General features: G+C 37.2%; 49 protein-coding genes and 5 pseudogenes (2 of these 54 running past the window's edge). 33 read left to right on the forward strand and 21 right to left on the reverse strand.

The window, feature by feature from the left end; genetic code table 11:
- From JG30_RS01175 to JG30_RS01185, 3 genes are all read left to right on the forward strand, one after another.
- Positions 1–463, forward strand: partial view of an ABC transporter ATP-binding protein gene (locus JG30_RS01175; RefSeq protein ID WP_245626299.1) — the 3' portion only. The gene continues 1,067 nt to the left of window position 1, outside the view; the window shows 463 of its 1,530 coding nt (coding positions 1,068–1,530); its start codon lies beyond the left edge, outside the window; its stop codon occupies positions 461–463.
- Between the two features lie 396 nt (positions 464–859).
- Positions 860–1,399, forward strand: coding sequence for a TetR/AcrR family transcriptional regulator (locus JG30_RS01180; RefSeq protein ID WP_046315484.1), 540 nt, complete (start codon positions 860–862; stop codon positions 1,397–1,399).
- Positions 1,396–1,977 carry an NAD(P)H-dependent oxidoreductase gene (locus JG30_RS01185; RefSeq protein WP_046315486.1) on the forward strand — a complete coding sequence of 194 codons (582 nt, stop codon included), beginning with the start codon at positions 1,396–1,398 and terminating at the stop codon, positions 1,975–1,977. Before JG30_RS01180 ends, JG30_RS01185 begins: the two co-directional genes overlap by 4 nt.
- A gap of 118 nt (positions 1,978–2,095) precedes the next feature.
- Here the strand turns inward: JG30_RS01185 and JG30_RS09245 are convergent, their stop codons facing one another.
- The 3 genes and pseudogenes from JG30_RS09245 to JG30_RS01200 all read right to left on the reverse strand — a co-directional run bounded on the left by JG30_RS09245 (position 2,096) and on the right by JG30_RS01200 (position 3,892).
- Entirely contained in the window at positions 2,096–2,389 is a 294-nt protein-coding gene (locus JG30_RS09245; RefSeq protein ID WP_052725151.1) for an acyltransferase, read from the reverse strand.
- 48 nt (positions 2,390–2,437) lie between these two features.
- On the reverse strand, positions 2,438–3,301 hold the full coding sequence (locus tag JG30_RS01195) for an aldo/keto reductase (RefSeq protein WP_046315488.1): 864 nt from the start codon (positions 3,299–3,301) through the stop codon (positions 2,438–2,440).
- Positions 3,302–3,318: 17 nt separating this feature from the next.
- Positions 3,319–3,892 (reverse strand): annotated as a pseudogene (locus JG30_RS01200) (aldo/keto reductase).
- A 133-nt stretch (positions 3,893–4,025) separates the two neighbouring features.
- Here JG30_RS01200 and JG30_RS01205 point away from each other — a divergent pair.
- Entirely contained in the window at positions 4,026–4,886 is an 861-nt protein-coding gene (locus JG30_RS01205; RefSeq protein ID WP_046315490.1) for a LysR family transcriptional regulator, read from the forward strand.
- Between the two features lie 129 nt (positions 4,887–5,015).
- Here JG30_RS01205 and JG30_RS09290 read toward each other — a convergent pair.
- From JG30_RS09290 to JG30_RS01220, 4 genes and pseudogenes are all read right to left on the reverse strand, one after another.
- Positions 5,016–5,192, reverse strand: a pseudogene (locus JG30_RS09290) (type II toxin-antitoxin system RelB/DinJ family antitoxin); the annotation flags it as partial.
- 329 nt (positions 5,193–5,521) lie between these two features.
- Positions 5,522–6,076, reverse strand: coding sequence for a DUF2815 family protein (locus JG30_RS01210; protein WP_046315491.1), 555 nt, complete (start codon positions 6,074–6,076; stop codon positions 5,522–5,524).
- A 1-nt stretch (position 6,077) separates the two neighbouring features.
- Positions 6,078–6,365, reverse strand: a complete 288-nt coding sequence (locus JG30_RS01215; protein WP_143443873.1) for a hypothetical protein — start codon at positions 6,363–6,365, stop codon at positions 6,078–6,080.
- Between the two features lie 98 nt (positions 6,366–6,463).
- Positions 6,464–6,982: a sigma-70 family RNA polymerase sigma factor gene (locus tag JG30_RS01220; protein WP_046315494.1), complete on the reverse strand. Its 519-nt coding sequence runs from the start codon at positions 6,980–6,982 to the stop codon at positions 6,464–6,466.
- Positions 6,983–7,358: 376 nt separating this feature from the next.
- Here JG30_RS01220 and JG30_RS01225 point away from each other — a divergent pair, with 376 nt between their 5' ends.
- The 4 genes from JG30_RS01225 to JG30_RS01240 all read left to right on the forward strand — a co-directional run bounded on the left by JG30_RS01225 (position 7,359) and on the right by JG30_RS01240 (position 13,521).
- Positions 7,359–8,774, forward strand: coding sequence for a HamA C-terminal domain-containing protein (locus tag JG30_RS01225; protein WP_046315496.1), 1,416 nt, complete (start codon positions 7,359–7,361; stop codon positions 8,772–8,774).
- Entirely contained in the window at positions 8,761–11,355 is a 2,595-nt protein-coding gene (locus JG30_RS01230) for a DEAD/DEAH box helicase (protein ID WP_046315498.1), read from the forward strand. The genes JG30_RS01225 and JG30_RS01230 overlap by 14 nt, the downstream gene beginning before the upstream one ends.
- 1,426 nt (positions 11,356–12,781) lie before the next feature.
- Positions 12,782–13,183 (forward strand): YbgA family protein, encoded by a 402-nt coding sequence (locus JG30_RS01235; RefSeq protein ID WP_046315500.1) that lies wholly within the window; start codon positions 12,782–12,784, stop codon positions 13,181–13,183.
- The gene (locus tag JG30_RS01240; protein ID WP_046315503.1) at positions 13,159–13,521 is read left to right on the forward strand and encodes a TIGR02328 family protein; all 363 of its coding nucleotides are present in this window, start codon (positions 13,159–13,161) and stop codon (positions 13,519–13,521) included. Before JG30_RS01235 ends, JG30_RS01240 begins: the two co-directional genes overlap by 25 nt.
- Positions 13,522–13,621: 100 nt before the next feature.
- On the opposite strand, the gene JG30_RS01245 is transcribed toward JG30_RS01240, so the two are convergent.
- Together JG30_RS01245 and JG30_RS01250 are read right to left on the reverse strand one after the other, a co-directional pair.
- The gene (locus JG30_RS01245; RefSeq protein WP_046315505.1) at positions 13,622–14,080 is read right to left on the reverse strand and encodes a DUF3021 domain-containing protein; all 459 of its coding nucleotides are present in this window, start codon (positions 14,078–14,080) and stop codon (positions 13,622–13,624) included.
- Positions 14,077–14,511 (reverse strand): LytTR family DNA-binding domain-containing protein, encoded by a 435-nt coding sequence (locus tag JG30_RS01250; RefSeq protein ID WP_046315506.1) that lies wholly within the window; start codon positions 14,509–14,511, stop codon positions 14,077–14,079. The genes JG30_RS01245 and JG30_RS01250 overlap by 4 nt, the downstream gene beginning before the upstream one ends.
- A 438-nt stretch (positions 14,512–14,949) precedes the next feature.
- Between JG30_RS01250 and JG30_RS01255 the strand changes: the two genes are divergently transcribed.
- From JG30_RS01255 to JG30_RS09295, 3 genes and pseudogenes are all read left to right on the forward strand, one after another.
- Positions 14,950–17,721, forward strand: a complete 2,772-nt coding sequence (locus tag JG30_RS01255) for a DNA methyltransferase (protein WP_046315508.1) — start codon at positions 14,950–14,952, stop codon at positions 17,719–17,721.
- 425 nt (positions 17,722–18,146) lie between these two features.
- On the forward strand, positions 18,147–18,446 hold the full coding sequence (locus JG30_RS01260) for a hypothetical protein (protein WP_046315510.1): 300 nt from the start codon (positions 18,147–18,149) through the stop codon (positions 18,444–18,446).
- A 335-nt stretch (positions 18,447–18,781) separates the two neighbouring features.
- Positions 18,782–18,975: pseudogene (locus tag JG30_RS09295) on the forward strand (DUF7010 family protein); the annotation flags it as partial.
- A 26-nt stretch (positions 18,976–19,001) separates the two neighbouring features.
- Here the strand turns inward: JG30_RS09295 and JG30_RS09165 are convergent.
- A complete protein-coding gene (locus JG30_RS09165) occupies positions 19,002–19,220 on the reverse strand; it encodes a hypothetical protein (RefSeq protein WP_046315512.1) in 219 nt (72 codons plus the stop codon).
- Positions 19,221–19,467: 247 nt separating this feature from the next.
- On the opposite strand from JG30_RS09165, the gene JG30_RS01270 reads away from it, so the two are divergent.
- Positions 19,468–21,000, forward strand: coding sequence for a class I SAM-dependent DNA methyltransferase (locus tag JG30_RS01270; RefSeq protein WP_046315514.1), 1,533 nt, complete (start codon positions 19,468–19,470; stop codon positions 20,998–21,000).
- Positions 20,990–21,592 (forward strand): restriction endonuclease subunit S, encoded by a 603-nt coding sequence (locus JG30_RS01275; RefSeq protein ID WP_052725152.1) that lies wholly within the window; start codon positions 20,990–20,992, stop codon positions 21,590–21,592. The genes JG30_RS01270 and JG30_RS01275 overlap by 11 nt, the downstream gene beginning before the upstream one ends.
- A gap of 339 nt (positions 21,593–21,931) precedes the next feature.
- Here the strand turns inward: JG30_RS01275 and JG30_RS08565 are convergent, their stop codons facing one another.
- Together JG30_RS08565 and xerA are read right to left on the reverse strand one after the other, a co-directional pair.
- Positions 21,932–22,714, reverse strand: a complete 783-nt coding sequence (locus tag JG30_RS08565; RefSeq protein WP_052725153.1) for a restriction endonuclease subunit S — start codon at positions 22,712–22,714, stop codon at positions 21,932–21,934.
- Positions 22,711–23,681 (reverse strand): annotated as a pseudogene (gene xerA, locus JG30_RS01290) (site-specific tyrosine recombinase/integron integrase). Before xerA ends, JG30_RS08565 begins: the two are co-directional and overlap by 4 nt.
- A 75-nt stretch (positions 23,682–23,756) precedes the next feature.
- Here xerA and JG30_RS01295 point away from each other — a divergent pair.
- The 7 genes and pseudogenes from JG30_RS01295 (at position 23,757) to JG30_RS01320 (ending at position 32,517) form a co-directional block, all read left to right on the forward strand.
- Positions 23,757–24,341 carry a restriction endonuclease subunit S domain-containing protein gene (locus JG30_RS01295; RefSeq protein WP_245626279.1) on the forward strand — a complete coding sequence of 195 codons (585 nt, stop codon included), beginning with the start codon at positions 23,757–23,759 and terminating at the stop codon, positions 24,339–24,341.
- Between the two features lie 79 nt (positions 24,342–24,420).
- Positions 24,421–27,537, forward strand: a complete 3,117-nt coding sequence (locus JG30_RS01300) for a type I restriction endonuclease subunit R (protein ID WP_046315518.1) — start codon at positions 24,421–24,423, stop codon at positions 27,535–27,537.
- Positions 27,538–27,876: 339 nt separating this feature from the next.
- Positions 27,877–28,308, forward strand: coding sequence for a MarR family winged helix-turn-helix transcriptional regulator (locus JG30_RS01305; RefSeq protein ID WP_046315520.1), 432 nt, complete (start codon positions 27,877–27,879; stop codon positions 28,306–28,308).
- Positions 28,298–30,163: an excinuclease ABC subunit UvrA gene (locus JG30_RS01310; RefSeq protein WP_052725155.1), complete on the forward strand. Its 1,866-nt coding sequence runs from the start codon at positions 28,298–28,300 to the stop codon at positions 30,161–30,163. The genes JG30_RS01305 and JG30_RS01310 overlap by 11 nt, the downstream gene beginning before the upstream one ends.
- 21 nt (positions 30,164–30,184) lie before the next feature.
- On the forward strand, positions 30,185–30,541 hold the full coding sequence (locus JG30_RS09195; RefSeq protein ID WP_245626280.1) for an ATP-binding cassette domain-containing protein: 357 nt from the start codon (positions 30,185–30,187) through the stop codon (positions 30,539–30,541).
- Positions 30,542–30,597: 56 nt separating this feature from the next.
- Entirely contained in the window at positions 30,598–31,083 is a 486-nt protein-coding gene (locus JG30_RS01315; RefSeq protein ID WP_046315522.1) for a prolyl-tRNA synthetase associated domain-containing protein, read from the forward strand.
- A 479-nt stretch (positions 31,084–31,562) separates the two neighbouring features.
- Positions 31,563–32,517 (forward strand): annotated as a pseudogene (locus tag JG30_RS01320) (zinc-binding dehydrogenase).
- A 474-nt stretch (positions 32,518–32,991) separates the two neighbouring features.
- Here JG30_RS01320 and argH read toward each other — a convergent pair.
- Together argH and JG30_RS01330 are read right to left on the reverse strand one after the other, a co-directional pair.
- Complete coding sequence (gene argH / locus JG30_RS01325) at positions 32,992–34,377, reverse strand: argininosuccinate lyase (protein ID WP_046315524.1); 1,386 nt, start codon at positions 34,375–34,377, stop codon at positions 32,992–32,994.
- On the reverse strand, positions 34,367–35,584 hold the full coding sequence (locus tag JG30_RS01330) for an argininosuccinate synthase (RefSeq protein WP_179854008.1): 1,218 nt from the start codon (positions 35,582–35,584) through the stop codon (positions 34,367–34,369). The genes argH and JG30_RS01330 overlap by 11 nt, the downstream gene beginning before the upstream one ends.
- A 487-nt stretch (positions 35,585–36,071) precedes the next feature.
- Here JG30_RS01330 and JG30_RS01335 point away from each other — a divergent pair, with 487 nt between their 5' ends.
- From JG30_RS01335 to JG30_RS01345, 3 genes are read left to right on the forward strand one after another with little or no spacing between them, the layout of a single operon-like run.
- A complete protein-coding gene (locus tag JG30_RS01335) occupies positions 36,072–37,604 on the forward strand; it encodes an ABC transporter substrate-binding protein/permease (protein WP_046315529.1) in 1,533 nt (510 codons plus the stop codon).
- Positions 37,597–38,367, forward strand: coding sequence for an amino acid ABC transporter ATP-binding protein (locus JG30_RS01340; RefSeq protein WP_046315531.1), 771 nt, complete (start codon positions 37,597–37,599; stop codon positions 38,365–38,367). The genes JG30_RS01335 and JG30_RS01340 overlap by 8 nt, the downstream gene beginning before the upstream one ends.
- Positions 38,368–38,376: 9 nt before the next feature.
- Entirely contained in the window at positions 38,377–39,519 is a 1,143-nt protein-coding gene (locus JG30_RS01345; RefSeq protein ID WP_046315533.1) for an ArgE/DapE family deacylase, read from the forward strand.
- Between the two features lie 136 nt (positions 39,520–39,655).
- Here JG30_RS01345 and JG30_RS01350 read toward each other — a convergent pair whose 3' ends face one another.
- Positions 39,656–40,084: an Lrp/AsnC family transcriptional regulator gene (locus tag JG30_RS01350; protein ID WP_245626281.1), complete on the reverse strand. Its 429-nt coding sequence runs from the start codon at positions 40,082–40,084 to the stop codon at positions 39,656–39,658.
- Between the two features lie 116 nt (positions 40,085–40,200).
- Between JG30_RS01350 and JG30_RS01355 the strand changes: the two genes are divergently transcribed.
- On the forward strand, positions 40,201–40,746 hold the full coding sequence (locus tag JG30_RS01355; RefSeq protein ID WP_046315536.1) for a cysteine hydrolase family protein: 546 nt from the start codon (positions 40,201–40,203) through the stop codon (positions 40,744–40,746).
- A gap of 242 nt (positions 40,747–40,988) precedes the next feature.
- Here JG30_RS01355 and JG30_RS01360 read toward each other — a convergent pair whose 3' ends face one another.
- Complete coding sequence (locus JG30_RS01360) at positions 40,989–41,768, reverse strand: DeoR/GlpR family DNA-binding transcription regulator (RefSeq protein WP_052725157.1); 780 nt, start codon at positions 41,766–41,768, stop codon at positions 40,989–40,991.
- A 233-nt stretch (positions 41,769–42,001) separates the two neighbouring features.
- Here JG30_RS01360 and iolB point away from each other — a divergent pair, with 233 nt between their 5' ends.
- The 6 genes from iolB (at position 42,002) to JG30_RS01390 (ending at position 48,532) form a co-directional block, all read left to right on the forward strand.
- Entirely contained in the window at positions 42,002–42,820 is an 819-nt protein-coding gene (gene iolB, locus JG30_RS01365; protein ID WP_046315537.1) for a 5-deoxy-glucuronate isomerase, read from the forward strand.
- A 15-nt stretch (positions 42,821–42,835) separates the two neighbouring features.
- A complete protein-coding gene (gene iolC, locus JG30_RS01370) occupies positions 42,836–43,804 on the forward strand; it encodes a 5-dehydro-2-deoxygluconokinase (protein WP_046315539.1) in 969 nt (322 codons plus the stop codon).
- Between the two features lie 13 nt (positions 43,805–43,817).
- Positions 43,818–45,734 (forward strand): 3D-(3,5/4)-trihydroxycyclohexane-1,2-dione acylhydrolase (decyclizing), encoded by a 1,917-nt coding sequence (gene iolD / locus JG30_RS01375; RefSeq protein ID WP_046315541.1) that lies wholly within the window; start codon positions 43,818–43,820, stop codon positions 45,732–45,734.
- A 16-nt stretch (positions 45,735–45,750) separates the two neighbouring features.
- Positions 45,751–46,617: a class II fructose-bisphosphate aldolase gene (locus JG30_RS01380; RefSeq protein WP_046315543.1), complete on the forward strand. Its 867-nt coding sequence runs from the start codon at positions 45,751–45,753 to the stop codon at positions 46,615–46,617.
- Position 46,618: 1 nt separating this feature from the next.
- Positions 46,619–47,008 (forward strand): tautomerase family protein, encoded by a 390-nt coding sequence (locus JG30_RS01385; RefSeq protein WP_046315546.1) that lies wholly within the window; start codon positions 46,619–46,621, stop codon positions 47,006–47,008.
- A 75-nt stretch (positions 47,009–47,083) separates the two neighbouring features.
- Positions 47,084–48,532 carry a CoA-acylating methylmalonate-semialdehyde dehydrogenase gene (locus tag JG30_RS01390; protein ID WP_046315548.1) on the forward strand — a complete coding sequence of 483 codons (1,449 nt, stop codon included), beginning with the start codon at positions 47,084–47,086 and terminating at the stop codon, positions 48,530–48,532.
- A gap of 299 nt (positions 48,533–48,831) precedes the next feature.
- On the opposite strand, the gene JG30_RS08575 is transcribed toward JG30_RS01390, so the two are convergent.
- Genes JG30_RS08575 through JG30_RS01405 form a run of 3 tightly spaced genes read right to left on the reverse strand, consistent with a single transcriptional unit; the run spans position 48,832 to position 52,586 of the window.
- Positions 48,832–49,977 (reverse strand): lactonase family protein, encoded by a 1,146-nt coding sequence (locus JG30_RS08575; RefSeq protein WP_052725158.1) that lies wholly within the window; start codon positions 49,975–49,977, stop codon positions 48,832–48,834.
- Positions 49,978–49,997: 20 nt separating this feature from the next.
- Positions 49,998–51,215: a mandelate racemase/muconate lactonizing enzyme family protein gene (locus JG30_RS01400; protein WP_046315551.1), complete on the reverse strand. Its 1,218-nt coding sequence runs from the start codon at positions 51,213–51,215 to the stop codon at positions 49,998–50,000.
- A 42-nt stretch (positions 51,216–51,257) separates the two neighbouring features.
- On the reverse strand, positions 51,258–52,586 hold the full coding sequence (locus JG30_RS01405) for an enolase C-terminal domain-like protein (RefSeq protein WP_046315553.1): 1,329 nt from the start codon (positions 52,584–52,586) through the stop codon (positions 51,258–51,260).
- A 126-nt stretch (positions 52,587–52,712) separates the two neighbouring features.
- Here JG30_RS01405 and JG30_RS01410 point away from each other — a divergent pair, with 126 nt between their 5' ends.
- From JG30_RS01410 to JG30_RS01420, 3 genes are all read left to right on the forward strand, one after another.
- Positions 52,713–53,618 carry a LysR family transcriptional regulator gene (locus JG30_RS01410; protein WP_046315556.1) on the forward strand — a complete coding sequence of 302 codons (906 nt, stop codon included), beginning with the start codon at positions 52,713–52,715 and terminating at the stop codon, positions 53,616–53,618.
- Positions 53,619–53,780: 162 nt separating this feature from the next.
- Positions 53,781–54,764 (forward strand): hydroxyacid dehydrogenase, encoded by a 984-nt coding sequence (locus JG30_RS01415; protein WP_046315558.1) that lies wholly within the window; start codon positions 53,781–53,783, stop codon positions 54,762–54,764.
- Position 54,765: 1 nt separating this feature from the next.
- Positions 54,766–56,163 (forward strand): SLC13 family permease, encoded by a 1,398-nt coding sequence (locus tag JG30_RS01420; RefSeq protein ID WP_046315561.1) that lies wholly within the window; start codon positions 54,766–54,768, stop codon positions 56,161–56,163.
- 378 nt (positions 56,164–56,541) lie between these two features.
- On the opposite strand, the gene JG30_RS01425 is transcribed toward JG30_RS01420, so the two are convergent.
- Together JG30_RS01425 and JG30_RS01430 are read right to left on the reverse strand one after the other, a co-directional pair.
- The gene (locus JG30_RS01425) at positions 56,542–57,444 is read right to left on the reverse strand and encodes a glycine betaine ABC transporter substrate-binding protein (RefSeq protein WP_046315563.1); all 903 of its coding nucleotides are present in this window, start codon (positions 57,442–57,444) and stop codon (positions 56,542–56,544) included.
- Between the two features lie 11 nt (positions 57,445–57,455).
- Positions 57,456–57,671, reverse strand: partial view of an ABC transporter permease gene (locus JG30_RS01430; RefSeq protein ID WP_046315565.1) — the 3' portion only. It continues 627 nt past the right edge of the window; 216 of the gene's 843 nt are visible here — the last part of the coding sequence; its start codon lies beyond the right edge, outside the window; the stop codon is at positions 57,456–57,458.

Raw genomic sequence — 57,671 nt, forward strand, 5'->3', positions numbered from 1 at the left:
TTTTGATAATTCGCTGGCTTATAACATAACTTTGGGAAAATCTTTTACGGATCAAGAACTCCATGAGGCGATCAAACAAGCAGGTTTAAAACCCTTAGTAGATAGTAATCCCCAAGGTATGGACTTGCAGGTTGGAGAAGCAGGCAATGAATTATCTGGTGGGCAAAAACAACGCATTTCCATCGCACGGGCTTTAATTAGAAAGACACCAATTTTACTCATGGATGAAGCTACGGCGGCTTTAGATCAAAAAAACACTACGGAAATCGAAGAGGCAATTCTCAAAATCGCTGATTTAACAGCTATTGTTGTAACGCACAAATTGAATCCGAATTTATTAAGCAAATATGATGCAGTCATTTTTATGAAAGATGGCACGATAACCGAGAATGGTCCCTTTGAAGAGTTAATGCAGCAAAAAGGTGATTTGTATAATTTATGCAGCTTGACGATGAATCATTAGGTGACAATCTGGTAGTTATTAGTGCGACTATCCAATATGCAATTGGCAAAGTGCGATCGATGGAGTAGTAACAACTGTTGTCAGGAGAAAGCAAGCGAAGAATCTAACGAGAATTCATTGGGACCAGCAGGATATTGTAAAAGGGCGTTATTAAAAACAATTGTTCGACCAGATGGCATAACTATCATGTTCCCGCCTGCAGGAAATTCAGAAAACAAGATATCTCGAAGGAAAAGGATGCGATCAGTGTTAATTATCGTTCGGCCTATCAACCGAACGGTATTTTTACTTTTTAAATATAATATTATAATTTTTAATCTTTTTAACTTGACGTTGCTAAATAACACTGTTATATTCTAAATTATAGATAACATTGTTATGTGAGGAGCTCCGTAAATGGATAATACCCAAGATAAAATAATTCAAGCAACGATCGAGTGGATCCAAAAAGATGATTACAAAAAATTATCAATGAGAAAATTAGCGGCCACAATTGGGATGACCACGGGCGCCATTTACAAATACTTTCAAAATAAAGAAGCGTTGTTTTATCAGGTGTCCATAGTGTTATCACGCCGCATTTCTGAAGAATTAACCATTGACCCCAAAGTTTCACCTCAAAATAATCTGCTTTCGCTTGCTGAGCGTTTTTGTGTCTTAATTAAAAAACAACCCAAGCTGGTGAACTTTCTGTTTTTTAATCCAAGTTTAGATGAATTTTATCAACATATGAATCATGACTTTAAGTTTTATGATCTGGTAATGGGCTTAGTACAGCAAGTCAACCAGGGTGGTATTAGCGATCAGCAATTTTTCACGCAGATTTGGTCCTTTATTCAAGGCTATTCCTTACTAATACTAAAGGGAGTTGCAGATTATGATTCCCAGTTAGTTGAATTAACCTTAGCTGAAATGATTGGAGGTATCAAAAAATGATTTTGCTAATTTATTGTCATCCGTATGAGAAAAGTTTTAATCATGCGGAATTAGAAGTAATTAAGGAAAATTTAAGTACTGCTCATCAAAAGTACCAAATAATCGATTTGTATGCGGAGCAATTTAATCCCGTATACTCCAAGGAAGAATTGAGGCTCTATCATCAGGGGCAAACCATCGATCCCCTGGTTACGAAATACCTAAAGCTGTGTCAACAAGCGCAGACGGTGATTTTTATTACCCCTTTTTGGTGGAATGATATTCCCGGAATGTTAAAAGGCTTTATTGACAAGGTGATGAAAGAAGGAGCGGGCTTATCCCATACTGTCACTAAAATCGGAGTGAAAGGGGAGCTGACTAATGTTCAGCATTGCTATGTGTTAACTACTTCCACTGCGCCCACTTGGTATATTCGCTTCTTTTTAGGTAATGCTATCAAGAAAATTTTCATTAACAAAACTTTGCGCCAATTAGGGTTTCGTAATATTAAATGGCAAAATTTTGGTGGTATTACTAATTCTTCACTGGAACGTCGAAAGAAATACTTAAGCTTATTAACTAAACAGTCTTTTAGCTAAAAACACCCCCAGCTAAAATAGTTGAGGGTCGTAAATCAATTATGGACAGCTCAATTTTGAATGCGGATGGCTTGTATCGACAAAAGCGGATATAGCTTGGATTAGTTGAATTTTAAAATTATCCTTGTTGAATTTTTTCTGGATATGGGATTTTCGTAATTACTTTTGCTGGAATACCAGCAACAACAGTGTTTGGTGCCACATCTTTAGTTACAATTGCACCAACCGCATTGTCGCCAATTGTCACCCCTGCTAAGATTGTTATCCCTGCTTCTAGCCAAGCATTATTTTTAATTATAATTGGTGCACATAGTAGTTTTTCTCGGTCATGTAAATCATGATTATTTGCTAAAAACTGACAATTAGCAGCCATTTTAACATTATCTTCAATTGTGATTTGGTCGGAAGACATCATTCCTAGTAAAAAAGACAGGCATTTGCCTGTCCATCATACTGGTCATTAATCATTAGCATGAACGTCATACGCACTCAGCATTTTTTCAACACCCGGCGCATCGGGGTCATGCTGGCCGTTTCCCTTATCTAATGCTCGCATTTGGTCCATTTCCGCGGAGTTCAGTTCAAAATCAAAAATATCGATATTGCTCTTAATACGCGCTGTATGAACTGATTTAGGGAAAATCGTGACCCCTTCTTGGTGCTCAAAACGCAGGATAATTTGGCCGACATCCTTATCATATTTTGCTGCCATTTTGGTAATTACCGGCTCCTTTAATAAATCCGCATTTCCTTGCCCCAGTGGTGCCCAGGCTTCTAAAGCCACACCGTTTTTGGCCAAAATTTTCCGCAGTTCTTTTTGTTGGAAATAGGGATTAAATTCAACCTGATTAACTGCCGGCATTACTTTGAAGTATGGGACAAACTTCTGCCAGATTTTCGGGGTCATGTTAGATACACCGATGGAGCGGATTTTTCCCGCTTTTTGCGCTTCTTCCATTGCCTGCCAGGCTTCGTTAACCTTACCGTATGGTTGGTGAATTAAATAGAGGTCAATATAATCTAGGCCCAGCTTTTGTAAAGAAAGATTGATCGCTTTCTTGGCGTCTTCGTAGGCATAGTCTTGTAACCAAAGTTTGGAAGTAACCCAAATTTGGTCACGAGCAATGCCACTATCTTGAATTGCTTGCCCAACTTCCTGTTCATTAAAGTATGCTACTGCTGTATCAATATGACGATAACCAGCAGCAAGTGCCTCCTTTACCGCCTGGTAAGTAGAACCATCTGCCGGAATTTGGAAAGTACCAAAGCCAAATGCAGGGATTTCATTGCCATCGTTCAGTTTAAACGTTGGAATATTAGCCATTTTGGATTGCCTCCTAATTAAATCTCACTATCCTTAACTTGTTGTAAACTCGAACCAAATATCTGTTCAATCGTGACCGGATCGCGGTGGTCAAAAAATTGACTTTCACCCTTATCTAAACTTGCCATTGTCTTCATATCATCGGCTGATAATTCAAAATCAAAAACATTAATATTTTCTGCCATTCGCTGGGGATGAACAGACTTTGGGATTACGGTAATTCCCCGTTGCAAGAGCCACCGTAGAATTACCTGGCCAGTGCTTTTGCCGTATTTGTCCGCAATGGTCATAATCGTTTCGTTTTCAAAAAGATTGTGCTTGCCTTCCGCAAACGGGGCCCAGGCTTCCACTTGCACATCCTCACTTTGGTTGAATTTGACTTCCTGGTTTTGCTGGTACCAAGGGTTAACTTCAATTTGGTTCAGAGCTGGCTTGATAGGCAGCTGCTGTATCGATTAACCGATAGCCGTTGTTTAGAGCATCCGTGACGGCCTGTTTTGCTTGGTTAAAATCTGGTATCTGGAAAACCCCGAAGCCCAGGGTGGGCATTTCAACATCATTGTTTAATTTGATTGTTGGTACATTGTTCATTTATTACTCCTCCCAATGTTACTTGTTTAATTCATCTTTGACTATATCTTAATAGCCAAGGAGACCACTGAAAATTACTAAATTTCCATGCTAGTATACGAATGGCGTATACTAACAACGAGAGGAGCTTTAAATGATTGATAATTACCTATTGGAAGAATTAGTCGCCTTTAATAAAAATAAGACTCTGGCCAAAACCGCTAAGCAATTATTGATTACCCAGCCGACAGTTACTAGAGGCTTGCAAAAGCTTGAAGAAGAACTAGGGGTCCAATTGTTTGACAGACAACCCAATAAACTACTGTTGACTAAAACAGGAGAATTAGCTGCCCAAAAAGCGGAGCAGCTACTGGAAGCTAATAAGAATTTTGCTACTCAAATTAGAAACTATGCCGCAAATCAACGGGTTGTCAGAATCGGAACGATCGCACCCGGGCCGCTTTATGTTGCTAAAGAGGTGGCTAAAGACTTTGCCATGAAGACTGATCACCAATTTATTCAACCCCAAGATGTTACTGAGAAATTGCAAGAGTTACAGTATTCTCTTATTTTTAGCCAAAAGGAAATTCAAACCGAACAAATTGAGTCAGTTTATGTGGGGCAAGAACGGTTAAGTGTTCATTTAGATAAATTCATGTACCTTGCGAATCAACGAAGTATCACATTTGAGGAGCTGAAGGGATTAAGCTTTGTTGTCATGGACGACATTGGGACGTGGAAGACAATCGTTCAAGATAATATTCCTAATGCTAAATTCCTCTACCAAGCCCAGCGGGATTCGTTAAATGAAATTACCAAGTATACGAAGTTTCCCTATTTTACTACTAACATTACAAATTTAACTGATGAAAGTAAGATTTCTGACATTGATCGCGTCCAGATACCGATTACTGATAGTACTGCTGCAATGCCTTTTTATGCCTCTTACTTAAAAATCCAGCATTCGAGTTTAAAGCCAATTGTAAAGAGGATCCTTGAAATATGGCCACAATAATTTATATTATTGAATCGGCTTGGGTTACTTGATCAGCTGATCAAGTGCAAGGTGAGGTATCGTTGGGCTTAAAACAGTTTATTAAAGATATTCATTGCATAGCTTAGCTCCTTTCAGGATATAAGAAAATCATCTACTAAAGAAACCAATTTTATTATTAAATTGTTCTTTGGTAAGGGTTGAATAGTCAGTAGGTACACGTTTAATAGTATTTTTAAAGGGAATTCCTTGTTGATTAACTACCTGTTGTAAGAACATATTAAATGCAGTTGTCATTGGAACTTTTAATTGGGCTAATACTGATTCAGCTTTCTTTTTTCATTCTGGTAAAACGCTAGTGAAGACACTTGAGGTTTTCTTTTTTGCGGTGCCATAATATTCCTATCTTGTTTTAAAACTATTTTAGAATTTTTGTCATACTGTAGAAATAGTTTGCACTCATAACATCAATCATCTGTGACTGTAATAATCCGAGTCACTATATATTCATCACGACTAGCACCAAAACTAACGAAATAAAAGCGCTGATCGTGCGGAGTTTTGTATTTGAATAAGTTTTCATATCAATTAAGATTTGCTTTATTAAAAAATTACTACAAAAATAGGTAGTCGCTATCGACTACCTATTTTTTGATTTAATCAGAGAAATCTTTATCACTGTTGTCGTAAATGACGGTAAAGTCATCACTGGCACGTGCATGATCACCTAAAGACTTACCATCACGGATTTTTTGAATATTGCCAAGGCCACAAGCAATGCCACGATTACCGTTGATATTAAAGGCATAGAAGTTAACAGATACACGAGCATAGCAGCCACTATAGACTTCGTTGTGATCGAGAATTGGCTGGATATGCTTATCCACAATTTGTGGTGCTGTAATGGAGGCAGCATAGATGAAATAGCTATCCTGGTAGGCTGAATCATTACGCTCAAGATCGCCGTCGCGCAAGGGTAATTTGAGAGAAGCCTTATTGTAAGACTTCTTACCACCTAACTTACCAACTCCTTCTCTGATAGCGACATTGATGGCATTTTTAATAGCTTTAATTGTCTTTTTATCCGATTTGGGAATGATTAGACTAACCGAATACCTTTTTTTACCTCCGTTGATGTGCTTTGGTTCCCAAACATTAGCGTATGCGAGACGTGTATCAATTCCAGTTACTACTTTAGTGTTTTGTGACATATTATTTTACCTCCTTAAGTTCTTTGTTCGTTTTATTTACCAATGTTTTAGAGCCAGTATGAATTTGATACTGTGTGGAAATCATGGAATCAGTAGCTTCAACAATTTTAACAACAGTTGTTTCATTCTTCATAACACTCATTGGCTTCCTCCGATAATTAATCATCCAGTAGCGCGATTTGCCAAATAGCCAACATGGTACTCGTCCATGAAACATAATGCGAAGTATGTTAACGACAGCATCTTGAGGGAGATGTTTGTTAACGCTAATTAATACTTTATTAATCATTTTATCAAGTCCTTTCATTGGGTTTAGTGAAATCTTCATAACACCTATTTGCCAGTTATCAAAAAAAAGTGAACCAATTTTGGCTCACTTTTCTCTAATTAATTTTGAACGCCATAATACTGACGTAATTTTTTGAGTGCTGTCTTAACATGACGTCCAGCCATGGCCTTGCTAATGCCCATCTTCTTAGCAATTTGATTTTTCTTAATGCCGTTGCAGTAGTATTGTGTGACTGCATACCTTTGATTGCTAGTCAGGTTAGCTAAAGCATTTGGCAATTGATTAGCTAGCTGATTCCAATTATATTGGTCTTCTTTTTCAGTGATTTTGTCGAGTATGGTATTTTTATCATAAACCGAGGCAACTTCGATAGCCCTTCGGTCCACTAAGGTATCCATCATATTTATATCTTGGTTGACTAAATCTTTCTTGAAAAATTTATCTTGGTGTCGTTCATTACGATGATCAGAATTGTATTGTTGATGGTCGAAATCAAAAATGACATTTCCCACTGCTTTCGTGATTACCACAGTCTGGTTGCTCATTTTCTTTACACGTATGATTAACTTATCATCTTTCTGTCCTACTAATTTGTACTCGTTATTATTAAAACTCATAAAATGACCTCCGTATTGAATTTCCCAAGCTAAGGAATCGAAGGTATATGAAAGGCCACATGAAAGGCAGCATTAAACAGGCCTAAACGATAAGATCGCTTGGGTACTGCAGCCTTCCTTCCGATGGTTGGTCACAGAAAGATTGTTTGAATAATAAGATAGAAATGTCGGAAAATAATCACGTCTGAATATTCGTTTCTACCTTTAGTGAAAATGATAGGTGATTTTGATCTTTATAAAAACGCTATTCAAACTCTAAAAAGCTCAAATTTTGCTACAAAAAAAGCGCCCTTGTGAATAGGCGCTAGATCTGAATAGTAATAATGTATTATAATTAAAAGAAATATATAATGCATAAATATAACGGGTGATATCTATGGTGAAACTAAAATTTGGGAGTTTGCTATCTGGTTTTTGGGCTTGCTCTAATATGACGCAATGTGCAGCCTGTGATCACTTATTTAAATTAGTTAATTCTAATTATGATGTACAAGAGGGAGTTGCTACGAAAATGAAAAACTGTTTAGCTTCTTTACCTCGTGATATAGCACAAAAAATTTATTATATTGAAGAGGATGATGAATTCGTTGAAAATATTCAAAATGATATTGTTCCTCTAATAACAAAGCCGTTGCCTTTTATTGCTTTTATTATCGATTGCTTGAGAAAAGATAGTAGTTTAAATGATGACAAGTCAATTGGAATGAAATCTAAAAGGTATTATTTAAAGTGTAAATCCTTTGATCTAGCAAAAACTATAGCAGACTTTTTATTCTTTACCATTATACAAAATGATAATCGGGATTCAGAAACACACGAATACATAAAACGTCTTTCTAAATCAAAAATTAATTCCTTTAATACAAAAGGATTGTCATTGATAAAAGCGAGCAGTCCACCAAAAAATTTTGATCTTACATCTTCTAATGATAATTTTGATTCTGTATTTGAAGAAGTTTGTGTTGGTAATCTTAACATCCCAAATCCTAATAATATTCATGGCTTTAAATTGAAAAATAATCTATATGAAGCAGATTACACACAGTTAATTGAATTACTACAAAATAATATTTGTAATTACGTTTATTCTCGAGCTGAGATAGATCAGCTAAAAAAACACATTGATTTCGCAGATGTCCAACGAAAAACTTTATTAGCGGCTTCCAAGCTAAATATCCAAAGCAGTACTTTAGGGGATTTGTTAACTTATCTTTTTATTGAAAACGAAGAGAAAGCACCCAAATTAATGAGTAAAATCGAGTTTAATAATTACAAAAATGATTTTGATGGCATCTACCTAAAGAAAATTAATGATAGTTATCAGATTATATTAGGAGCATCCAAAATACATTCTTCGATCCACGATGGCATCTTAGACGCAGTAGAAAGAATCCGTACATTGATTTCACAATCGTTTCATCCTTCTGTATTGGTATCAGATTTTAATTTTAATAGAAGATTTTCTGTAGATGATATAAAAGCACTGAAACAAATATTTATTCCTATGCATCCTCAATATGAGCTTGAGGTTAAGGGATTTGGAATTTTCATAGGGTATTCGATGAATTTATCGTGCGATATTAATTCGCTATCCAGTAAAGAAGCGCGGATAGCAATTAATTCTCAAATTCATGAAGACTTAAAAAGTACAATTTTTCAATTAAATAAAGCTATTGAGGACAGAAAAATTCAGCAGTATTCGTACTATGTTTATTTATTACCATTTAATGATGCGGTAAATACAAGTAAGAAAATAATGGAAAAGGTATTAGGAAAAAATGAAAACAACTAATCGCATAGTAATGCAAGAATTTTTTGGAGATATAATGTCAAATAAATATCTAAAAGTTCTTTTTTCTAAACTTTTAGATGAATATTCAAATAAAGTTTTTGGTAAAGATTTCCAAATAGATCTATCAGCTAAACGTGATTTGATGCGTTTTGCTGATTTACTAGCCCATTCTAGAATGCTTAAAGAATCTAGCTATCATCAAAATTTATCACAGCAAATTATTTTTATGTTAGAAAATATATTTGTCGATGATATTTCTATCCAATTTGTTAAGCAAAGAATTCTATTTTCATTAAATAATTATTCTTTTCCAAATAAGGAACTACATACCACACAATCTGGAGATGCACTTCTCAATTATTTGGTAAATAGTTACAAAAAAGATGAATTAAAAATTCCTGGTTCAGAGAATAAGATTTTTATAGGTGATCAGAAAGAAATTTACGATAAAATGTCGAGAAACAACCTAAGTTTCTCTGCACCCACGTCAATGGGAAAATCTTTTCTGGCTAGAACATATATTAAAAATGAAATATTGGGTAATAAAAAAAATAATTATGCATTTGTCGTTCCAACCAAAGCATTAATCAATGAAATATCAAGTAAAATTATCAACGATTTGGGGAATGGTTTATCTCAAAAAAAATATCGAGTTATTAGATCAGTTGGTGAGCTGAACGGGTATAACCAAGGTAATATTTATCATTATATATTTGTTATGACACCTGAGAGACTAATGTACTTACTTATATCATTTCCAAGTATAGATTTGCCATTTGTCTTTATTGATGAAGCTCAAAATATCTCCAAACATGATGAAAGATCTGCTTTTTATTACAATCTAATTGACATGTTGGAAGTAAAACATTCCCGAATTGCATTTGCAGCACCTAACATACCTAATCCTGATATTTATTTAGAATTAATAAGTAACAATGATAAAGAAAAGGATGCTAGGAGCATAGAATTCTCACCAGTAGTTCAAATACCATTTGTTATCAATTTTATAGATAAAACAATTAAAATATATAATTCCATAAATGAGCACTTTCAAGCATTAAATAATATAAAAGAAAATACGTTGTTTGATCTAATTGATTCCTTTTCTTATCTGTCGAATAATACAACTCAAAATCTTATTTACTGCAATAAAATTGATAATACTATTGGCCTATCAGTGCAGTATGCTGAAAAATTAGAAGATAAAAATGATGTTGAATTGGATAAACTAGCATCAGATATAAAGAGTGAAATAAATGAAGATTATTATTTAGCCGATTTAGTAAAAAAAGGGGTAGCTTATCATGTTTCCTTTTTGCCTAAAAGAGTAAGAATAAGAATCGAAAAAGAGTATAGATCAGGTAAAATAAAAAATCTTTTTTCAACTAGTACTTTGATGGAAGGAGTTAATCTTCCTGCTGATAATTTAATTATTACAAGTAATAAAAAGGGGAACGCCAACCTAAGCCCTATGGATTTTAGAAATCTTATAGGTCGTACGGGCAGATTGAATCATTCTATGATAGGAAATGTGTTTTTAGCTATAATGCCAGAATCATTTTCTGGGAGGTCTAATGAACAAGACTATGTGGAATTGCTTGGATCATCTAACGAAAAACAGAAATTAAATACAGATCTTTTAACTAAAAATGTAGTATTGCTAGTGAAAATAAGTCTTTTAGAAGGAGATCTTACATTGAAAGTATTTCACAAGCTTTCTAATTGGAAATATAAGACTATTAGAAAGTTTGTACTGCAATATCTTAATGATATTCAAAATAGTAGGCAAAGCATTGTTAGAAAAAAATTTCAACATTATATAACACATCAAGAGGAACAAGAGATCCTAACTAAATTATATGAAAAGTATAACGATAATTTCGATAATGATGTAAATATTTCTACTGATCAGACCAGTAAATTAAAGTTAATGATTAAACAGGGAATGAGATACCCACGATTTGATGATAATGAACAACTTAATTATCAAGAGGTTCTGAATTTTCTTGATCAGATGGATTCAATATTTAATTGGAAACAGTATGAGAAAGGTAGAATTGGTAATCCAAATAAGCGCCGTTGGTATGCTGTTATATTAATTCAATGGATATCGGGAGTCGGCTTAAGAAATATTATTAATAAAGCAATCGAATATAAACGTTATAATCCTAAAAACGCTATATATCACAATCAAAAATATTATGATTTTAATGATTCTAAGTCGCAAAAAAATATTGTTATTAATGATACATTAAATGTTATACAGAACGTATTACTTTTTGACTTTGCGAATTATTTCCTCAGGGTATCGAAAGAATTAAAACATTATTTAAATGTAAAAAACTTGGACAATGATTGGTATGAGTTTATCGAATATGGAACTCACGACAAGTTCAGGATTTGGTTACAAAAATGTGGGTATTCCAGAGAATCTGCTTACTATATAGAAAGACATCCAGAATTTTTTTATAATGATAATATGTCATATTATTTAAGCAGTATGTTGATTGATGTTGATGATGCTAACCTTAGAGATGAAACTAGGGATATTATGTACAATCATCCTGAAATTTTTATATAATTTTTATATATTAATTAGAGCTTTTGAAAAAATAGAAGTAACAACGAGAAAATATATAATGAGTTAACAAAAGTACAACTTTCAGCCATTATTCATTCAATGAAGTTAGACTATCACTATTTGTCATATTCAGGAAACAAAAGGTCTACTGATTTAGACGCTAATATTTTAGTTCCAAAATTAAAGAAATGATCTATCTACTTAAAAACCTTCCCGATGTAAGAAAAGCCGTCGTTCTTTAACTTATGAAGAAATCAGTGTAGATAACAAATTAGTTAATTCTGGATTTATTTTTAATAACGAAGCTCGTCATTAGTTAGCTAACTACTATGATGTCGCAAAGTTCTCTTTGAGTATGCAAATGACGATTATTAAAAAAAGAGCTAAAGCGGAACATGATATACAAGCTACTGTTGGTGATTTAATTCATCAGTAGGAGAAGTGGAATCAAAACCAGACTGCTGGATTTGTAGAAGAAAAGACTAGCAAGCGGAACAACTTTATTGAAAAAGTTTTGGATAAAGAAATATCCCCTATTTGTTTAAATCAACAGATTTAATTAAGAAAATTGAAATAGTGATTTAACTAGTTTTTAAATTCACAAATACTAATGCTGTCTTCAGTAAAAGTAACTGGTTGATTTTTCGGGAAAATTATTACAAATAAAGTAGGGAATATTAAATTTTGAGTTTTAACTGAAAGGTCCTTCAGTTAATTTACTGTAAAATTTATCTTGTATAATTTAGTTATTACAGATCAGAATAAATGACTCAAAATGTTATTATGAAATATCATTTTGGAATTAGTAGTATTGGTTTAAGTATTAATAGGCAAGTTTTATTTTTACCCAGAATTGAAAGTGTGTATTATGCGATAAAAAATATCCGTAATAATGACTTAAGAAGTCACGCCTAATTGGAGACTAATATATATAGAAAGTAATAGTATTCAAGTTGAATCATAACGATATTTAAAATCAGCACTAGGTTGAGTTGAGTGATTATCTGTTATCTTTATATCTCTAACATTGCCAACTCTTATGATAGCAAAATAGCAACTTATGTATGAATTTACAAAAATTAAATCGCTAGATACTTTGTATTACTGAATGCATACAAAAAGTTTATTAAAAAGATCTCTTGTATTAAAAGCATGTGTATCAACAATCAAGTTAATTATGATTTTGTTAAGAAACAAATTTATAGCTTTATTTGCCATTATTCATTTTACAAAAAAATCCCAAAATATTAAAGCACTAGTATCTTCCTCAGTAGTAGTAAATGAATCATTATTATTTTAAATGTTGAGAATTGATTTAAAAATCAGTTTGAATTATTTGTCTTAATGCAGTGCTTAGTAATAAAATTCAGGCAGTTCCAATTTTAATTACTAGTATTTAATCCGACTAGCAAATGGGGTGCGGCAAATGTTGCAATGGCAAGAAGAGTGGGCTTATAACAAATACTGGGTCATGGCGCACTCCCAACAATGTTACGAACAGATTCGTCGATTAGCTAAAAACAACGAGTGGTCAGACCAAAAAGCGGCTGCCTTTCACCGTTTATTAGACACAGCAGCCCACCAAGCACCGACCACGCAGACTTTAACTAATACCTATCAACATGTTTGGGGTTATTTTAAGAAAATCTGCACCGCGCAAGAAAAACAAACTTATTTACACTTACTACAAACATTATCCCCACAAGCTGATGATTTAGGACCATTTTTAGGTTATTTAGCTAGTAAATATCAAGTTACTTATTTGTTGAATTCACGTTTAATTCAGGAGTCTAAAAGTAAATCATGCGCTTATGGCATCAAGAATTAATTTGGCAATTACCCAGGCAGCAATTATTAGGCCAACATCGCGAAATTGCCGCTTTGCGCGGACGTGGCTGGGGGAAACCGCATGCCACTGTTAATTATGTTTTTCAATATTCACCATATAAATTATATCAATTTCATTTATTGGTATTAGCTGAAATGCAACGGCGCCATTATCACCCGAATCTCCAGTGGTTTGATCCCTATTATCGCGGACAGTATTGTCCTGAGTACGAAAATTTACCCGCTATTGCCTGGACTGATCCGATTTATCCCGAACATGATGCCGCTTATTTACAAAGTTGCCTAAATAACTTGCATCAAAAAGGAATTGATTTGTAGTAGATCATGATTAGTCAAATAGAAAAATAAATAAGATTGTATAAAAAGGCGAGCACTTTATAAAAAATGTTCACCTTTTTAATTTTTAAAAATAAATAAACTATTTCTTTTTGATTTTATTGTTTATCTCTCTAATTTCTTTTCCAATTGTGTAAGATCTGATAAACCATATGGTTATGTAAATTAAGATGAATATTCCAGTAAAAATCATAAAATTAACGATATTTAATGGGAACCAACCTGCTAAAAAAGCCAGCGGGGTGAAACCAATGTAATAAATCATAAAATTAATGATTGTTTTCTTTAATAAGGACCACTGTCTAATAGCAAAGACAAAGCTGCCAAAACCGAATACTAATCCCATTAATGCCCAGAGAATTACGGAAACTGTCATAGCGTTGAGGGGGGTAGCAAATTTGGTGGTAAAACTGGGATCTGAAGGATAGTAGGTCGAGTTTTGATTGAAAAAATTATAACAAAGTGAAACTATTAGTCCATAGAGGGTGCCTTCAGCTGAAAACCTGAATGTATAGCTGATGAGTTTTTTCGTGTTTTTCATATCCCTAACCTCTTTTTCAGGTTCTTAATATTTCTTCTTGATATTTGTACGCGATGTTTATTAGTCAGAACAACATCAATTAACCCATTATCAAGTAATTCAAGGTGGTCGATGTATTGGTAATTAAATATGGCGCTGCGTGAAGCTTCAATAAAATAGTTTGGTAAATCTGCTTTCAAATTTGATAAACGATCATTATAGGTTAGCTGCTGTTTTTCTGTATAAATTTTAATATCTCTATTAGCAACCTCCAGGGAATAAATGTCTTCAAACTGAATGGGATAAATTTGAGATTGATAATGACACCATAATGAATTTTCGGACTGTGCTAATTTTTGCAAAAGTTCATTAATTGCTGGTGTCATTTTTTTGATCCATAATTCACCGTGCTCTTCACTGATATTAGGATCGACATGGCAATTAATTTTCATTCCTAGCCCTCCTTTCTGCTAATAAGTATAATATGTAAATCTTTTTTTATTGGAGGACTACTTTAAATGGTTGAATAAATGTCATTATTAGTTATTAAAATGGTAATTCTGGTCAAAACTAGTTTCTTTTTAATCCAAGAGAAATTAGATTATATCAATTTACTGAAGTTTAATTGGAAGAATAGCAATTTTAATTACTGGGAATGCAGATGAAGAAAATAGCCGAATAAATTAAGATTAGATGTGGCAGATTAATTTGTTTTATCTGATACATATTGATTTTAAAAGCTAGTTTTTAATTTTTCAGTCTGTTTAGCATTTTAATCATTCTTACACTTTCAAGCACTAAAATGTCCTCCTTAATTAAGTTTTTCTACGACTCCAAAATTTATCTTGTATAATAGAATTAATTGTTAGAATTATAGTGAGGATACAATAGTGGATGTTACAACGCAAAAAAGAAATGCAAAAAAGTTTATTGAAAATTGGAAAAATCGCGGTCATGAAAAACAAGACAGCCAGTCATTTTGGTTAGCCTTATTACGTGATGTAGTAGGTGTAGAAAAACCAGAAAATTTTATTGATTTTGAGGAAAAAGTACAACTTGAACACGACAGTTTTATTGATGCTTACATTGATCAAACTCATGTAATGATTGAGCAAAAGAGTAGTAGTAAAGATTTGGATAAGCCAATTAGACAGTCTGACGGAATATTACTTACGCCATTTCAACAGGCACAGAGGTATTCTGCTGGGTTATCTTATTCAAAACGTCCACGTTGGATTGTAACTTGTAATTTTAAAGAATTTCGTGTTTATGACATGGAGCATCCTAATTCAGAACCAGATAAAATTGAATTAAAGGATCTAGCAACTGAATATTATCGTTTGGAATTTCTAGTTGATAAAAGCAATCAACATTTAGAAAAAGAAAAACAAGTTTCAATTAGTGCGGGTGAATTAGTTGGGCAAATCTATGATGAACTTTTAAAGCAGTATAAAAATCCTGATAGTGAATATTCACAAAAAAGTATTAATCAACTTTGTGTAAGAATTGTTTTTTGTCTTTATGCAGAAGATTCTGGTATTTTTGGACGCAAAAATATGTTTCATGATTACCTTGAAGACTTTGATGTACACCATTTTAGGGCAGCTTTAATCAATCTTTTTAAAGTTTTAGACACAAAAGTAGAAGATAGAGATCCTTATTTAGCTGATGATGAACCTAAACTTGCAGAATTTCCTTACGTTAATGGTGGAATGTTTTCAGAAAAAGATATTGAAATTCCTTCGTTTACTGATGAACTGAAAGATTTACTACTTAATAAGGCTAGTAATGAATTTGATTGGTCTGAAATAAGTCCAACTATTTTTGGCGCGGTTTTTGAATCTACTTTAAACCCAGAAACCAGACATCAAGGTGGAATGCATTATACTTCCGTTGAGAATATTCATAAGGTAATTGATCCTTTATTTCTTGATGATTTAAAAGATGAATTTAATGAAATTAAGAAAACAAAGCAACCTGCAACATTAAAGAAAAAAGCTAAAGCATTTCAAGATAAGATTGCTAATTTAACTTTTATGGATCCAGCCTGTGGTTCTGGAAATTTCTTGACGGAAACATATTTGCAACTTAGAAAGTTGGAAAATGAAGCTATCAAGTTAATATATCCTAATCCAATTTTAGACACTGATATAAGTAAAAGCATAATTAAGGTATCTATTAAGCAATTATATGGTATAGAAATTAATGACTTTGCTGTTTCTGTAGCCAAGACTGCTCTTTGGATTGCAGAAAGTCAGATGCTAGAAGAAACAAAAGATATTTTTTATGCTAATTGGGATTTTTTACCTTTAAAGACTTATTCGCATATTCATGAGGGAAATGCTCTAACAATGGATTGGAATAAAGTCCTGTCTAATTATGCTTGCCATTATATTATGGGAAATCCTCCTTTTATAGGTACTAAGTACGAAAATGAAAATCAAAAAACAGATATAAATAATTTGAATCATAATTTAAAAGGAATTGATTATGTTTCAGGTTGGTACTATAAAGCAATTGAATACATTCAAGACACTAAAATCGAATGCTGCTATGTGTCGACCAACTCCATAACTCAAGGCCAACAAGTTGCTGTATTATGGTCAATACTTTTAAAATTAGGCATTAAAATAAATTTTGCATATAGAACTTTTATTTGGACTAGCGAGGCAAGTCAAAAGGCTCATGTTCATTGTGTTATTGTAGGTTTTTCGTTGTTTGATAGGAAAAGGAAATTTTTATACGAAAATGGCTTAGTTTCTAAAGTATCCACAATTAATCCATATCTTGTGGATGGTCCAAATATATTGATTAAGTCAAGAAGTAAACCTCTTTCAAATGTATTGGAGATGGTAAAAGGGAGTCAGCCTACAGATGGAGGAAATTTGATTTTAAATGAATCAGAAAAATCAGAATTAATTAAAAGTGAGCCTAAATCCAAAAAATATATAAGAAGGTATATGGGTGCGAACGATTTAATAAAAAACAAGTGTAGATATTGTTTATGGTTAAAAGATTGTCCACCAAATGATTTAAAAAATATGCCATTAATTTTAAAAAGATTGAAATTAGTACAAAGTTCAAGATTGAGTAGTAAAAAAGCAGCAACACAAAAATGGGCGAAAAAGCCGGCATTGTTTACTGAAGATAGGCAACCCAATAGTGATTATTTAATGGTGCCAGTAGTTTCTTCTGAGCAAAGAAGATATATACCTATGGCCTTTGTGAGTAAGGAAGTTATAGCAAATACTAATGCACAGATGATTCCTAATGCTGGCTTATACGAATTTGCCATTCTTGAATCAAATATGCATATGGGCTGGATGAGAACTGTAGCTGGAAGAATGAAAAGTGATTATGCCTATTCTGCTAAAATTGTTTATAATAATTTTCCTTGGCCGAGTCCTACTAATGAACAAAAGGAAAAAATAAAAAATACTGCACAAGAGATTTTAGATGCCCGAGCCTTATATCCCGATGCCTCACTTGCTGACCTATACGATACATTAACTATGCCACCTGAACTTCTAAAGGCTCATCAAAATAATGATCGTGCAGTAATGGAAGCGTATGGGTTACCAGTTAAAAGTACAACAGAAAGTGATGCAGTTGCTTTTCTGTTTAATCTTTATAGCAAACTAACCAAAAAAGATGAAAATTAATTCGTATATATTTTTGAAAAAGTTACTATTCAGAATAAGCAACTGCGCTAATGAGCAGCAGAAATTGCGATCTTTTAGCGTTAAAGTTAAGGATTCTGAGCTACTATTCTAAGCTAAAGAATTTGAAAATATTGTGTTGGGAATTAGAAAACATTTAATCTTAACTAAAATCACAAAATGGAATCGATTCATATTAAAGAAACGAATGAACGTTACATTACGTCACTAATTCAAAACTATATTTCAATAGCTAATCAGTCCAGACAACAAGTAAATGTAGCACAAGAATCTCAGCACATGATGAGAAACTACAAGTTGGTGATTATATTGCTCAATATGCTAAAACTAACGAGCCACGAGCAAAGCATATTCGCTTTATTTGGAAAGATGTACAACAGGATCCGCAAAAATATTCTCATCAAAGAGTGGAAGAAGTACTAGAAAATTCCATCAAACAAGAAAGCCAACAAGTATTAATACAACTGGCAGATGATTTTGGCCTGGATTATGATAAATTGCAATATGTCATGGACAATTACGATCCTGATACTTCGAATCCTAAAGGAATGGAAGACCTAGTAAGTAGAAGATACTTTGACAAATTTAAAGAAGAACACCCCAATACTCAATTCCAAAATTTTCTTGACTGGAAAGGACAAGTTCGCCGTCAAGTGAAGAAAGTCTATGAGACACAGATAAGACCTTTAACTACTGAAATTAGTTAAATAGAGAATGTCATTAATGCAGGTGATTTGAAGGCACATTCTAGTTGGTGAAATGGATCAGTGCAGCTATCTAAAGTCGTGAAGTAAATTCAAAGAATATCAATCAATTGATGTTCTTTGAATTAATTAGCGTATGGCATCATTCAAACTCAAAGCATCGTAGTGACTATGAACAAATTTTGCTAGGTGGTAAAACCTTACACGTTAAAGCCATTGCTACGAGAAGACAATAGATCTTGGAAAAATATATTGAAGATTCTAGGCAATTAGTAGATAGCTACTTTTAAGAAACCGTTGACTTTGAACAATTCAATGGTTTTTCTTTACTTTTGTTTGTGCCACAGTCTTACTTTATCTCTAAGTTAATTAATGTTGATTTTCAAAACAAAAATAATCCATTAACCGCGTTAGGCATAATGTTTTCTGTCAATCAGGTACTTTATTTACTAATTGCGATGTTGATTTATCCCACTATACCCGCAAAATGCTTATGATATTAGCGATTATCTTTGGGGCGCATTTACTGCCGTATAGTTGGCTGTATAAGTCACGGGTTTATTTGATTTTGTCGATTTTTATACCTTTTTGCTTTAGCCGTTGGACTAAACTTGAAGCCAGCCATTTTGGCTTTGATAATGATGGAAATCGAAATGGTCTTTTCTTTAGCTTTAATATGGGAAAACAAAAGATATCAGGATTAAAAGAATCAGAAACTATATGTGGAGCAGGTATATTAATTATCTGTTCTTTTTTATAATTTAAAATTGCAGTCAATGAGTTAACTCTCCTAAAAAGGGCAGTTTGAATCTTTTAAAATGTATATTAATAAAGCTCGTTATTCTAGTTAATGAAGCACATTTAAAAACTGAAAGCAATAATTAGATCAAAAACATCTAGAATAAAATATATATTAATTTGTTAAACAAAAAAATAATCAAAACATATACATATACAAAGTGTATAATACAATTAGGATTTTTAGCATATGGATTACATTTAAATACTAAAGGAAACTTATTATATGGCAATAAAAACTAAAGATTTGAGTATAGAGGATAAACTCTGGGGAACTGCAAACGCTTTAAGAGGCAGTATGGATGCTTCTGAATATCGTAACGTAGTTTTAGGCTTGATTTTTTTAAAATATGTTTCTGATTCTTTTGAAGCGCGACGAAGTGCATTATTAAAAACAAAATTTCCAGAAGATGCTGAAGATCCAGACATGTATTTGTCAGAAAATATATTTTGGGTACCTAAAAAATCACGCTGGGGACTAATACAAACATCGGCCAAAATGCCACAGATTGGTGAAATAATTGATAACGCCATGGAAGAACTAGAAAAAAATAATGATTCGTTGCGAGGGGTTTTGAGTAAGAACTATGCTTCTCCGGATCTAGATAAAACCCGGCTGGGTGAAGTGGTTGATTTAATTTCCGATATTAGTTTGGGTGATAAAAAAGCAAAGCAGTCTGATGTTCTCGGGCGTGTCTATGAATACTTTTTAAATAAGTTTGCATCTCAAGAGGGTAAAAAGGGTGGAGAATTTTATACACCTCGGTCAATTGTAAGATTACTAGTAGAAATGATTGAACCATACAAGGGCCGAATTTATGATCCATGTTGCGGATCAGGGGGAATGTTTGTTCAATCTGATAAATTTGTTCAAGAACATCAAGGTAAGATTAATGACCTATCAGTATATGGGGAAGAGTCTAATCCTACAACTTGGAAATTAGCTAAAATGAATTTAGCAATCCGCGGTATTGATAATAATCTAGGTCCACATCAAGGTGATACATTTACTAACGATTTACATAAAGGTGAACGATTTGATTTTATTTTGGCCAACCCTCCGTTCAATGTGAAAAATTGGAATGGAGACAAGCTGAGAGAAGATGCCCGTTGGAAGTATGGTGTACCACCTACTGGAAACGCTAACTATGCCTGGATTGAACACATTATTAGTAAATTAGCTCCTAATGGCAAGGCGGGATTCGTTTTAGCAAACGGAGCCTTGTCTACTTCTACAAAGGATGAGTTTGTTATTCGGAAGGCTATTTTAGAAGACGATAAAATTGATGCTATTGTAGCATTGCCGGATAAGATGTTTTATTCTACAGGAATTCCCGTTTCATTATGGTTTATTGATATGGATAAAGCTTCTCAGGGAGAGCGAACTCGTAAAGGTGAAACTTTATTTATCGATGCACGTGATCTTGGAGAAATGGTCGATCGAACTCATCGAGAGTTTTCGAAAGAGGATATTGCTAAGGTAGCTGACACTTATCATGCCTATCGTGGAACTAACAAGCAGAAATATGAAGATGTTGCAGGCTTTTGCAAAATAGCTTCTTTAGATGAGATTGTAAAAAACGATTATGTTTTGACTCCCGGACGATATGTTGGTTTAGCCAAACAAGAAGATGATGGTGAACCCTATGAAGTTAAAATGACACGGCTTACTAGTGAGTTAAAAAAGGAATTTGCTGAAAGTGATAAACTTCAAGCTCAAATAAAAGATGTTTTAAAGGAGCTTGGATATGAAATATAAAAATATAAAACTTGGTGAAGCTGCAGAAATAACAATGGGACAATCTCCAAAGTCAACTTATTATAATAAGAAAGGTATGGGAATACCGTTTATTCAAGGTGTAAGTACATTTGAGGACAATTATCCGAGAATCGAAACTTATACAACTGAATACAATAAAAAGGCACAAAAAGGTGACCTTTTGGTTAGTGTTAGGGCTCCTGTTGGAAGGATAAATATTGCTAATCAGACAATTGCAATTGGTAGAGGCCTTGCGGATTTAAAAGTAAAAAAAGGATATTCAAAATCTTATATTTATTATTTATTTAAAAAGATAGGAAATCAATTAGATTCAATATCATCTGGCACAGTATTTAGTTCTATTAATAAAAAGGAACTGAGTGATTTAAAAATAAGAATACCTGAAAAACTAAACGATCAATGTAAAATTGCTGATAGATTAAGAAAACTAGATGAAGGAATTGAGATTAATAACCAGATAAATGATAATTTACTTGAATTATCTAAAGCAATGTTTCATGAAAATTCAACCATGATGATGAGGTTTTATTATCAAACTATTTCTTGCCAAAAAGAGGTAAGAATCTTCTAAAGAGAAACGTCGTCACCGGTTATATTCCAGTTGTGGCAGGCGGTCTCACTCCTGCAGCGTTTCATAATGAATCCAATACAGAATCTCCAGTCATTACTATTTCCTCATCGGGTGCCAATGCTGGTTATACACAATTATGGGGACAAAAAGTATGGTCATCAGATTCATCATATATAGATAAAACCGTAACTGATAATATCTATTTTTGGTACCTACTTATTAAAAGTCACCAGAAACAAATATTTGATTCTCAAACAGGATCAGCACAACCACATATTTATCCTCAAGATATTGGAAATATTTTAATCCCAAAAATAAATAAAGTTATGGCAAAAAAGTTTAATCAAATGGTAACACCCATATTTCGAAAAATATTTCAAAATAAGTATGAAAACAAAAAAATAGAAAACATAAAACTAGTTTTATTAGATAACTATTTTGATTAATATAATTAACTAAATATATCTTTTTTGCATCTCCAATTTTCAATCTTGTAAAAAAGAAACAGGTTGAGAATACAGCATGGAATAACCTACAAAGGATTCTCCTACAAAAATACTTTTGAAGCACTAAATTATCATTTATTCTTCCATTGATATGGATTTTTTCATATAAAAGTTGAAAAGTACTTCCTATTTTGTTTTGCAACTCTCTATTAGGCACTTCAATCTCAATTTTTCTAAGATCTTCTTGCTTAATACCAACAACTGTAGTCCCTGTAGCTTTTAAAAATAATTGGTTTTTAAATCTTTGCGAGTTCATAAAAGCAAATATATACCAGGGATTAACTATCTTTTTATTAAACCGCAATAGAAAGAGTCTTTGACTTAAAATGGCTTTAATAGGTTTATTTATCAAATATACCTCACCCAAGGGAGCTTCTGATGTCATCAAAATATCACCAGGTTTAATGTCTCCATCTTTCATCCACCGCTTATACAAAAATTCATTACCATAGTGACTTTTATCAGTATTAACAATTTTATTGTCTTTTATATTTTTGGCACTCAATGCGATAATATCTCTTTGATTTTCTGTCCAATTCATTCCTATTTTTTTGGGTGTTTTCCCTCGATAATCCATAATGAGTTGAACTAATTCATCTATTTTATATCTCCTCATCCTATATACCTCCTATGCGCTATCTTCACATTTTGCTGTTTTACCATTGCATAATGTAATGTCGTGTCTATTCTCTTATGACCTAGAAGTTGTTGTAATTGCTCAATTGGCATGCCTTTATCAATAGCCTGAGTAGCTAAGGTTCTTCTAAATTTATGCGGATAAACTTTTTTAATGCCAATTTTTTGACCTAGTTTTTTTAATCTTGATTCAACCCCACTAATTGTTAAGCGTTCATGTTCAGCTCTTAAAGAAACAAATAAGGCTTCATGGTTATCTTGGCGCTCTTTCAAATATTTTTTAGATGGAGCTTTGCTCTAGCATCGAAATAAGCGATTCTTTCTTTATTACCTTTACCAAAAACAACGCATTCACGTTCTTGAAAGTTGATATCACTACGATTGAGTAAGACCAGTTCTCCAACACGCATCCCAGTTGATGCCAAAAAGTCGATCATTGCCAAATCTCTAACATTTGTACAACTATCGCGTAGTTTTTCAAGTTCTTCATCTGAATAAGTTTCTTTTATTGTGGTAGCGACTTTTACCTTATGTATTCGCCTTATAGGGCTTTTAATAATATAGTCTTCGTCTTCAAGCCAATTAAAGAAACTAGATAAAATTCTACGTATATTATCAATTGTCACTTTACTAGAATTATGGATTTCTTGATAATTCATCAAATAATTTCGAAGTTCATCAGTATTTATTTCTCTAGCATTCTTGTTGATTCCTGTTAATGCCTTAGTAATAGTTGTTTCATAGTATTTTAAAGACTTGTCTGAACAACCTTCAGCACGCTTTGAGGCAAAATATTTTTGGAGTAAATTTTTATTATTATATTTAGATCTAGAATTTGGGCCTTTTTTTACCAAATTATTTAATACATTTTTCAACCTAATTAGATTCAAATTATTAAGATATGGTAACATTTCACGAATTATTGTTTCTGATTCATCTTTTCTCATTTAAAAACTCCGTTTTTTAAACAGCATACAATAAAAATTGCTCTTGGAAAAATAAATGATAATTTAGATGAGTTAATGACATCCATTTTTGAAAAATTTATAAATAAAAATAAATTTAAAAAAGAAAGTTTATCTGATATCGCTAATTATCAAAATGGACTAGCGATGAAAAATTTTCCTCCAAAAAATGGAGAAAAAGGACTTCCAGTACTCAAAATAAAAGAATTAAACCAAGGCTATACAGATTTTTTATCAGACAGGTGTACTTCAAAGATTGATAAGTCGGTAATTGTTAATACCGGTGATATTGTTTTTTCATGGTCAGGAACTTTATTAGTAAAGAACTGGACAGGCAATATTGCTGGATTGAATCAACATTTATTTAAAGTAACTTCTAAAGTTTTTCCTGAATGGTTTATTTATAAATGGACAAAATATTATTTGAGAAAATTTCAAATAATTGCTGCAGGAAAAGCTACTACAATGGGGCATATAAAAAGAAGTGATATTAATAATTCAATTGTTTATGTTCCTAATAAATTTTACTTAAATGGTGTCAGTAGAATAATGAACCCAATTTATAATAAACGAATAGAAATTATTAAAGAAAATCAACAATTAAATACAATTAAACAAGTGTTATTGCATAAGTTTTTTTAAATAGATAAATTCAAGTAAATTGAAACACTAAATTATCATTTAACTAACCAGTATTCGCACAGAAGGGAGTGAATGTATTATGTCCAAAGGGTACCTTTTAGAGTCAGATGTTGAAGATTTAGCTTTAAATACCTTAGGAACTGTAGGATATAAGGTGTTTAAAAGCCCTGGTTCAAGGGGGCCCAGTCCAGAAATTGATGCTGCACGCAGCAATGACCATACTGCGGCGATATTATTCGATAACTTGAACCAAGCTTTGAGAAGAATTAATCCCGGTTATCAAGAAGAAATCTACAAAGACGCATTGCGCCAAATAATTCGTTTAGCTGATAATCCGGATATGATGATAAATAACCATTACTTTCATAAGTTATTAATTGAAGGTATACAAGTAAGAACAACGGTTAATGGAGAAAATCATACTGATACACTATATCCAATAGATTTTGCTAAATCTGAAGCTAATGAATTCATAGCGACAAATCAATTTACCTGTAAAGGTAAAAGAGAACGCCGACCTGATGCAACGCTGTTTCTTAATGGTATTCCTGTAGTTACCTTTGAATTTAAGGATGCAGGAAATATAAATGTTGGTATAGAAAGTGGTTACCAACAATTACAAACCTATAAATCTGATATTTCCGACTATATGAAATATAATGAGATTTTGGTTACTTCTGATGGACTTAATGCCAGAGCTGGCTCGTTAACTGCTGGATTTGATCGTTTTATGCGCTGGAGAGCTCCTCAGAATAGTGAATCTGAAGAGGATCTGGAATTAGTAACAATGATAAAGTTTATGCTCCAACCCAAGGACTTACTTAATATCATTGAAAACTTCATAATTTTTGAAACAGACGGCGACAAAACAATCAAAATTCTTGCAGCCTATCACCAATACTATATGGTAAATAAAGCAATTAAAGCTGCTAATAAAGCTATCAAGAGTCCTGATGATAAGAGAATCGGTGTGGTTTGGCATACCACTGGCTCGGGTAAGAGCTTATCGATGGTCTTTTTTACTAGTATTGCGGCGCGAAAGTTGAATAATCCTACTTTTTTAGTTATCAATGATCGTAATGATCTTGATGATCAACTTTTTGATACTTTTGCTGCAGCCCATGAATTTTTGCGTCAAAATCCAGTACAGGTGGAATCGAGTAATGAACTCCGTTCCACGCTAAAAAAGCAAGCCGGGGGAATAGTTTTCTCAACTATTCAAAAATTCTTCCCTGATTTTAAAAATGGTGAAACCAAAATGCCAGTTTTATCAGCTAGAAGCGATATTATTGTTATTGCTGATGAAGCACATCGAAGCCAATATGGTTTAAAACCTAAGTACACTAGTAATGGTTTGCGATATGGCTTTGCGGAATATTTAAGAGATGCACTACCTAACGCTTCGTTTATCGGCTTTACTGGCACGCCTTTGTCCACTGCTGATAAATCAACAGTAGCGGTCTTTGGAAATTACATTGATGTTTATGACATTACGCAAGCGGTTAATGACCATGCGACTGTGAAGATCTATTATGAAAGTCATGTGTTTCCATTAAAGTTAAAAAGTGATGCCAACGAAAAATACCAAAAACTCATACATCAAGCTAATTTAGATGATGATCCAACAAATGAAGATAATGTGCGCCGTAATCGGGAATTTTCACGCTTAGAAGCTTTAGCAGGCGCCCAACCACGCTTAGAAAGTATCGCAAAACATTTTGTGAATCATTTTGAAACTCGTCAAAAAGAAACTTTTGGCAAGTCGATGATTGTTGAAATGTCACGGCGTAACGCGGTTAGATTGTATGACGAAATAGTAAAATTACGTCCAGAATGGGACAGTCAAGACTTAAAAAAGGGCAAAATTAAAGTAGTAATGACATCATCAGCTGCTGATGGGTCAGAGATGTCTAGGTTTCAAACCAATAAATCCGAAAGAAGAATCTTGCAGCAGCGAATGAAAGACGTTCACGATGAATTGCAAATAGTTATCGTCGTGGATATGTGGCTGACGGGTTTTGATGTGCCTTCACTGAACACGATGTACATCGATAAACCAATGAAGGGTCATAATTTAATTCAAGCAATCGCCCGTGTTAATCGTGTATTTAAAGATAAAGACAACGGTTTGATTGTTGATTATATTGGTATTGCCGAAAATCTAAAAAATGCTTTAAAAGTTTATTCTACTAACGATCGAGGGCAAGTTGGAATCAATATGGATAAGGCACTTGCCGTGTTAAAAGAAAAGTATGATATTATTACCAATGATTTTCTCTATGGAATTGACTATTCTGATTTTAATTCTCAGGATGGGGCAGTGCGCCTCAAGGTTACCCAAAGGGTTGCAAATGAAATTTTGCATGAGAATGAAGCACGTCAAAAAAAGTTTTTAGATATAGTTACAGAGTTAGAAAAAGCCTATGCTTTAACTTCAACACAGCCTCAGGCACAAGCATATAGTAAAGAAATAGCCTTTTTTAAAACTGTAAAAGTTTTTATTATGAAAATCAAATCGCCAGCTACACCAACAGATTTTGCTGATCCACAAGATATTAAATACCAAATGCAGCAGTTACTGGATCAATCAATTATCTCTGAACCAAATGTAGATATTTATAGTGAATTAGGTATAGAAAGGCAAAGCATTGATCTTATTTCGGATGAATTTTTGGAAAAAGTCAAAAGTATGCCTGAAAAAGATATCGCGATAAGCTTATTAGAAAAGTTACTTAAAGGTAAAGTAAAAGCCATGATGAAAACTAATAAGGTTATGTCGGCAAGATTTCAAGAAATGCTTCAAAAAGCTATTGATGAATACAATAAGCGCGGAATTACCAGTGAATGCGTAATACGAAAACTTATTGAAATGGCGAAAGAAATTAATTCCCAGCAAGAAAGAGGAAAAGATCTGGGCCTGAGTCAAGAAGAAATTGCATTTTATGATGCTTTAGCTGACCATGAAAAAGCAGTAGAAGTTTTGGGAGAAAAGAAATTACACTTAATTGCTCAAGAACTTGTTAAACTAGTGAAACAAGAAGCTGGTGTGGATTGGGAAAAACGTAGAAATATCCAGGCCAAAATGAGGGTTGCAGTCAAACATTTGTTAAGAAAATATGGTTATCCACCTGATATTGCCCCAGCAGCCGTTGATACTGTTGTTCAACAAGCTGAATTGATGGCGACGGCTGACTAAATTTTTGTCCTTAAAAAAAATATTAAATTATTCTTGAATTAATATTAATTAACATTTTTATTGTCCAGAGTTTACGGAAGGTATTATGTTTGCAAACAAAAAATGATGAACTAAATATATAACTGCTATTGATTTTATGTAGTATTAACCTAGTTTATTACATAATCAGAGTTTTGAATTATAACAACCGACAAAATTATTATCTGCGATTTTGAGATATTTAATTTTGGCGGTTTTTTGAGTGCAACTTTGCTTTACTCTTTTCAATTGAAGATTGACATTTCCTAAGTAGCAAGTTAATATTTTCCATATGGAAAATATTACCGAAAGGAAATTAAAATGGCGCAAGATTTATATAATACTTTAATGAATCTGCAGTGTGAATTAGTGGCAGAAAGAAATTTAGTTAATCCGGAACAAATCAGCTGGCTACAATATGATATTTTAAGTATTTTACAACCGCAGGCCAGTCGGCCAACTGTTATGAGCCGGCAATTGGGTATTACGCAGGTCAAACTGTCGAAGAACCTCAAAAAATTGCGTGAATTAGATTATATAACCCAAACGCCAGATGCCAATGATCGACGTGAAATTACCACTGCCCTTACGCCAAAGGGGCAACAATTTCTGTCTGATATTGCTATGAAACATCGCGAATTATATGACAAAGCATGCAAAGTTTGGTCGAAAGAAGAACAACAACAATTTATGGTCCAGGCAAACAAACTAATTGATCTGTTGAGAAAAGAGCGGATTGCCGATGACCAATGAAAATATTATTGTCCAAGGGGCTCGGACCAATAATCTCCAAAATATTTCAGTGGTAATCCCTAAAAGAAAGATTACCGTAATTACGGGAGTTTCCGGCGCAGGCAAATCGTCACTGGCTTTGGGAACAATCGCTGCCGCTTCACAACGGCAAGTGAATAAGACTTATAGTGCCTATGTCCAGCAATTGTTGTCGCAATTTCCGGAACCGGATGTAACTAGAATTAAAAATCTGCCTTTTACCCTGGTGGTTGATCAAAAAGGAATCAGTAATAATCGTCGCTCTACCTTGGGGACCTATACAGATATTTATTCAGCTTTACGGTTATTATTTTCCCGAATAGCTCAGCCATTTATTGGTTATTCGATGAATTATTCTTTTAATAACCCGGCGGGGATGTGTCCTAACTGTGAAGGATTAGGGCAAATTCGAGCCATTGATCCAAATAAGTTGTTAAATTTTGATAAATCTTTGAATGAAGGCGCCATTGAATTTCCTACGTTTCAACCGGGTGGTTGGCGGCTTTCACGGTATACGGAATCAGGTTTTTTTGATAATAACTTAGCTTTAAAAAAGTGGCCCTCGCCCAAACTGAAATTATTGTTATATGGAAAACGACAAACTCCTCCTCAGCCTACAGCCAACTGGCATAAAAGTGCTTTTTATTTGGGCCTTATTTCGCGAATACAGCAAACCTTTCTCAATAAAAGTCAAGCAAAGTATCAACAAGAATTACAACAGATTGTAAAAATCAATGTTTGTCCTGTTTGTCATGGCCAAAGATTAAAGCCTCAAGCATTGGAAGCTTTGATTAATAATCAAAATATCGCTGATTGTAGTGCGATGAGTTTGGTTGATTTGCGGCAATGGCTGTGTGCGATCAATACTTCATCGGTGCAGCCGATTATTGAAGAATTAACCAACAAATTGAATAATTTGATTACGGCGGGCCTAGGTTATTTAAGCTTAGATCGTACGACGGCCTCTTTGTCGGGAGGTGAAGCTCAAAGAGTAAAGTTAGTTAATTATTTGAATAGTGGCTTAACTGATTTGCTTTATATCTTTGATGAGCCTAGTGTCGGTCTTCATGCTTATGATCTGTTGAAAGTTATTAAGATTTTTCAACGGTTAAAGGCTCAAGGAAATATGGTCTTAATTGATGATCATGATCCGCAAATCATAGCCCTCGCCGATCACGTTATCAATCTTGGCGAACCAGCGGGAACTCAAGGGGGCTATATAACTTTTAGTGGTAGTTATGCAGACTTAAAGAAAAGTGCAACGTTAACCGGAACTAGTTTGTGTCATTTAGGCGACTTGAAGTCTACTTATCGGCCCATTACTAACTTTTACCAAATTAATAATGTGACCCAAAATAATTTACAGCATGTTCAGGTAAAAATTCCACAACGGAGTTTAACTGCTATTACAGGAGTTGCCGGCTCAGGTAAAAGCAGTTTGATATCGGCCTTTCAAAGTCAATATCCGCAAACCGCAGTTGTGAATCAGCATTTGATATCTGGGAGTAACCGTTCCAATGTTTTAACCTATTTAAATATTTTTGATTCTTTGCGGCAATATTTTGCTCAGCATACTCATCGGGCTTTAGGATTATTTTCTTTCAATAGTCAAGGAGCTTGTCCTATTTGTAAGGGCAAAGGAGTGTTGAAATTAGACCTGGCTTATATAGGCAATTCAGTTAGTATTTGTGAAGCTTGTCATGGTCAACGTTATGCACCCACAGTGTTAAAATTGCGAGTTCAAGGGATGAATATTGCGGAAGCGATGGATTTGAATCCGCAGTCTTTTGCCGAAAAGTTTCCCATTTTGCAATCAGCAATGCGGATTTTACAATAGGTGGGTTTGGGATATATTAAGTTGAATCAAGCTTTAGATACTTTTTCAGGAGGAGAGTTACAGCGCTTAAAATTGGCCCACTTCCTCTTAAAACAGACAAGTGATATTTTAGTTTTAGATGAGCCCACGAGTGGTCTACATGAATATAATGTGCAAAAGCTAATTACTTTGTTGCACAAGCTTATTCAAAAATATCCATTGACAATTATAGTGATTGAGCATAATCTGCGACTGATGGGTCAAGCCGATTGGATCGTTGATCTGGGACCATATGCGGGTGCGCACGGGGGCAAAATTTTGTTTTCCTGTCGACCACGAGAATTATATAATCAGGGACAGACTTTGACGGCTCAAGCTTTGCGCCGATATTGGAAATAAGGTTCTTCTTCATTATGATTAATTGTAAGAACTGAGGTTAAAGGGAATATCAACCAATGGACAAAACAGAAACTTTACATTATCTCGATCAACTAGGTATCGCCTATGAATTAGTGGGGCATCCGGCTGTGTTCAATATGGCCGAATTGGCTCAAATTTCATTACCCCATCCGGAAGCGGATGCTAAAAATTTATTTATAAGAGATGATAAGAAAAGAAATTATTATCTGCTCACTATTCAGGGAACGAAGCGGGTTAATTTGAAGCAGTTTCAACAAGCCAATGGTACCCGCAGGTTAACCTTGGCCTCACCTGCAGATTTGCAAGCCAAATTAGGACTTAGTCCGGGGTCCGTGACGCCGTTGGGATTATTAAATGATGCTTCACATGAAATCCCTTTTTATTTGGATTCTTATTTTCAAGACCAACCCCGCATTGCCATCCATCCCAACGATAATACTGCTACTATTTGGTTAAAGCCCCTAGATCTATTGGACGTAATTCAAAAATTAGGCAATCCGGTAAAAGTAGTACCCATGTAAATTCAAATGTTTGGGTTAATGGTGCTAGGACCATTATTCCTAGGACAGTATTTGTCATCCTTGCAATCAGATTTTCATGGTCTTTGTTGGTGATTCTAAAAAAAAATGAAAAAATCGTTTTAAATTAATAAAACGATTTTTTTATATGGCTATAGATTTTCTGGGGAGCAACTTTACGAAGAAGTGAGATACAGCTTCCAGCGTGCGAAGTGCTAGTCACCAAATTCTAATTTTTGTATGAGCCAAATTTGTGTCCCACTAGCGTTTTGTTTTCTCATCATTAAGTCGCTTTGAAGTTGACGAGAGTAAGAGCAAATCTCCTGTTACTCAGCGTAACCGTGACGGAGTATTTAAACTGTGTGTTTATAAAGTAACCATAATAGCTATCTCTATGGTCATACTCAGTTTATTATTTCAGGTCTATAATTGTAGAGGTCAGTAATTTATTATTTGAATAAGAGAAGGGGAGCTGTCAGTTTATGCAGGCTTTATATTTTACTGAATTTGGTTCTAGTGCGGTCCTTCAATATAGTGAGGTGCCTTTACCGTCACTGCAATCTAATGAAGCCTTAGTTAAAAATGACTACATTGGTCTCAATTTTGCGGATATTTATCGGCGCCGCGGGACCTATCGAATTCAAGAACATCATCCTTACATTGATGGCTACGAAGGGGCGGGAAAAATTGTTCAAGTTGGTAAGGAAGTCAGTTCCGTCGCTGGTAGGACAAAAAGTTTTATATGTGGATGTCCCGTTGGCTAATGCCGAGTATGTGGCCGTGCTGAGCACCAAAGTAATTATTTTACCAGCAGATACTTCGCCAAAATTGGCAGCTACAATTGGTTTGCAAGGCTTAACAGCTGATTTTTTAGCGCATGATTTAGGGAATGATCAAGCTGGCGCCAAAGTTTTTATCACTGGTATCAGTGGTGGCGTGGGCCAATTGCTGGCACAAATTTTAGTAGCGGATGGCTTACAGGTTTTTGGTTCCGCTTCTACGGCAGCCAAACGGGCGGTTGCACTCCAAAACGGGGCACAAGGGGTGTTTGCTAGTAGAGAATTTTCCTGGTTGCCTGAGCAAAAGGGCCAGTTTCAGACAGTGTATGATGGGGTAGGCGTCCATTTAGACAAAAGCTTGCAACTCTTGCGGCATCGCGGACAGGTCGTGTTCTTTGGTATGGCGGGAGGTAATCCACCGCAAATCGACTTAGTGCAGCTGCTGGCGGAATCTAAAAGTATTTTAACAGGTGATCTCTGGGATTATTTAACGAGCTTTGCAGAGAGAAAACGCCGGAGTGATCGGTTATTTAGCTATTTGCGGCATAATCAAATTCAGCTCAGTGAACCACAAGTTTTTGCTTTAAGTGCTGGGCAAGCAGCCCATGACTATTTGGAAAATGGTAAAAATATCGGTAAGGTCTTGTTGCAACCTTAGTTAAATTTCAACCGACTAACTACAAGTGAGTCAATTTCTCTAAGCAGATTTTCAACAGCTAACGGGACACTGATTTATCGATGCTTTTGGATCTATTGCGGAGATATCTTGGCCTGAAAAGAGCTGGATTTAGATTGCATTGGATATTGCTCAATAATTGCAAAGCAGTTTGAAAATCACACTGACCTAAAAGAGTAGTGTAATTACTTATTGATGAAAAACTGTATTAACAAAATAAACACCTATTAGATGGTTCAAAAAAAGCTGAATCCTTTGCGTGATTCAGCTTTTTTGTAATAGTTCAAGTATTCGAAATTGCTTGAGTTTCAACCCTGGAAGGCTAGGAAGAGGATAAGTCCAAGTTTCTAAAGTCTTCAACCGACGAATCCCTTTTCTTCCCACAAGGAGCGCATTAGCTGGTGCTTGCCTAATCAAGGTGCAACTTTGTGTCCCACTAGCGTTCCGTAAAAATTTTTAGTCAGCGTTTAACAACTGACGGGCCCTCGCAATTTGTTGTTTAACTTGTTGAAAGCTTGTTCCACCGAAAGATTGGCGCCGTTGGACAGCAGTTTTAGCTTGCAAATCTTGGTAGACATCTTCGCCGATATCCGGCAAAAGGGCCTGATATTTGGCTAAGGGAATTTCTTGCAAGGTGACCCCGGTTTTAAGACCTTCCAGGACCAATTGCCCGACAATCGCGTGCGCTTGTCTAAAGGGGATGCCTTTCACTGCTAAATAATCGGCTAATTCCGTGGCGTTGGAAAAGTCGCGCGTGGTGGCTTGCGCCATATTGGCCGTCTTAATTTTGGCAGTTTGCAACATGCCCGCCAAAACTGTTAAACAGGGAATAATTGTTTTGACCGTATCAAAGACGCCTTCTTTATCCTCTTGTAAATCTTTATCATAGGCTAACGGCAAGGCCTTCATTACGGTTAATAAAGCCATTAAATGACCGAAGACCCGGCCGGATTTGCCCCGAATTAATTCCGCAAAATCGGGATTCTTTTTTTGCGGCATGATAGAACTGCCGGTGGCATACTCGTCTGACAATTCTAAGTAATTAAATTCGTAAGTAGTCCATAATACAATTTCTTCACACAAACGTGATAAATGCACCATCAGCAAGGCCGCATTACTTAAAAACTCGAGCGCAAAATCTCGATCGGACACGGCATCAATCGAGTTGGAGTACGGACACGTAAAGCCTAAGCGTTGCGCAGTTTGTTGCCGATCAATGGGAAAAGTAGTGCCAGCTAAGGCTGCAGCTCCAAGCGGAGACAAATTAGTGTGTTTTTGATTAAATTGAAAGCGTTCAATATCGCGCTGCAACATGTCAAAGTAGGCCATCAAATAATGACCATATGAAATGGGTTGGGCATGTTGTAAATGGGTATAGCCGGGCATAATGGTTTCAACATTGGCTTCAGCTAAGTTGACCAGCACGGTTTGGAGATTTTTGATTGCTTGAATTACTTGCGGCAAACGTTTTTTTAAGTACAAATGAAAGTCAGTGGCGACCTGATCATTACGGCTGCGCGCGGTGTGAAGTTTGCCGGCCACGGGACCAATTTCTTGGGTAAGTAAGCTTTCGATGTTCATGTGGATATCTTCATTAGCCACATCAAATTGGAGTTGACCGGCCGCTAACTGCTGTTGTAAATGGTGTAAGCCTTGAATAATTTGCTCAGCGTCTTTGGGGGTCAAGATGTGAGTGTCGCGCAGCATTTCCACGTGGGCTAAGGAACCTTCCAGATCTTCGGCTGCCATGAGTTGATCAAATTCAATAGAAGCTCCGAAAGTGTCGGTTTGTGCGGAACCGGTTTCTGTAAATCGCCCGCCCCAGAGTTTTTTAGTTGTCATGTTGGGATCCTGCTGATTTTTGATGGACTTGTGCATAAACTTTGCTTGGTAAACCATATAGTTCAATAAAACCTGCTGCGGCTTCTTGATCGAAGGAATCAGCGGCAGTATAAGTCGCCAGATCATGGTCGTATAAAGAATTAGGTGATTTCCGTCCTTCACAAATCACGTTACCTTTGAACAATTGCACTCTGACGGTCCCATTCACGTCTTGTTGACTTTGCTTAATAAAGGCGAGCAGGCTGTCCATTAACGGTGAAAACCATAAGCCATTATAAATATTTTCGGTAATTTCTTTTTCAACTACAGGTTTAAAATGGTCCAAAGTTTTATCTAAGGTAATATCTTCCAGATCTTTATGAGCGGCCAATAAAACGGTGGCAGCCGGACATTCGTAAATTTCCCGTGATTTGATTCCAATTAAGCGGTTTTCGACGTGATCAATCCGCCCAATGCCATGTTGTCCGGCAAGGTGATCCAGTTTCATAATTAAAGTGGCCAACGACATAGTTTCGCCGTTCAAAGCCACGGGGACACCCGCTTCAAAAGTCAAAGTAATAATTGCGGGTTGATCCGGTGTATCAGCAATGGCCACTGTACGATCATAGGCATCTGCTGGCGCACTCACCCATGGATCTTCCAAAATCCCACATTCATTTGCCCGCCCCCACAGGTTTTCATCAATAGAATAGGGACTCTGTTTGTTGATGGGTACAGGGATGTTATTGGCTTTGGCATAGTCGATTTCTTCTTCACGAGACCAATGCGTTTCCCGAATCGGGTCTTCAATTTTTAAATCAGGCGCTAAGGCCCGAATGCCCACATCAAAGCGGACTTGATCGTTCCCTTTACCGGTACAGCCGTGTGCAATCGCTGCGGCTCCAGTTTCCCGGGCAATTTTCACTAGTGTTTTCACAATTAATGGCCGCGATAATGCTGAAACTAAAGGGTATTTATTTTCATAATAGGCATGACTTTGCAAGGCCGGCAAACAATAATCATGCGCGAATTCTTCTTTGGCATCCACAACTCGGGAATCTACCGCGCCAACGGCCAACCCTTTTTGTTGCACAGCCTGCAAGTCTTTGCCTTCACCGACATCAATACAACAAGCGATCACATCGTAGCCTTTATTTTTGAGCCAGGCAATTTCCACAGAAGTATCTAATCCGCCGGAATAAGCCAGCACAACTTTCTCTTTTGTCATAATCATTCCTCCCACGTTTATTTACTGCGCATTATAGAATAAGACAAACGCCAGATGCAATGATCATCGTTAATTTTTTTTAATATTATGAGCAAGGAAATATCCTGGGATAAAGAAAAAAACTTGACAGATGATTAGCCGACTCGTAAAATTAGAAATTAATTAGACATGGTTAAGGAGAAAGACGATGATTAGTTTATCTTTAATTCAGTTAAATATCCGTCTGCGAAGCCAGTAGGACTCAGGTCACTTCTGAATGGATGCGACCTGAGGATTCAGTTCGTATCCATGCTGACTTCATCTCCGATTAAACTAAGTCTGCATGGGGTTTACTCACTTGCAGGCTTTTTCTTTGAATTATGTTAAGGGAGCCTTCTTGTGAGGGCTCCTTTTTTGATTTTAATGAAAGCCGAGGTAGCGTATGAAGCGACGAAGCTAATACCCGCAGTCCACACTCAAAATTCAACCAACCAAAGGAGAAAAGAAAATGAAAAAATTGTGGCAGTGGCTCACCTTAATGTTGGCGGCAATCTTATTAATTGGCAGTACCGGCAATACATTGGTGCAAGCAGCGAACAATGAACAACCAGCGAATAATGAACAACCGGCAGCCAATGATCAATCTTTACAAAAGATTAAAAATAAAGGTACTTTAGTCATGGGAACGAGTCCCGATTTTCCCCCTTATGAATTTATTGCCCATGGTAAATCTAAAATTGTAGGGATGGATGTATTCATCGCCCAAAAAATTGCTAAAGATATAGGTGTCAAATTAGTAATTAAATCAATGGATTTTGATTCTTTATTAGTTGCTTTACAAACGGGTAAAGTCGATATGGTAATGGCGGGGATGAGTAAAACCGCCAAAAGAGCAAAAAGTGTTGATTTTAGTGATATTTATTACAACGGGGGCATGGATTTAGTCATCCATCAGGCTGATAAGGATAAATACACTAATTATCGGGCTTTAGCTGGACAAGCCGTGGGAGCACAAACCGGTTCTATTCAATATAATTTAGTGAAAGAACAAGCGACAAAATCCAAGTTAAAGAGTATGGATAAAATTACGGATTTGATTTTAGCTTTACAGACGAATAAAGTAGCAGCGGTTGTCTTAGATCAAGCTTCAGCTGAAGCTTATGCGAATAATACCAAAGGGTTAATTGCCGTCGATGCCCATTTCAAAGTGAAAGTTCCGGGCACAGCGATTGCCTTTCCAAAGGGTTCTCAAGCCTTAGTTAATTCCGCTAATCAGTCGATTGCTGAAATTAAAGCTAAAAATTTAATTCAAAAACAGTATTTGCCACAAGCAGGTAAATATATGGTGAGCGGCAGTTTTAAGGGTTCCAAAGATAAAAAAGCCGCAGCCAAAGCTAAAGCCAATAATTCTATGTGGGCTTATAAAGATTTCTTTGCTGCTGGTTTAGGCTATACAATTTTTATTTCAGCAATTTCTGTTTTCTTTGGTTTCTTGTTAGGGGTTATTCTGTCACTTATGCGTTTAAGCCATAATAAGATTGCTTCCGCTATCGCAACGAGTTATATCGAGTTTGTCCGGGGGACCCCGTTGATGGTGCAGTTATTATTTGTTTACTTTGGCTTAGGGTTGGTCGTTAATATTCCAGCGTTATTATCAGGAATTATTGCGGTTTCTTTAAATTCAGCGGCCTATGTAGCAGAAGTCATCCGGTCGGGAATTAATTCCATTCCGGTCGGGCAAACAGAAGCTTCGCGGTCGTTAGGAATGTCGCGGACTATGACGATGAAATATATTATTTTACCGCAAGCTATGAAAAATATTTGGCCAGCTTTAGGTAACGAATTTGTTTCGTTAATTAAGGAAAGTTCCATTGTTTCCGTTATTGGTGTCAAAGATCTGATCTATCAATCGCGGATTGTCCAATCAGATACTTATCGGGGCGTAATGCCATTAATTATTACCATGATTTTATACTTTATTATTACTTTTGGAATTTCACGGTTAATGAAACATTTTGAAGGGAAGATGTCACATGAATAATACGCAAACCCAAACTGCAACTACACAACCTGTCATTGCAGTGAATCATTTGAAGAAAACTTTTGGTAAGAATGAAGTTTTAAAAGACATTAATGAAGCGGTCTACGATGGTCAGGTAATTTGTTTAATTGGTCCGTCTGGGGCGGGTAAAAGTACTTTTTTACGGTGTTTAAATTTATTAGATAAACCTACCGCCGGCCAAGTGTTTTTTGAAGGGGACGAATTGACCGCCTTAGATGATCAGCATTTAGATCAATTACGGCAACAAATGGGGATGGTCTTTCAAAGTTTTAATTTATTCCCGCATAAAAGTGTTTTAGATAATTTAAAATTAGCCCCTATGAAGGTCAAAGACATGCCCGAAGAACAGGCCACCCAATTAGCTCAAAAACTATTGTCCCAAGTTGGTTTGGCGGAAAAAGCCGAGGCTTTCCCAGATAATCTATCCGGCGGGCAGCAACAACGGGTAGCCATTGCGCGGGCGTTAGCTATGAATCCCAAGGTGATGTTGTTTGATGAACCAACTTCCGCCTTGGATCCGGAAATGGTCGGTGAAGTTTTAAAAGTTATGCAAGATTTAGCAACTGACGGGATGACCATGGTAGTGGTGACCCATGAAATGGGCTTTGCGAAAAATGTTGCGGATCAAATTTGGTTTATGGCGGATGGCTATATTCAAGAAACTAATAGTCCACAAGAATTTTTTGCTCATCCGCAGACACAGCGGGCCCAGGAGTTTTTGGCCAAAATTTTGGAAGCCTAGGAGGTTATAATGGAACAAGCAGCAGCAATTAAGATTTTGTCGGATTTAATCGCGATTCCTTCGGTTAATGGGCGTGAAGCCTTAGTAGCTGATTATTTAACACAATTATTTGCCGACTATCCGGCTCAAATTGAACGAGTGGAATACGCCCCTGAGCGGGATAACTTAGTGGTTACCATTGGCGATCAAGGACCATTGTTAGGGTTTTCGGGTCATGAAGATGTAGTTGCGGCGACGCCCAGCTCGGATTGGACCTATCCTCCATTTCAAGCTACTGTCAAAGATGGTAAACTGTACGGTCGTGGAGCCAGTGATATGAAGTCCGGACTGGCGGCCATGGTAGTGGCAATGTTGGATTTATTAGAAAGTGATCAGCCGTTACCCGGTCGGCTGCGACTTTTAGCCTCAGTGGGTGAAGAGACTGGTGAATATGGGGCGGCGCAACTAACCGCTGCCGGTTATGCGAATGATTTACAGGGATTGGTGATTGGCGAACCGACTGATTTAACTGTTCGGATCAGCCATAAAGGAATTATTGATTATAAAGTTGAGTCAGTAGGTAAAAGTGTTCATTCATCACGACCAGAATTAGGGCAAAATGCGATTTTACCGTTATTATCTTTTGCCGAGCAGGCGCAAAGCGTTTTAGCCAAAGCGGATCAAATAGACCCTGCTTTAGGTGGATTAACCCATGTTATTAGTCAAATTCAAGGTGGCGAGCAAATTAATTCTGTGCCGGCGCACGCCTGGTTGACGGGAAATATTCGTACCATTCCTGCCTATCCCAATGCCACCGTCATGCAACAATTAGAAACGATCGTGCAGCAATTAAATGATCAAGGCGCCCACTTGACTTTAACTTATAGCTATCCGGAGCCGCCGTTACCTAGTCAAGAACATACCGCTTTGGCTCAGTTAGCTAGTCAAGTCTTGCAACAAAAATTTAATCTATCCGGAGCGATGGTCGCAGGCACGGGTGCCACGGATGCTTCCGAATATCATCATGTGGCCGATTTGCCCATTGTGATTGTGGGGCCAGCCGATGGGGTGAGCGATCATCAAGTGGATGAATTTGTCACTGTAGCGAAATACTTACGCGGCTGTCAATTTTATCAAGAACTGGCCCGCGCATTTTGGCAGCAAGCTAACTAAGCCCTATCCGTGTAATAAATTTAAATAAAGATCCCCAAAAATAACCGGTAATTCCAACAGTGACTTTGCGGAAATGTAGCAAGTCACTGCTTTTTGGTGCGCTGGCCATAGCTGGTGGAAGCTAACGGATGCATTATTACAGCTGCCGCTCTGGATGTTGCTGCGGGGATAATTTTTTGTCGGCAATAACTGTTTCCACCGTATAATTAGCCCACGGAGAAATTTTTTGAATAAAAGTACTTAAATGGCTGTCCGAAAAATGTGTAATTAATAAAAAACAAGCCTGACCACTCACTTGATAAAAGGCCTCGACCTCACTAAATTGGCGCACAATATTGGTGATAGTAGTTGAAGGCGTTACTTTATTTAAAAATAGACGAATAAATTGTGTCGGCAAGGTTCCCACTTTAATAGAAAATTGTTGGATGATCTGGTGTTCTTCGAGATTTTTAATCCGCTGGCCCACGGCCTGGCCGGTTAAATGCACTTGTTGACCAATGGCTTTATTCGTCAGCCGACTATTATTTTGCAGTAAGTGAATGATGGTACGATCGATTTGATCCATAATGTGTCCTTTCATGATGAAAAAAATTGGTTTGCTTTGGTTTCAGGAACTTATATAGAAATAAAAAATTTTCCTTTATACTAAAGACACTTTGGAGATAGGAGGTCTTGTCGGCCATGACTCAAGGATTAATTGTCATCGATGTCCAAAATGATTATTTTGCCAAGGGGCAGCTGCCCTTAGTGAACCCGGAAGCTGCTTTGGCTTGTATTAATCAATTGGAAGATTATTTTTTAGCACAGCAATTACCTATTATTTACATTCAGCACATTGATTATAGGCAAGATGCGCCCCTTTTTAAAGCGCAAACTTCAGGAGTGCAATTACATGCTAATTTACGGGTGAATTCTGATTCGACGATTGTGACGAAACAATATCCTAATAGTTTTTATCATACTGATTTAACGCAACGTTTACACCAATTAGCAGTCGATCAGGTAGTAATTTGCGGTATGATGACGCATATGTGTGTCGATTCGACTACTCGTGCGGCTAGGGAACTGGGGTGGAATCCGTTATTGATTACTGATGCCACCGCCACGACCGATTTAAAAATGAATGGCCAAACCGTAACGGCGGATCAAGTAAGCACGGCTTTTTTGGCGGCACTAGCTAGTTTTGCGACCGAACAAACAACTGCTGAATTTTTACAACAGCACTAAGCGCACCATATTTTTGCTCCAACTCTTTCATACAGATCAGCGTGTTCACTGACTGATCTGGAGATATGCTAAGTGAGATTGATAAAAGCGTGATGATCATTTCTTGGTTAAATTGTGAGTAAGTTTGGCGGTCTGCTTGGGGGCTGATTATTCAGCCAGTTTAAGTGGAAAAAAACTACTGTCCAGCAAGGCAGTAGTTTTTTTGTGTTCTCCAAAACAATGTAAAGTAGCGACACGCTTCATTAAGCGCGCGCAGGGATTAAATTGACTTGGTGCTCTTTGAAAAAATCGAGATATTTTTGAGGCATTTTCTTAGTATAAATAATACTATCAAACTGTTGCACCTTCGCGTAAGTTAACAGAGCAGTTTTACCAAACTTGGTATGATCCAGCAATAAAATATTTTTTTGCAGTGTATTAACTTGGGCCTTATTCATGACGGCAGATTTGATTTTAAATTCTTCCAAATCCGAATTGGTGACGCCATTGCTGATAGATAAGGCAGTAGCGGACATGAAGGCTTTACTGATGTTGTAGTTTTGAAATAAGGCATCAGTTTCTGTACCCGTAAAAGACTGCGTTCGATAATTAAAATGATTGCCGACAATAATCAAATTAATATTCTGTAAACGGGCGGCTGCATTGAGTAACTGGAGGCTATTTGTGATTAAAGTAAAATGGAAATCCTGAGGTAAATAAGGAGCCATTTCGGCGGTGGTCGTTCCTGAATCAATAAAAATCAAATCATTGGGCACAATTAAATGGGCGGCGCATTGTCCAATTTGTTTTTTCTCTGTGATGGTGCGTTGATGGCGTTCTGAAAAGTCCACTAAGGTATTTTCTTCGTTGACCGTAACGCCGCCGTAAACTTTTTTAAAGCGCGCATCTTCTAATAAGATCCCTAAATCTCGCCGTAAAGTATTTTGGGAAATGGAGAAGGTTTGGGCTAGTTCCTTCATTGAAACAGTGTGCTTTTTTAAAATGTATTGCCCCATTGCTTCAATTCTTTTTTCTCTCATCATGATTCCAAACTCCGATTATTCAATATGGTAGTGGTTAATTACAGATTATAGCACTAATTGCAGAGTTTATTGTTCATCTTTGCTGAAAAAGCCGAAAAAATGTGAAGTATTGGACAATATAAGGTGATGTTATGGTTTATTTTTTCTTATTTATTTGTAATTTTGTGGTTGTATTATGGTTATATTAATTGTAAGATGTGGTCGTAGGGACAGGTAAAAGGAGGTGAATCTTGATGAACCTGTTGTTTCATGCACAAAAAACTAATTTAAATACTGGTGTTATTCTGTTGCAAAAGGTGGATGCTACCAATTCACCCATGAAATATACGGCCTTAAAGGTTTTATTGTTGGATCAAGATGGTATTTATCAAGAAGACTTAGCAAGTCAAGAGGCATGTATTGTTGTCCTCGCAGGTAAAGCCACGGTGACTACCAACAAGGCAACTTATGAAGCCATTGGTCAACGTCAATCCATTTTTGATAAAATTCCCACGGATTCAGTTTATGTTGGTGTCACTAATCACTTTCGTGTGCAAGCGGTTACGGCTAATTGTAAAATTGCGATTGCTTATGCCCCTACGCAAAAGCAGCTCCCGGAACGCTTAATCAAAGGTGATGTGCATCAGATTGAACATCGGGGCAAATATAATATTAAGCGCACGGCACAAAATATTTTACCTGATGATCTACCCTTTGCCGATAAATTGTTAGTGGTCGAAGTGTATACCGATGCGGCCAATTGGTCGAGCTATCCGCCTCACCGGCATGATCGGGAAAATCCACCGGAAGAGACATATTTGGAAGAAATTTATTATCACGAGATCAACCCCAGCGATGGTTTTGTCTTTCAACATGTTTACACAGATGACCGCTCGTTAGATGAAACGATGACGGTCGAAAATTCCGATGCCGTGATTGTGCCTAAAGGTTATCACCCGGTAGGGGTACCTGATGGCTACGATAGTTATTACTTAAATGTCATGGGTGGACCAATACGCCAATGGGATTTTCATAATGATCCGAAGTTTGAGTGGTTGTTGCAGAGAAAGTAGAGGATTTGTAGGGAAATGGCTAAAAAATATAATTTGATTGCGATTGGACGGGCCGCTTTGGATTTAAATGCGGTGGAATATAATCGTCCCATGGAGGCTACCAAAAGTTTTGCGAAATTTGTTGGTGGTTCGCCGGCTAATATTGCCATTGGCTCAGCGCGTTTGGGTCAAAAAGTCGGTTTTATTGGTAAAGTTTCAGATGATCAGCATGGTAATTATATTACGCAATACATGCAACACGTTGGTGTCGATACTAGTAATCTGGTAAAAGATGATGAAGGTCATAAAATTGGATTAACTTTTACGGAGATTAAAAGTCCCCAGGATTGTAGTATCTTGATGTATCGCGATCAAGTAGCCGATTTATATTTACGCCCCGCCGAAGTGTCGGCAGAGTATCTAGCCCAAACCGATCAATTAGTAATTTCCGGCACTGGTTTAGCTCAAAGTCCCTCACGAGAAGCAGTTTTAAAGGCGTTGGGCATAGCTAAAAAGTTGGGTGTGCAGGTAGTTTTTGAGTTGGACTATCGGCCATATACTTGGACCAATACCGAAGAAACCTCAATTTATTATCAAATAGTTGCTCAACAAGCGGACATAATTATCGGTACTCGTGATGAATATGATATTTTAGAAAATTATGTAGGTAATAGTAATGAACAAACAGTTGCTGAATTATTCAAATACGCTCCGCAATTAATTGTGATCAAAGTGGGCGCCAAAGGTTCTTATGCATATACAAAAGCTGGTGCCGCTTATCATGGTTATCCTTATAAAAGTCATGTTTTAAAGACATTTGGAGCCGGTGATTCATTTGCGGCCGGATTTTTATATGCTGTGAGTCATGATTTAGGAATTGATAAGGCTCTCCAATATGGTTCAGCGGCTGCCTCAATCGTAATTAGTCAATTAAGTTCTTCGGCGGCGATGCCCACAGTGGCACAAATTGAAGACTTTTTAAAAACCGCCGAAGTGATTAATTAAAGGACGTGAAAAAATGACTGAACAAACAGTTCGCTTAACCACTGCGCAAGCTTTAGTAAAGTTTTTAAATCAACAATATATTGAAGTTGATCAACAGGTTACTCCGTTTGTAGAAGGAGTTTTGGGTATTTTTGGTCACGGCAATGTGTTAGGTCTGGGCGAAGCCCTCGCCACGGATCCGGGACACTTAAAAGTTTATCAGGGTCATAATGAACAAGGGATGACCAGTACGGCGATTGGATTTGCTCGCGAAAAGTTACGGCATAAAATATATGCAGTAACGGCTTCGGCAGGTCCTGGATCGGCTAATTTTGTGACCGCATTGGGCAATGCTTATGCTAATGGGATTCCCGTGTTAGCGTTACCCGCTGATACGTTTGCCAGTCGGCAACCAGATCCGGTATTACAGCAAATTGAGGTGGATTCCAGTGCCGCTACGACGACTAATGATGCTTTAAAACCTGTCTCCAAGTATTGGGATCGTATTCAACGACCGGAACAATTAATGTCGGCTTTATTGAAAGCGTTTGAAGTTTTGACTGATCCACTCCAAGCAGGACCGGTAACCATTTGTTTACCTCAAGATGCCGAGGCGGAAGCCTTTGATTATCCGGTTTCCTTTTTCCAAAAACGAGTTCATCATGTCAAACGGGTCGCTCCAAGTAAGCAAGAAATGAATGACATGCTTAGTCTCATTAAAAAGAGTCAGTATCCAGTGATTTTTGTTGGTGGGGGCGCTAAGTATAGTGAGGCAGCACCGGAAATTCAAAGTTTTTCCGAGAAGTTTAATGTTCCATTGGTCGAAACTGCCAGTGGAAAATCCGCTATTCCTAATACTTTTGCCAATAATTTAGGCGGTGTCGGCATCTTAGGGACATCCGCGGCTAATAAGGCGGTCATGCAAGCAGATTTAATTATTGGGGCTGGGAGTCGTTATACCGACTTTACAACTTCTTCCAAAACCGGTTTTGATCCCAATCAAACGGCCATTATCAATATTAATTTAAATCGCTTACAAGCCATTAAATTTGATGCTTTACCGGTTTTTGCTGATATCAAGGCTACTTTTGCCCAATTAAATCAACAATTGACAGACTATCGTAGTCATTTTAACCAATTGGCAGAACTCAAACAGGAGTGGAATGAAGAACGCCAACGCTTAGCACAAGTCGATTATGATGCCCCCGACTTTACTCCGGAAATTGATGATTCCTTTGGCAAAGACCACTTGGATGAATATGTTCAAGCCTTGGGCACGAAGCTCTCGCAACCCGAAGCCGTTATTGCAGTAAATGATCACGTAGCTCAAGATGCAATTATGGTGGCAGCAGCGGGTTCTTTACCAGGAGATGTTCATCGTTTATGGAACACCAGTACAGCTAACACTTATCATTTAGAATATGGTTATTCGATGATGGGCTACGAAATTGCTGCGGCTTTGGGTGCTAAACGTGCTAAACCAGATCAGGAAGTTTATGCTTTGGTTGGTGATGGCAGCTTTTTAATGCTACACACAGAACTGGTAACTGCATTGCAGTATGGCCAAAAAATTAATGTCATTCTGTTTGATAATTCAGGTTACGGCTGTATTAATAACTTACAACTGGGTCATGGCGGCCGCAGTTTTATGACTGAACAAATGACCAGTCAAGGTCAAATAATGAACATCGATTATGCCAAAGTTGCCGAGGGTTATGGTACCAAGACCTATCGGGCTACGACCATTCCTGAATTACTGCAAGCCCTAGCGGATGCACAGCAGCAAACCACGTCGACATTAATTGATATCAAAGTTTTACCAAAGACGATGACCCATGATTATGATAATGCTTGGTGGCATGTAGGCGATCCGGAGGTCTCAGTTTTGCCAACAGTGCAAGAATCTTATCAGGATACGCAAGAGCATTTAAAACAGGCCTTTTTATATTAACGGATGTGATAAATTCATGAGTTTAATTGCGGCTCAAACATTAGTACAAGAAGCGCAACAACAGCACTATGCGATTGGTCATTTCAATATTAACGGCCTAGATTGGATTACTACCTATCTGCAAGTGGCGCAATCGACACAAACACCGTTAATTTTAGCGACATCAGATCGGCTGATTACGGATTTGGGTGGTTTTCAATATCTTAGTCACACTGTGCGATTTTTGCTGCAGGAACTTCACATTACAGTACCAATTGTTTTGCATTTAGATCATGGTTTAACAAAAGACCATGTTTTACAAGCAATTGATGCAGGTTACACGTCTGTGATGTTTGATGGTTCTCAATTACCGATTGCGGAAAATGTAGCCTTAACTCAAGAGATTGTCCATTATGCGCACGCCCGCAACGTATCGGTTGAAGCAGAAGTGGGCGCCGTAGGAGGTAATGAAGACGGGATTATTAATGGCATTCAGTATGCTAGTGTACAAGATGCTTTAAAAATGAAAGCTACCGGTATTGATATGTTGGCGGCCGCCTTAGGATCAGTTCATGGCGATTACGTTGGGAAACCGGATTTAAACTTTGCTCGGATGCAGCAAATTGCACAACAAACGGGTTTACCTTTAGTATTGCATGGCGCTTCGGGCATCCCGCCAGAACAAATTCAAACGGCGATCAAAATGGGGACAGCCAAAATTAATATTAACACCGAAGTAAATTATGCCTGGTTAAATGCTGTCCGCCATAAAATCACCACCCCTGATGTCGGTCATGAACCGATGCCTGTTTTGCAAGCTGGCCGCCAGGGGATTAAGAGTTTAGTTACGCAAAAATTCACTGAATTCCATGTTTTAGGTAAAGCCGCAGATAAAGGAGTTTAAAATGCCATTAGTGCGATTGGATATGATTAAAGGACGTTCACCAGCGGAAATTCAACAGATTATGGATTTGACTCAACAAGCCGTAGTTCACAATTTTGAGGTGCATCCACGCGATCGTTATCAAATTGTGACGCAACATGAGCCTTATGAAATCAGCATGTTAGATACAGGTTTGGGCTTTGAACGTAGTGACCAAATATTAATAATATCGGTTACTAGTCGCGCCCGCAGTCGACAAGCCATCCAAAAGTTTTATGCGGAGATTTGTGACACATTAGCGCAGGCCCAATTAGTCAAACCTTGTGATTTGATGGTGAATTTTAAAATTAACGGTGATGCGGATTGGAGTTTTGGCTTTGGCCGTGCTCAATTTTTAACTGGCGAATTGTAATAGAATTACCACTGAAATATTTGTCGGTTAGTTAAATTAGTTGGTCGAAGAGATAATTTAGGAGAAATAATCGTTATGACGCAAAAATTACGCAATTATGTCAATGGACAGTGGGTTGTACCAACGACAAAGGATTATATGACTGTTGTTAATCCTGCTGATGAAAGCCAGCTGACGACTTTACCGCTTTCCAATACCCAGGATGTAGATCAAGCCGTGCAGGCGGCAAGTCAGGCTTTTCCTAGTTGGAGCAAATTACCTGTGAATAAACGCGCGGAAATTATGTTTAATTTTCAACATTTGCTGGTTCAAAATAAAACAGAGCTGGCCCGCACGGTGACTTTAGAAAATGGGAAGGCTTTGAGTGAATCCCAAGGTGAAGTGCAGCGGGGAATTGAAAACGTTGAATTTGCAGCGGGCGCACCAACTTTAATTCAGGGAGATACTAATTCCACCGTGGCAACCAATGTTGAAGTAGCTAATTATCGTTATCCCTTAGGGGTGGTGGCTGGAATTACCCCCTTTAATTTTCCGATGATGGTTCCGTGCTGGATGTTTCCCATGGCGATAGTGATGGGTAATACTTTTGTTTTAAAACCTTCCGAAAAAGCCCCCTTGTTGACAGAAAAAATTGTGAATTTGGCTACTGCCGCCGGAGTTCCTGAGGGTGTTTTAAATGTCGTTTATGGCACTAATGAGGCAGTCAATGGACTCTTGGATCATCCAGAGGTTAAGGCAATTTCGTTTGTAGGTTCAAAAAATGTCGGCGAACATGTTTATCGTCGTGCCAGCCAGAATCTGAAACGAGTCCAAGTTTTAGCCGGTGCTAAAAATCATACGATTGTGTTAGATGATGCCGATATTGACGATGCCGTGGATAAGATTATTAAATCTTCCTTTGGTTCGGCCGGAGAGCGGTGTATGGCCACTTCAGTCATCGAATTACAGGATGGCATTGCCGATCAATTTATTAGTAAATATGTTCAAGCTGCAAAAGAATTAAAAATGGGTTCCGGCTTGGATGAAACTAATTTTTTAGGACCTGTGATTCGCTCGGAAGCGCAACAACGAACTTTTAATTATATTGAAAAAGGGATCGCTGAAGGAGCCCAATTATTATTGGATGGGCGAAAAAATTTGCCAGAAAAAGGATACTTTGTTGGTCCCACCATTTTTGATCATGTGACGCCTGACATGACTATTTGGCAAGATGAAATGTTTGCACCAGTAGTTTCCATTGTTCGTATCCAAAATTTACAAGAAGCGGTGCAAGTAGCTGATCAATCGGAATTTGCGAATGGTGCTTGTTTATTTACTGATAGTGCAAAGTCGATCCGTTATTTCCGGGAAAACATTGATGCCGGTATGTTAGGGATTAATTTAGGAGTACCAGCACCGATGGCATTTTTCCCATTTAGTGGTTGGAAGCATTCCTTCTTTGGCACTTTAACGGCTAATGGTAAAGATAGTGTGGATTTTTATACCCGTAAAAAAGTTGTTACTGCTCGTCATCCTTTTTCCTAGGAAAATGAGACAATAATTGAAATCTTGAGGTTGCCAGCGTTCAACTTCAAGGTTTTTTTATGTCCAATACGAGTCCAAATGCTATTTAGTGTCGCAGTGTCACGGTTTTGCTGGGCCATAAATTTGCCCCGGTTGATGCTAAAAATTCTAAGAAATAGCAGAGGGGTTGGGATTGCCCTAGCTTATAAAAAATATTAGTGTTGTGTTTAAACAGGTTGGCATTGAAGCGATAATAAAAACCCTTCTATTGTGGCCGTTTTCCACAATAAAAGGGCAGTATTGAATGATTAATTTGGAGATTAGCTATTCAAAAAATCAGTAGCTTCTAAGACCCGGACGCAAGCATCGTGGGGCACCTGCGTTTGCACTGCGGTGAGATAACCAGTTGCAGGATCCCGCCGGAACAAAATTAAATCATTAGACATTTGATTAGCACATAACAGATAGTCGCCATTTTTACTGAGATCAAAATCACGCGGAGCACGACCTTGAGTTTTGATGGTTTGAATTTTTTCTAGATGAGCTCCCTGATCAAGGACCCGAAAAACGACTAAAGAATCGTGACCGCGATTGGAAGCATAAACGAATTGACCATCGGCGGATACTCGAATGCCGGCAGATTGGTTATGTCCGGCAAAGCCTTCTGGTAAATTGGAATAATCTGCAACCCGACTCAAAGTTCCCGTTTGCGGATCATAATGAACAACACCGGTTCGACTGCCGACTTCGTTTAAGACATACAGATAATTATTCGTATGGTCATTAAAGGCCAATTGCCGGGGACCAAAGCCCGCTTTAGTAGGGAATTGCGATACCAGTTGTAATTGCGCATTGTCTTGAACATCATAAACTAAGAGTTTATCTGCTCCCAAAGCGCACACGATTAAACGGCCATCGGGTAACAACCTTGTAAAATGAATATGGGCCGCATCCTGCACGGCTTTTGGGCCGCGCCCTTCAATCGGATAACGGTGACTGGTGAGAAATTGATAATTCTGATCCAATTGCCAAGTATGAATGGCATTGGTGTTATAGTTAGCTGCAAACAACCTTTTATGCTGATCATCCAGATAAATATAAGATGGCACCGTATATTTGAGTTCATTCCAATAATATAAATGATCAAAATAATTATAGGCTTCATAGCTGCCTTTGACTGATTGGTCTAACATGTCTTCTGCAATCAATTTAGCTTTTTTAGTTTTCGGATCGACGTCAATAATCCCTACTCCACCAGTGGCATCATTTTTCGTGATGATTGTAGCAATTTTGTGATCTTGAAGTGAATAATTAAAGAAGGCCGGATCTTCTAGTTCAATTAATAATTGAATCTTGGTAATTTGGCCTTTTTGAGTATCTACTGTTGCTACATAAATACCTTGAGATTGATTATTAGGAGTATAGCTATCGGATGTATACCCCCCAATTAAAAACTGATCTTCCATGTTCCTGCAATCTCCTTTAATTATTTAATTGTGGTTACTTTCGACTGGCGAATTACGTTAGGTTTAATTTCTTGACCAATTCCCGGACGATCGGGAATTTTGATACGGCCCTTTTGCGGTAATAAGTCATCATAAAGTGCCACTTGCCGGTCTTTTTGATATAACACCCGCTGATAAACTTCGTGAATATAAAAGTTGGGAATAACAGCTTCTACTTGTAAAGCGGCCGCGATCGCAATGGGGGAACCACAGACATGTATTTGGGCATGAATATCATAGGTATAGGCCATATCACAAATTTTTTTAGTCTCGGATATGCCGCCGGCTAAAGTTAAATCTGGTTGGACGATATCTAAAGCATGATCTTCAAACAGTTGTCGAAAGCCCCACCGAGTAAAGTTCCGTTCACCGCCAGCAATGGCCAAAGGCACATTGTCTTTGACTTGTTTATAAAAGCTAGGGTTCAGCGGGTCAACCGGTTCTTCATAATAGAGAATGCCTAAAGGGGCAAAGGCTTGTCCAAATTGGATAGCGGCCGTTGTGTCCGAATTCGCGTGCATATCAATAATAATGTCAAAATCCGGTCCGGCCAGCTCCCGAATGGCTTTGATACGTTCATACGCTACTTGAATGACTTGATGATTGAGCGGACCTTTAGTCTTCCATACTTGGTGCTCATTTTCACCCCACATAATCGGATCAAACTTTAAACAGTCGTAACCTTGGTCAATGATTTTTTGGGTTACTGTACGATAGTCTTGCGGGGTATTTAATTTGAGTTGGTGTGGATCTGGCTGTTCGCCCCAATTGTATTGAATCTGACTGGCATACGAGCGCAGATAATCGTTAGTTTTACCTCCTAGTAATTCATAGACAGGGGCCCGATAGTATTTCCCTTTAATATCCCATAGCGCAATGTCAATTGCGCTAATCGCTGCGTAGGGAATTACGCCGCCGGCAATGCCCCAATAAGTTTGCCGTTGTAATTTGTCCCAAATTTTTTCGATGTTTAAAGGATCGTCGCCGATAATCATTTGGGCAAAATCTTCGAGCATTCCATAGCCGGCATGCCAGCCTTTACCATAAGCTAAACCTGCTTCCCCGAAACCGGAAATATCGGCATCCGTATTAATACGGACAATGATAGGGGACCAATCTTCTTGACTGCCGGCTCCATTGCCGCTGAAACTAACATCTGGACTCGGTATTTTCATAATATCGACACTGGTAATTTTCATGATTTTAGCCTCGATTGAATCTCAAACAATAATTGCTCACTACTACCGCACGAGTGCTGGTTTTTTCGGATCAAAGTGCCAGTCAGGAATTAAATATTGCATGGCTGCTGCATCGTCGCGCGCTCCTAAGTGATTATCTACATACAATTGATGGGCTTTTTGGACAGCTTCTAAATTAAGATCAACGCCCAAGCCCTCATTAGTAGCCGGAACGGTCAATTCCCCATTTTTAATTTGGTAAGGATTATTAGTTAAGTACTGGCCATCTTGCCAAATCCAATGAGTATCTACATCAAAGACTTTACCTGGAGCGGCTGCAGCAGTATTCGCAATCATGGCTAATGAAATATCAAAGTGGTTGTTCGAGTGAATGCCCCAGTTTAAATCAAATTCGTCACACAGTTGGGCAACCCGCACGGCACCTTCCATGGTCCAAAAATGGGGATCAGCTAACGGAATGGAAATCGCGTTGAGAGCTAGAGCATGAGACATTTGCCGCCAATCGGTATCCACCATGTTGGTAGCAACCGGCATATGGGTCAACTTTTGAAATTCGGCCAGAATTTCGCGTCCGGAAAAGCCGTCTTCGGCGCCACAAGGATCTTCAATGTAGTGTAAAACTCCTTGGAGTTCGTCCGCATAATGAAGCGCGTCTTTTAAGTACCAACCGCCATTAGGATCTAAGTCTAATTTGGCTTGTGGGAAAGCTTCGTGTAGAGCTTTCATGGCTGCGACTTCCGTTTCGCCGTCAAAAACGCCGCCTTTGAGTTTGAAAGTTTTAAAGCCATATTTTTGATAGGCTGCTTGCGCTAATTTCACTAAAGCATCGGCATCCATGACTGGCTTGCGCCGCAAACGGCCCCATTCATCACTGTTGTCGTCGTTTTGAAGATAGGGTAGATCAGTTTTGCTGGTGTCACCAACCCAGAATAAGTAACCCAACACTCCAACGTGTTCGCGTTGCTGGCCATCACCAAGCAAGGCCGCTACCGGAACGTGAAAATGTTTGCCAATTAAGTCTAAAAAGGCAGTTTCAATCGCTGTTAAAGCGTGAATCATAATACGTAAATCGAAGGTTTGGTTACCCCGACCGCCCGCATCTAAATACGAGAAATGCTGGCGCACTTGTTGTAAAACGGCTTTATAGGATCCTAAATGCGCACCTACCACAATATCTTTGGCTTTTTCTAACGTATCTGTAATCTTTTGCCCGCCTGGAACCTCGGACACCCCGATTTGGCCTTCATCAGTAGTTAAGACCACAATGTTGCGCGTAAAAAATGGTCCATGCGCGCCGCTCAAATTTAAAAGCATACTGTCATAACCTGCCACAGGGTAAACATCCATTTGGGTTATTTTAGGAATATTCATAAAAACTTCCTTCCTTGTGATTTATTTAACATCCTAGGTTATTGTATAATCAACTAGGGGTAGCATTACAGTACCCGATGGGATAATAGCTGAACTATTTGTTCACTTGAAAAGGAAGGCATTGGATTGGAAATTAATAATCTGAAAACTTTTTTATCAGTCGCTAAATACGGAAGCTTCAAAAAAGCTGCGGAAAAATTTTTCTTGTCTCCCCGAGCAGTATCCAAACAGATGGATCAATTGGAAAATGAACTCGGAGTGACTTTATTTCAACGGCATCAAAATAGTTCAGAGTTAACGAAACAAGGTCAAAAATTCATTGTAGCCGCGCAAGACATGGTGAATATTTATAATGATGAATTAAATCGAATTAAAAGTACTAAACACTTGAATCAACAATTACTTCGAGTAGGTTTTTCTTCGGCCAATCAAGAAGTGGAATTGCAGCATTTATTATTGTTGATCTTTCAAAAATATCCGGATATTCAATTAGACTTTATGCAAGAAAGCCGCAATCGTTTGTTGCAATTATTGCAAGTCGGAACGTTAGATATTGTCATTTCACCGGTTTATGCGACACAAACGAACATTACAGATTCGATAGTTCATGTACCGGTACGGACAGGCCAATTGCTGGTGGGCGTTAGCAAATTTAATCCCTTAGCACACCAAAATTGTTTAACAGTCGAAGATATTAGCCCTTTTTATGTGTATTATTATTCACCTTATGATTCTTCATTTATGCAAGAGGTAGTTTCCTCCAAGTTTCCCAATCAATTTCCGAAAGATCATATTAAGCGGTGTTCATCGTTAGAATTACGCGATGCCTATGTAGCGACGAATAACGGGATTGGTTTTTATCCGAGTCCGTTTCTGGAATTAGAAAAGCAGCGCAATCCGATGATCGAATTTTTATCATTAGCCAAACCCTCTAGTATTTTCTATGCATCAAGTGTGTTTTATAACAAAAATAACCATAAAGAAAATGTTAAATATTTCATTAATAGTTTGAGAAAATATGAATTAAATTAAAAAAACTATAGTTATTTTAGGGCAAAGCGTGGACCGATCAACTCGTATCAGAGTTATCGGTCCTTTTAGTTCAGCAGCAAAACTAATTGTTACTTTGCTTTTGTGAATTGAGTAACTAGGATAAGTTTGTAAATAAATTAATTAAGTGGGGGTTGAGCTCTTATGAAAAAGGTCTTATTAAGTGAAAAAATTGCAGATGCCGGCATTGACTTACTGAAAAAAAATGGCTTTGAAGTGCGGGTTTCTCCAAGTACCGATGAAGCAACTATGAAAGAAGAGATTGCCGATGCTTATGCGGTGATTATGCGGTCCTCGGAATTGCCCGCAGAAGTGATTGCCGCTGGCAAGCAGCTGAAAATTATCTCTCGTAACGGTACCGGAATTAATAATGTGGATGTGGATGCTGCAACAGCTAATCATGTGTTAGTGGCTAAAGTGAACGGTGCCAATGCATTTTCGGTAGCCGAGTATGTTATGACCACTATCTTAATGTTGAGTCGTAATATCATGAATGATGATCAGATGTTGCATGCGAAAAAAGCCGAGTTAAGTAATTTGTCCTTACCAGGTTTTTCCACCAAGTATCAGCTAAATGGCCATGAAATTCGCAACAAGACTTTAGCTATTTTAGGTTTAGGACATATTGGACAAGTGTTGGCTAAATTAGCACAAGCTTTTGGTATGCAAGTGATTGGTTATGATCCTTATTTAAAATCTTCGCCAGTGAAATTGTATGATGATTTGCAAACACTCTTGCCATTGGCAGATTTTGTTTCCATCAACATGCCTTTAACTGCTGAAACGCAAAATCTAATTGCGCAAAAAGAATTGGCGCTCATGAAAAAGACCGCTTATTTGATTAATTCGGCGCGGGGCGGCATCGTTAATGAAACGGATTTGGCCGCAGCACTGAATAGCGGTAATTTAGCGGGCGCTGCAATTGATTCCTTTAATCCTGAACCACCGGCTCCGGATAATCCATTATTCAGCAGTAAAAATACGATTATTACCAGTCATATCGCAGGAACTACTATTGAGGCTAATGATGCTTTAGGGACAGGCGCCGCTCAAGCCATTATTGATTTTGCCCAAGGGAAAATGCCGCAATTCCCAGTTAATCCCGATGTCTTTACGGAGGGTCGTTAAGATGAAACATGCGAAATTAATTACTGGCATTATTGGCATTGTCCTGGGTGGAATTATTGCGTTTTTGATTCCTACACCGCAAGGATTATCCCATGCAGGCATGGTAGTTTTAGCTTCGATTGTGACAGCCAATATCTTTTGGATTTTTAATGTTCTGCCTAGTTTCATTACCGGTTTATTGATGCTATGTTCTTGGGTGTTGTTGGGCGCGGTAGATTTTCCTACTTCGTTTAATATCTTTTCCACGACCACGATGTGGATCATTATTGGTGGTTTAGCTCTCGGGACGGCAGCTACCAAAACGGGATTAATTAACCGAATGGCGTTGAAGATTATGTCTTATTTACCGGCTAATTTTCGGGGCCAATCTTTAGCTTTAATGTTGGCCGGAACGATTATTTCCCCAATGATTCCCAGTGCCCATCCGAAAGCGGCCATGAGTACGCCGATTGCTGAAGGTATTAGTGATGCTTTAAGCTATGAACCTAAAGGCAAAGGTAGTTCGGGACTCTTTATGGCAGCTATTTGGGGCTTTATTGTTATGGAAGCTAGTTTTTTAAGTGCTACGGCACAAAATTATGCTTTCAAAGGATTAATTCCCACTAAGTATCAAAATGTGTTAACCTGGGGCAATTGGTTTCTTTTAATGTTGCCTTGGACCATCATTGCTTTGGTTTTGGGCTATTGGTTATTGAATTTTTTGTTTAAACCGAAAAACGATCAACCAGTTAGCAAAGACTTTATTCATCAAAAATTAGAAGCCATGGGGCCGATGTCCAATCAAGAAAAAATCACAGCTGCAGTAATCTTAGTTGCAATTATTTTTTGGATTTTAGGTTCGGCGATTAAATTAGAAGCGGCCATTACAGCTTTAATTGGGGTCTGCATTTTAACAGCGACGAAAGTTTTAACTCCAGCAGACTTTAAAAATCGCTTGAGCTGGGATACCATCATTTTCATTGGCACTGTCATGGCTTTGGGCAATGTGATGAAAACAGTCGGCTTAACAACTTGGTTATATAAGATTTTACAGCCTTTAATTAATCCGATTCTCAGCAATATTTGGATTACCGTGATTGTTTTGCCAATTGTGATTTACTTATGTAAATTTGTAGTAGTTTCTTTAATTTCCACGGGAACTTTAATCGTTCTTTGTTTATTACCATTTTTCTCCACAATGAGCTTCAATCCTGCGTTGTTAATTTTAATTATTACCGCTAGTGTAAACATTTGGATGTTGAATTATATGGATGCTCCGGTTATCACAGGTCAAGCTGCGGTACAAGGAAAAATGGTTTCTAAAAGTGGCTTAGCTAAGTCCTCTTTGGGCTATATGGTTATTAATATCCTGGGTCTCTTATTATGTGTGCCAGTATGGACATTAATGGGCTTAGTTTAAAACCCACGCTAGCTCTAAAGATATAAAAACTTACTCTAACTCCGTGATCAATGGTAACCACCATTTGTCACGGAGTTTTTATAGACAAACCCATGCATGCCAACAACTGCAGGCAATATCTATAATCGAGCTATTTTCAGTCGAAGGTTCTGATAAGTGACTGCATACTGAAACCGAAAAGTGCAAATACCCTGTAGCTAAAGAGGATAAGGAGAAAAGTGACCGACATATTAGGACAGTAACAATTACAGCAAACCAGTTTAAAGTAAGAAAGAACTGGTAGCTATAAACTGGCCAGTACCGGATTTTATTTCCTTGGAAATAATGAGGCCATATAAAAACAGTAAGCCCTTGAAAATGACTTACTGTTTTTCATTTTTATTTATTGATTAAATCTTCTACAGAATTGACATTGGTCATATATCGAGGCACGGCCAGCCCGGTTTTGGCTCCGGTTAAGTTTTTCCGGATAAAATCAACTTTGTGCCGATATTTTTTAGCATACAATTGATGAGTGACCGGCAGTTCAGCCGTTAAAGTAGCATCAGCAGAGTGACTAGCTAGTGCGCTCCACATCACACCCACATCTAATTGACGAATTTCGACATTATAACCTTTTTTATTCAAGACATATTGTGCCAAATGGGTAGTAGCTGTTTCGTAATCATAGGGCATATAGACCAAGGTTAACTTTTGCCCGTGCCCTGCCGGCACATTTTTCAGCCACTGTTGAACTTGTTGGGGATGTTGTTGTACATAGTGTTTAACGGTGGTTTTTGTAGAAGCACCAGCGTTGATTTTTAGCATGACGGGAATGGCTTGTTTTAATTGCCAATGAAAGTTCTCCAAGAATTGGTAAGCCCCCGGTTTATCTTTTTTCAATCCCAAACGGGCGACGGTCTGCATACTCTCGCCTGTACCGAATATATGTTTTGGGTCTTTTAAGAACTTCAAATGATATTTGGCGACCATCCAATGAGGTTGCCAAGCAGTTACCACAATGGGCTGTTTATTTTTGGTGGCTTTATCTAAGGTGCTGATCATGGCAGCAGTGGAACTAGTCATTAATTGCCATTTTTGTTCCTTGAGATGGTAACTGGTTAAAGCCTGATTAGCATTGCCCATAATACCAGCTCCTGCTTCAATTCCCGTGATCGTATAATTAATTTGCGGTCCTAAAGATTTATGTGCATCGTATTGTGGTAATTGGGCACTATTGCAGCCAACTAGACTAATTAACATTAACAAGCTACCCAGCCATAAAAGAACTTTTTTCTTCATTGAATACTCCTTTAGTGAGAATTCTTATCTTGGGTAAATGATTGTGTAATGCGATCTAAAATAATGGCTAAAATCACCACGGCCAAACCGGCAGCAAATCCGGCTCCGGCATCATTACGACCGACGGCAAAGTATACTTGAGTACCTAATCCCAAGGCTCCGATCATCGAAGCAATAACGACCATCGATAAAGCTAACATCAAACTTTGATTAACACCGGCCATGAT

Source organism: Bombilactobacillus mellifer (assembly GCF_000970795.1).
Taxonomy (GTDB): Bacteria; Bacillota; Bacilli; order Lactobacillales; family Lactobacillaceae; genus Bombilactobacillus; species Bombilactobacillus mellifer.

What these genes read in the sequence shown, in the direction of transcription:
- JG30_RS01180 (WP_046315484.1), top strand. Translation starts at nt 860, where the DNA reads ATGGATAATACCCAAGATAAAATAATTCAAGCAACGATCGAGTGGATC.
- JG30_RS01185 (WP_046315486.1), top strand. Translation starts at nt 1,396, where the DNA reads ATGATTTTGCTAATTTATTGTCATCCGTATGAGAAAAGTTTTAATCAT.
- JG30_RS09245 (WP_052725151.1), bottom strand. Translation starts at nt 2,389, where the DNA reads ATGTCTTCCGACCAAATCACAATTGAAGATAATGTTAAAATGGCTGCT.
- JG30_RS01195 (WP_046315488.1), bottom strand. Translation starts at nt 3,301, where the DNA reads ATGGCTAATATTCCAACGTTTAAACTGAACGATGGCAATGAAATCCCT.
- JG30_RS01205 (WP_046315490.1), top strand. Translation starts at nt 4,026, where the DNA reads ATGATTGATAATTACCTATTGGAAGAATTAGTCGCCTTTAATAAAAAT.
- JG30_RS01210 (WP_046315491.1), bottom strand. Translation starts at nt 6,076, where the DNA reads ATGTCACAAAACACTAAAGTAGTAACTGGAATTGATACACGTCTCGCA.
- JG30_RS01215 (WP_143443873.1), bottom strand. Translation starts at nt 6,365, where the DNA reads ATGATTAATAAAGTATTAATTAGCGTTAACAAACATCTCCCTCAAGAT.
- JG30_RS01220 (WP_046315494.1), bottom strand. Translation starts at nt 6,982, where the DNA reads ATGAGTTTTAATAATAACGAGTACAAATTAGTAGGACAGAAAGATGAT.
- JG30_RS01225 (WP_046315496.1), top strand. Translation starts at nt 7,359, where the DNA reads ATGGTGAAACTAAAATTTGGGAGTTTGCTATCTGGTTTTTGGGCTTGC.
- JG30_RS01230 (WP_046315498.1), top strand. Translation starts at nt 8,761, where the DNA reads ATGAAAACAACTAATCGCATAGTAATGCAAGAATTTTTTGGAGATATA.
- JG30_RS01235 (WP_046315500.1), top strand. Translation starts at nt 12,782, where the DNA reads ATGTTGCAATGGCAAGAAGAGTGGGCTTATAACAAATACTGGGTCATG.
- JG30_RS01240 (WP_046315503.1), top strand. Translation starts at nt 13,159, where the DNA reads ATGCGCTTATGGCATCAAGAATTAATTTGGCAATTACCCAGGCAGCAA.
- JG30_RS01245 (WP_046315505.1), bottom strand. Translation starts at nt 14,080, where the DNA reads ATGAAAAACACGAAAAAACTCATCAGCTATACATTCAGGTTTTCAGCT.
- JG30_RS01250 (WP_046315506.1), bottom strand. Translation starts at nt 14,511, where the DNA reads ATGAAAATTAATTGCCATGTCGATCCTAATATCAGTGAAGAGCACGGT.
- JG30_RS01270 (WP_046315514.1), top strand. Translation starts at nt 19,468, where the DNA reads ATGGCAATAAAAACTAAAGATTTGAGTATAGAGGATAAACTCTGGGGA.
- JG30_RS01275 (WP_052725152.1), top strand. Translation starts at nt 20,990, where the DNA reads ATGAAATATAAAAATATAAAACTTGGTGAAGCTGCAGAAATAACAATG.
- JG30_RS08565 (WP_052725153.1), bottom strand. Translation starts at nt 22,714, where the DNA reads ATGAGGAGATATAAAATAGATGAATTAGTTCAACTCATTATGGATTAT.
- JG30_RS01295 (WP_245626279.1), top strand. Translation starts at nt 23,757, where the DNA reads ATGACATCCATTTTTGAAAAATTTATAAATAAAAATAAATTTAAAAAA.
- JG30_RS01300 (WP_046315518.1), top strand. Translation starts at nt 24,421, where the DNA reads ATGTCCAAAGGGTACCTTTTAGAGTCAGATGTTGAAGATTTAGCTTTA.
- JG30_RS01305 (WP_046315520.1), top strand. Translation starts at nt 27,877, where the DNA reads ATGGCGCAAGATTTATATAATACTTTAATGAATCTGCAGTGTGAATTA.
- JG30_RS01310 (WP_052725155.1), top strand. Translation starts at nt 28,298, where the DNA reads ATGACCAATGAAAATATTATTGTCCAAGGGGCTCGGACCAATAATCTC.
- JG30_RS01315 (WP_046315522.1), top strand. Translation starts at nt 30,598, where the DNA reads ATGGACAAAACAGAAACTTTACATTATCTCGATCAACTAGGTATCGCC.
- argH (WP_046315524.1), bottom strand. Translation starts at nt 34,377, where the DNA reads ATGACAACTAAAAAACTCTGGGGCGGGCGATTTACAGAAACCGGTTCC.
- JG30_RS01330 (WP_179854008.1), bottom strand. Translation starts at nt 35,584, where the DNA reads ATGACAAAAGAGAAAGTTGTGCTGGCTTATTCCGGCGGATTAGATACT.
- JG30_RS01335 (WP_046315529.1), top strand. Translation starts at nt 36,072, where the DNA reads ATGAAAAAATTGTGGCAGTGGCTCACCTTAATGTTGGCGGCAATCTTA.
- JG30_RS01340 (WP_046315531.1), top strand. Translation starts at nt 37,597, where the DNA reads ATGAATAATACGCAAACCCAAACTGCAACTACACAACCTGTCATTGCA.
- JG30_RS01345 (WP_046315533.1), top strand. Translation starts at nt 38,377, where the DNA reads ATGGAACAAGCAGCAGCAATTAAGATTTTGTCGGATTTAATCGCGATT.
- JG30_RS01350 (WP_245626281.1), bottom strand. Translation starts at nt 40,084, where the DNA reads ATGGATCAAATCGATCGTACCATCATTCACTTACTGCAAAATAATAGT.
- JG30_RS01355 (WP_046315536.1), top strand. Translation starts at nt 40,201, where the DNA reads ATGACTCAAGGATTAATTGTCATCGATGTCCAAAATGATTATTTTGCC.
- JG30_RS01360 (WP_052725157.1), bottom strand. Translation starts at nt 41,768, where the DNA reads ATGATGAGAGAAAAAAGAATTGAAGCAATGGGGCAATACATTTTAAAA.
- iolB (WP_046315537.1), top strand. Translation starts at nt 42,002, where the DNA reads ATGAACCTGTTGTTTCATGCACAAAAAACTAATTTAAATACTGGTGTT.
- iolC (WP_046315539.1), top strand. Translation starts at nt 42,836, where the DNA reads ATGGCTAAAAAATATAATTTGATTGCGATTGGACGGGCCGCTTTGGAT.
- iolD (WP_046315541.1), top strand. Translation starts at nt 43,818, where the DNA reads ATGACTGAACAAACAGTTCGCTTAACCACTGCGCAAGCTTTAGTAAAG.
- JG30_RS01380 (WP_046315543.1), top strand. Translation starts at nt 45,751, where the DNA reads ATGAGTTTAATTGCGGCTCAAACATTAGTACAAGAAGCGCAACAACAG.
- JG30_RS01385 (WP_046315546.1), top strand. Translation starts at nt 46,619, where the DNA reads ATGCCATTAGTGCGATTGGATATGATTAAAGGACGTTCACCAGCGGAA.
- JG30_RS01390 (WP_046315548.1), top strand. Translation starts at nt 47,084, where the DNA reads ATGACGCAAAAATTACGCAATTATGTCAATGGACAGTGGGTTGTACCA.
- JG30_RS08575 (WP_052725158.1), bottom strand. Translation starts at nt 49,977, where the DNA reads ATGGAAGATCAGTTTTTAATTGGGGGGTATACATCCGATAGCTATACT.
- JG30_RS01400 (WP_046315551.1), bottom strand. Translation starts at nt 51,215, where the DNA reads ATGAAAATTACCAGTGTCGATATTATGAAAATACCGAGTCCAGATGTT.
- JG30_RS01405 (WP_046315553.1), bottom strand. Translation starts at nt 52,586, where the DNA reads ATGAATATTCCTAAAATAACCCAAATGGATGTTTACCCTGTGGCAGGT.
- JG30_RS01415 (WP_046315558.1), top strand. Translation starts at nt 53,781, where the DNA reads ATGAAAAAGGTCTTATTAAGTGAAAAAATTGCAGATGCCGGCATTGAC.
- JG30_RS01420 (WP_046315561.1), top strand. Translation starts at nt 54,766, where the DNA reads ATGAAACATGCGAAATTAATTACTGGCATTATTGGCATTGTCCTGGGT.
- JG30_RS01425 (WP_046315563.1), bottom strand. Translation starts at nt 57,444, where the DNA reads ATGAAGAAAAAAGTTCTTTTATGGCTGGGTAGCTTGTTAATGTTAATT.